Source organism: Proteus sp. G2673 (assembly GCF_009915125.1).
Taxonomy (GTDB): Bacteria; Pseudomonadota; Gammaproteobacteria; order Enterobacterales; family Enterobacteriaceae; genus Proteus; species Proteus penneri.
Genome location: NZ_JAABLT010000020.1, coordinates 173015 through 230685 on the forward strand (window position 1 = coordinate 173015; position 57671 = coordinate 230685).

The 57671-nt window shown below is 37.2% G+C and carries 50 protein-coding genes (1 of these 50 cut by a window edge); 23 read left to right on the top strand and 27 right to left on the bottom strand.

Annotated elements, in window-relative coordinates; genetic code table 11:
• Window positions 1-110: 110 nt before the first annotated feature.
• The gene (gene dcuC, locus GWI59_RS10865) at window positions 111-1478 is read right to left on the bottom strand and encodes a C4-dicarboxylate transporter DcuC (protein WP_072062877.1); all 1368 of its coding nucleotides are present in this window, start codon (window positions 1476-1478) and stop codon (window positions 111-113) included.
• A 34-nt stretch (window positions 1479-1512) separates the two neighbouring features.
• On the bottom strand, window positions 1513-2688 hold the full coding sequence (gene metC, locus GWI59_RS10870) for a cystathionine beta-lyase (RefSeq protein ID WP_161707271.1): 1176 nt from the start codon (window positions 2686-2688) through the stop codon (window positions 1513-1515).
• Window positions 2689-3091: 403 nt separating this feature from the next.
• On the opposite strand from metC, the gene purB reads away from it, so the two are divergent.
• Window positions 3092-4459, top strand: a complete 1368-nt coding sequence (purB, locus tag GWI59_RS10875) for an adenylosuccinate lyase (protein WP_161724624.1) — start codon at window positions 3092-3094, stop codon at window positions 4457-4459.
• Between the two features lie 82 nt (window positions 4460-4541).
• Window positions 4542-5930 carry an MmgE/PrpD family protein gene (locus GWI59_RS10880; RefSeq protein ID WP_161724627.1) on the top strand — a complete coding sequence of 463 codons (1389 nt, stop codon included), beginning with the start codon at window positions 4542-4544 and terminating at the stop codon, window positions 5928-5930.
• Window positions 5931-5991: 61 nt separating this feature from the next.
• Here the strand turns inward: GWI59_RS10880 and fabZ are convergent, their stop codons facing one another.
• Together fabZ and GWI59_RS10890 are read right to left on the bottom strand one after the other, a co-directional pair.
• On the bottom strand, window positions 5992-6417 hold the full coding sequence (fabZ, locus tag GWI59_RS10885; protein WP_006537564.1) for a 3-hydroxyacyl-ACP dehydratase FabZ: 426 nt from the start codon (window positions 6415-6417) through the stop codon (window positions 5992-5994).
• A gap of 210 nt (window positions 6418-6627) precedes the next feature.
• Window positions 6628-7536, bottom strand: a complete 909-nt coding sequence (locus GWI59_RS10890) for a LysR family transcriptional regulator (protein WP_072062873.1) — start codon at window positions 7534-7536, stop codon at window positions 6628-6630.
• Between the two features lie 251 nt (window positions 7537-7787).
• On the opposite strand from GWI59_RS10890, the gene dinG reads away from it, so the two are divergent.
• Window positions 7788-9902, top strand: a complete 2115-nt coding sequence (gene dinG / locus GWI59_RS10895; protein ID WP_161724629.1) for an ATP-dependent DNA helicase DinG — start codon at window positions 7788-7790, stop codon at window positions 9900-9902.
• A gap of 64 nt (window positions 9903-9966) precedes the next feature.
• Here the strand turns inward: dinG and dps are convergent, their stop codons facing one another.
• Window positions 9967-10473, bottom strand: a complete 507-nt coding sequence (gene dps / locus GWI59_RS10900; protein WP_006537560.1) for a DNA starvation/stationary phase protection protein Dps — start codon at window positions 10471-10473, stop codon at window positions 9967-9969.
• A gap of 275 nt (window positions 10474-10748) precedes the next feature.
• On the bottom strand, window positions 10749-11642 hold the full coding sequence (gene rhtA, locus GWI59_RS10905; RefSeq protein ID WP_115065189.1) for a threonine/homoserine exporter RhtA: 894 nt from the start codon (window positions 11640-11642) through the stop codon (window positions 10749-10751).
• Between the two features lie 323 nt (window positions 11643-11965).
• Between rhtA and GWI59_RS10910 the strand changes: the two genes are divergently transcribed.
• Both GWI59_RS10910 and GWI59_RS10915 read left to right on the top strand, forming a co-directional pair.
• Window positions 11966-12544: a TIGR00730 family Rossman fold protein gene (locus tag GWI59_RS10910; RefSeq protein ID WP_006537557.1), complete on the top strand. Its 579-nt coding sequence runs from the start codon at window positions 11966-11968 to the stop codon at window positions 12542-12544.
• 9 nt (window positions 12545-12553) lie between these two features.
• Complete coding sequence (locus GWI59_RS10915) at window positions 12554-13018, top strand: GNAT family N-acetyltransferase (protein ID WP_072062868.1); 465 nt, start codon at window positions 12554-12556, stop codon at window positions 13016-13018.
• Window positions 13019-13109: 91 nt separating this feature from the next.
• Here GWI59_RS10915 and GWI59_RS10920 read toward each other — a convergent pair whose 3' ends face one another.
• The 3 genes from GWI59_RS10920 to moeA form a co-directional block, all read right to left on the bottom strand.
• Window positions 13110-14810 carry an amidohydrolase gene (locus GWI59_RS10920; protein WP_006537555.1) on the bottom strand — a complete coding sequence of 567 codons (1701 nt, stop codon included), beginning with the start codon at window positions 14808-14810 and terminating at the stop codon, window positions 13110-13112.
• A gap of 268 nt (window positions 14811-15078) precedes the next feature.
• Window positions 15079-15846 (bottom strand): molybdopterin-synthase adenylyltransferase MoeB, encoded by a 768-nt coding sequence (moeB, locus tag GWI59_RS10925; protein WP_161724632.1) that lies wholly within the window; start codon window positions 15844-15846, stop codon window positions 15079-15081.
• Window positions 15847-15850: 4 nt separating this feature from the next.
• Entirely contained in the window at window positions 15851-17092 is a 1242-nt protein-coding gene (gene moeA, locus GWI59_RS10930) for a molybdopterin molybdotransferase MoeA (protein ID WP_072062865.1), read from the bottom strand.
• A gap of 219 nt (window positions 17093-17311) precedes the next feature.
• On the opposite strand from moeA, the gene GWI59_RS10935 reads away from it, so the two are divergent.
• The 3 genes from GWI59_RS10935 (at window position 17312) to yeiB (ending at window position 20452) form a co-directional block, all read left to right on the top strand.
• Entirely contained in the window at window positions 17312-18475 is a 1164-nt protein-coding gene (locus tag GWI59_RS10935) for a YbfB/YjiJ family MFS transporter (RefSeq protein ID WP_072062864.1), read from the top strand.
• 153 nt (window positions 18476-18628) lie between these two features.
• Complete coding sequence (gene folE / locus GWI59_RS10940; RefSeq protein ID WP_036938265.1) at window positions 18629-19288, top strand: GTP cyclohydrolase I FolE; 660 nt, start codon at window positions 18629-18631, stop codon at window positions 19286-19288.
• 12 nt (window positions 19289-19300) lie between these two features.
• Entirely contained in the window at window positions 19301-20452 is a 1152-nt protein-coding gene (gene yeiB / locus GWI59_RS10945) for a DUF418 domain-containing protein YeiB (RefSeq protein ID WP_161724634.1), read from the top strand.
• On the opposite strand, the gene sanA is transcribed toward yeiB, so the two are convergent.
• The 6 genes from sanA to metG form a co-directional block, all read right to left on the bottom strand.
• Window positions 20449-21180, bottom strand: coding sequence for an outer membrane permeability protein SanA (sanA, locus tag GWI59_RS10950; protein WP_072062862.1), 732 nt, complete (start codon window positions 21178-21180; stop codon window positions 20449-20451). The two genes, yeiB and sanA, sit on opposite strands and share 4 nt — an antisense overlap.
• 141 nt (window positions 21181-21321) lie before the next feature.
• Window positions 21322-23019: an NAD-dependent malic enzyme gene (locus GWI59_RS10955; protein ID WP_109400724.1), complete on the bottom strand. Its 1698-nt coding sequence runs from the start codon at window positions 23017-23019 to the stop codon at window positions 21322-21324.
• 213 nt (window positions 23020-23232) lie between these two features.
• Complete coding sequence (gene cdd, locus GWI59_RS10960; protein WP_115065193.1) at window positions 23233-24117, bottom strand: cytidine deaminase; 885 nt, start codon at window positions 24115-24117, stop codon at window positions 23233-23235.
• 200 nt (window positions 24118-24317) lie between these two features.
• Entirely contained in the window at window positions 24318-25013 is a 696-nt protein-coding gene (locus GWI59_RS10965) for a CidB/LrgB family autolysis modulator (protein ID WP_072063008.1), read from the bottom strand.
• Between the two features lie 2 nt (window positions 25014-25015).
• Window positions 25016-25489 (bottom strand): CidA/LrgA family protein, encoded by a 474-nt coding sequence (locus GWI59_RS10970; protein WP_072063009.1) that lies wholly within the window; start codon window positions 25487-25489, stop codon window positions 25016-25018.
• Window positions 25490-25623: 134 nt separating this feature from the next.
• A complete protein-coding gene (gene metG, locus GWI59_RS10975) occupies window positions 25624-27651 on the bottom strand; it encodes a methionine--tRNA ligase (protein ID WP_161706954.1) in 2028 nt (675 codons plus the stop codon).
• A gap of 204 nt (window positions 27652-27855) precedes the next feature.
• Between metG and apbC the strand changes: the two genes are divergently transcribed.
• The 5 genes from apbC to dcuC (GWI59_RS11000) all read left to right on the top strand — a co-directional run bounded on the left by apbC (window position 27856) and on the right by dcuC (GWI59_RS11000) (window position 34098).
• The gene (gene apbC / locus GWI59_RS10980; protein WP_072062858.1) at window positions 27856-28968 is read left to right on the top strand and encodes an iron-sulfur cluster carrier protein ApbC; all 1113 of its coding nucleotides are present in this window, start codon (window positions 27856-27858) and stop codon (window positions 28966-28968) included.
• A gap of 221 nt (window positions 28969-29189) precedes the next feature.
• Window positions 29190-29831, top strand: coding sequence for a uridine kinase (udk, locus tag GWI59_RS10985; RefSeq protein WP_072062857.1), 642 nt, complete (start codon window positions 29190-29192; stop codon window positions 29829-29831).
• 67 nt (window positions 29832-29898) lie between these two features.
• A complete protein-coding gene (gene dcd / locus GWI59_RS10990; RefSeq protein WP_006537532.1) occupies window positions 29899-30480 on the top strand; it encodes a dCTP deaminase in 582 nt (193 codons plus the stop codon).
• Between the two features lie 46 nt (window positions 30481-30526).
• On the top strand, window positions 30527-32461 hold the full coding sequence (gene asmA / locus GWI59_RS10995; protein WP_161724636.1) for an outer membrane assembly protein AsmA: 1935 nt from the start codon (window positions 30527-30529) through the stop codon (window positions 32459-32461).
• A gap of 275 nt (window positions 32462-32736) precedes the next feature.
• Window positions 32737-34098, top strand: coding sequence for an anaerobic C4-dicarboxylate transporter DcuC (gene dcuC / locus GWI59_RS11000; protein ID WP_006537527.1), 1362 nt, complete (start codon window positions 32737-32739; stop codon window positions 34096-34098).
• Between the two features lie 150 nt (window positions 34099-34248).
• Here the strand turns inward: dcuC (GWI59_RS11000) and GWI59_RS11005 are convergent, their stop codons facing one another.
• Entirely contained in the window at window positions 34249-35829 is a 1581-nt protein-coding gene (locus GWI59_RS11005; protein WP_006537526.1) for a TerC family protein, read from the bottom strand.
• A gap of 244 nt (window positions 35830-36073) precedes the next feature.
• Between GWI59_RS11005 and gndA the strand changes: the two genes are divergently transcribed.
• Window positions 36074-37480 (top strand): NADP-dependent phosphogluconate dehydrogenase, encoded by a 1407-nt coding sequence (gndA, locus tag GWI59_RS11010; protein WP_006537525.1) that lies wholly within the window; start codon window positions 36074-36076, stop codon window positions 37478-37480.
• Between the two features lie 56 nt (window positions 37481-37536).
• Here gndA and GWI59_RS17555 read toward each other — a convergent pair whose 3' ends face one another.
• Complete coding sequence (locus tag GWI59_RS17555) at window positions 37537-37659, bottom strand: pyocin activator PrtN family protein (RefSeq protein WP_265820443.1); 123 nt, start codon at window positions 37657-37659, stop codon at window positions 37537-37539.
• A gap of 957 nt (window positions 37660-38616) precedes the next feature.
• On the opposite strand from GWI59_RS17555, the gene GWI59_RS11020 reads away from it, so the two are divergent.
• From GWI59_RS11020 to GWI59_RS11055, 8 genes are all read left to right on the top strand, one after another.
• Window positions 38617-39198 carry a fimbrial protein gene (locus GWI59_RS11020; RefSeq protein WP_006537524.1) on the top strand — a complete coding sequence of 194 codons (582 nt, stop codon included), beginning with the start codon at window positions 38617-38619 and terminating at the stop codon, window positions 39196-39198.
• A gap of 103 nt (window positions 39199-39301) precedes the next feature.
• A complete protein-coding gene (locus GWI59_RS11025) occupies window positions 39302-39997 on the top strand; it encodes a fimbrial biogenesis chaperone (RefSeq protein ID WP_161671386.1) in 696 nt (231 codons plus the stop codon).
• Complete coding sequence (locus GWI59_RS11030; RefSeq protein ID WP_161671387.1) at window positions 39972-40526, top strand: fimbrial protein; 555 nt, start codon at window positions 39972-39974, stop codon at window positions 40524-40526. The genes GWI59_RS11025 and GWI59_RS11030 overlap by 26 nt, the downstream gene beginning before the upstream one ends.
• Before the next feature lie 2 nt (window positions 40527-40528).
• Entirely contained in the window at window positions 40529-41092 is a 564-nt protein-coding gene (locus GWI59_RS11035; RefSeq protein WP_161671388.1) for a fimbrial protein, read from the top strand.
• Window positions 41093-41113: 21 nt separating this feature from the next.
• The gene (locus GWI59_RS11040) at window positions 41114-41845 is read left to right on the top strand and encodes a fimbrial biogenesis chaperone (protein WP_161671389.1); all 732 of its coding nucleotides are present in this window, start codon (window positions 41114-41116) and stop codon (window positions 41843-41845) included.
• A gap of 7 nt (window positions 41846-41852) precedes the next feature.
• Window positions 41853-42674, top strand: a complete 822-nt coding sequence (locus GWI59_RS11045; protein WP_161671390.1) for a fimbrial biogenesis chaperone — start codon at window positions 41853-41855, stop codon at window positions 42672-42674.
• 42 nt (window positions 42675-42716) lie between these two features.
• Complete coding sequence (locus GWI59_RS11050; RefSeq protein ID WP_237584403.1) at window positions 42717-45260, top strand: fimbria/pilus outer membrane usher protein; 2544 nt, start codon at window positions 42717-42719, stop codon at window positions 45258-45260.
• A gap of 332 nt (window positions 45261-45592) precedes the next feature.
• The gene (locus tag GWI59_RS11055; protein WP_161724639.1) at window positions 45593-46714 is read left to right on the top strand and encodes a hypothetical protein; all 1122 of its coding nucleotides are present in this window, start codon (window positions 45593-45595) and stop codon (window positions 46712-46714) included.
• 434 nt (window positions 46715-47148) lie between these two features.
• Here the strand turns inward: GWI59_RS11055 and GWI59_RS11060 are convergent, their stop codons facing one another.
• On the bottom strand, window positions 47149-48483 hold the full coding sequence (locus GWI59_RS11060; protein WP_161724641.1) for a dicarboxylate/amino acid:cation symporter: 1335 nt from the start codon (window positions 48481-48483) through the stop codon (window positions 47149-47151).
• A gap of 527 nt (window positions 48484-49010) precedes the next feature.
• Window positions 49011-49511 carry a YbaK/prolyl-tRNA synthetase associated domain-containing protein gene (locus GWI59_RS11065; RefSeq protein ID WP_109400803.1) on the bottom strand — a complete coding sequence of 167 codons (501 nt, stop codon included), beginning with the start codon at window positions 49509-49511 and terminating at the stop codon, window positions 49011-49013.
• 313 nt (window positions 49512-49824) lie between these two features.
• On the opposite strand from GWI59_RS11065, the gene yiaY reads away from it, so the two are divergent.
• Window positions 49825-50976: an L-threonine dehydrogenase gene (gene yiaY, locus GWI59_RS11070; protein WP_072062843.1), complete on the top strand. Its 1152-nt coding sequence runs from the start codon at window positions 49825-49827 to the stop codon at window positions 50974-50976.
• Between the two features lie 103 nt (window positions 50977-51079).
• Here yiaY and hisIE read toward each other — a convergent pair whose 3' ends face one another.
• The 8 genes in view from hisIE to hisG are tightly spaced (at most 49 nt apart) and all read right to left on the bottom strand, a layout consistent with a single transcriptional unit that may run on beyond the window.
• Window positions 51080-51697, bottom strand: coding sequence for a bifunctional phosphoribosyl-AMP cyclohydrolase/phosphoribosyl-ATP diphosphatase HisIE (gene hisIE / locus GWI59_RS11075; protein ID WP_161724645.1), 618 nt, complete (start codon window positions 51695-51697; stop codon window positions 51080-51082).
• Window positions 51697-52470, bottom strand: coding sequence for an imidazole glycerol phosphate synthase subunit HisF (gene hisF, locus GWI59_RS11080; protein ID WP_161724648.1), 774 nt, complete (start codon window positions 52468-52470; stop codon window positions 51697-51699). Before hisF ends, hisIE begins: the two co-directional genes overlap by 1 nt.
• On the bottom strand, window positions 52452-53189 hold the full coding sequence (gene hisA, locus GWI59_RS11085; RefSeq protein ID WP_161724651.1) for a 1-(5-phosphoribosyl)-5-[(5-phosphoribosylamino)methylideneamino]imidazole-4-carboxamide isomerase: 738 nt from the start codon (window positions 53187-53189) through the stop codon (window positions 52452-52454). Before hisA ends, hisF begins: the two co-directional genes overlap by 19 nt.
• Before the next feature lie 6 nt (window positions 53190-53195).
• Window positions 53196-53786, bottom strand: a complete 591-nt coding sequence (gene hisH, locus GWI59_RS11090; protein ID WP_161669154.1) for an imidazole glycerol phosphate synthase subunit HisH — start codon at window positions 53784-53786, stop codon at window positions 53196-53198.
• Window positions 53786-54853 carry a bifunctional histidinol-phosphatase/imidazoleglycerol-phosphate dehydratase HisB gene (hisB, locus tag GWI59_RS11095; protein WP_072062838.1) on the bottom strand — a complete coding sequence of 356 codons (1068 nt, stop codon included), beginning with the start codon at window positions 54851-54853 and terminating at the stop codon, window positions 53786-53788. The genes hisH and hisB overlap by 1 nt, the downstream gene beginning before the upstream one ends.
• Window positions 54854-54902: 49 nt before the next feature.
• Complete coding sequence (gene hisC, locus GWI59_RS11100) at window positions 54903-55985, bottom strand: histidinol-phosphate transaminase (protein ID WP_006537501.1); 1083 nt, start codon at window positions 55983-55985, stop codon at window positions 54903-54905.
• Window positions 55975-57303 (bottom strand): histidinol dehydrogenase, encoded by a 1329-nt coding sequence (gene hisD / locus GWI59_RS11105; protein ID WP_161671396.1) that lies wholly within the window; start codon window positions 57301-57303, stop codon window positions 55975-55977. The genes hisC and hisD overlap by 11 nt, the downstream gene beginning before the upstream one ends.
• Window positions 57304-57309: 6 nt before the next feature.
• Window positions 57310-57671, bottom strand: the final stretch of a protein-coding gene (gene hisG, locus GWI59_RS11110) for an ATP phosphoribosyltransferase (RefSeq protein WP_006537499.1). 538 nt of this gene lie beyond the right edge of the window; 362 of the gene's 900 nt are visible here — the last part of the coding sequence; the start codon falls outside the window, past its right edge — the gene reads right to left on this strand; the stop codon is at window positions 57310-57312.

The following is a 57671-nucleotide window of genomic DNA, read 5'->3' on the forward strand; positions in this document are numbered from 1 at the left end:
AGTTGGTGTTGGCGTTAATTATTTCAATCAAAGGTTACAGTCAATGATAAGAAAAAACCCCTTAAACTCAGGAGTAAATGAGCTTAAGGGCAAGGGGTAACGCAACTTAATTAAGAATATAAAAACCAGAATGTCATTGCTAAGTTCACAATGGCTGCGACAGCCATAGGAATAGCAGTACGTTTAACTATTTGGAAAGGTGAGACATTCGCAATACCTGCAATGGCGACAATAGCGGCAGTAATGGGTGAAACAGTACGACCAAAACTTGTCATTATTTGCATTGGTAAAATTAAAGTGACCACATCTACTTTTAAGAATGCAGCAATTTTCGGTGTTAAGGCGGCGAATGAGAAGAATGCCGCATTACCTGATCCCATTAAAAAGGCGGCTAATGCAAGAATGGCACTCATGACAATGATCATGGCGGCAATACCAAAACCTGCATCTTGAGCAGAGCTAATGAGTGTGTCGACGGCACCACTTTTTAGTAAACCATTCGCAAAGAATTCACCTGATACAATTAACGAGACCACTAATACAAATTGCTTACCCATTCCTTCAAAAAACAGCATAAAGCTATTCATTACCGCTTTTGCATCGCGTAAGCGAACATATTCAAAAAGAAGTGCAATCACAGTACTAATAATCATCGCTGTGGTGACTTCTAATTTAATATAAGGGTGTAGCAAAGGACTGAAGCCGATAATCAGAATTAAAGGGATCACGGGTAATAAGGCATAAGATAACGGGACTTTATTACCTTCTTCTTTTACGACATCAATGGTTGTTGGGTCGAAAACAAATCCTTCACGTTTATCCCACCAGCGTTGAATAAAGAAATGAGTAATCGCAACCGCAATAATAATAGGAATAGTAACGGGTAATTGGTGCTGAACAAAATAGACGGCAGGTTCAATATCCGCTGTTTTTGCTGCCATAATCACATTACCAGAACCGGGACCATGGTCGATAAACTGGCAACATCCAATTACGGCTAAAGCGGAAAGTGGACTAATACCAGAACGAATTAATATCGGATACATAGTGACCATTAACAGCATACCTAAACCTGCATGGCTAGGGATAAAGATCACCAAGATTTGAGTAACGAGAAATGAAATCACTAATAATAAGTAAGGTGATTTTATCGCTTTTAATGGCTTTTCAAAAATAGCGAATAAAGCACGGCTTGCGCCAACGTGTTCCATATAACGAGAGAAACCGGCAATTGCCATTAATGTTAAACCAAGACCCGCTAGGCGAGAACTCATAATATTCGTAAAGATTTGGAAAACATCAAAATATTTAAATTGAGTGGATTTATTTTCTGGTAATAACGGATTAAGATCTAGAGATGCTGTTAAGAGCAAGAGTAATAACCCGCCGAGTAATAATACTGGTTGAGGTTTATAACCCCGCGCCAGTAAATAAACCACCAGCACTGTTACCAGCGCGGCAATAATTAAACCTGTCATAGTGAATTCCCCGGTAATGATGCAATACTTTTTGTTATTGGTTTAATGCTGAAAAAGCTTGTGTAATATCTGCAATGAGGTCGTCAGTTGCTTCAAGGCCGATGTGTAAACGTACAAAAGGGCCATGACCTTCACGCCAATTAGATGCTGTTCTTGCGCCAACGACATTGGCGGGTAATGCAAGACTTTCAAATCCACCCCAAGATGCACCAATACCAAATAGTTCAAGCGCATCAATAAATTTCTCTGATTGTTTTGCGGTAAATTCTTGTTTAAACTCAATGGTTAATAGGCCATTACTGCCTTTGCAGTCACGTTTCCATAAATCATGACGAGGGTGATTAGGTAATTCAGGGAACCATACTTTTTCAACTTCAGGACGTGTCTCTAACCACTGTGCGATAGCCAAAGCTGATTTGCCATGAGCAGCAATACGTTGACCTAATGTTCTCATTCCGCGAAGTACCAGTGCTGCATCATCAGGGCTACTGGCTTGACCTAATGCTTCAGGTAATGCACCAATTTTTTTCCATGCTTTTTCATTCGCAACCATAATGCCCATCATCACATCAGAGTGACCGCATAAATATTTAGTTGCAGCAATAACAGAGACATCAGCGCCTAATTCCAGTGGGTTATAAAGCCACGCAGAGCCCCATGTATTATCAACACCGACAGGAATATCCCGTTCATGAGCAATTCTGCAAATTTCAGGTAAATCGAGCATTTCATAAAGTAATGAGCCGGGTGATTCGACAAAAATAAGCTGTGTATTTTGTTGAATTTTTTGCTCAAAATCTGAACCATCTGTTTTAAAGAAGCTATAAGCAATGTTATTGGGCTCAAGAAAAGCCGATGCAATTTTACGCACAGGTTCATAAACAGAATCAGCAAATAAAACATGCCCACCACTACGCGCATATCCCATAATAGTGACGGCGATAGCTGCCAATCCAGTAGGGAACAACTGAGCGCGATAGCCACCTTCTAATTCGGTTACTAAAGCTTCAAGGGCGAATGCAGTTTCGGTACCACGTGCGCCATAGCTTAAAACACGCTCTGTTGCTCGGCGATCACGCACTTCGCGCCAGCTTTTAATCGAATCAAAAACAATGGTACTGGCTCTCATGACTGGTGGATTAATAGGGCCAGAAGTTTTGATTGCTTGGCGTCCACTGTGTATTAGTTTTGTTTGTTTATTTTGTTTCATTATTAATATCTCCAAATATAGAAATAGAGTTCCCTGGTAATTAAATAAAAGGGTTAATTACTGTTTGCGCTTATTTTGTTTCTATTATTTATAACAAACTTATTTGTTTTTAAAATAGCTATTTTTTAAAAATGATGATCTTCCTCTAATTTTTTAGCATTAATTATTCTAATTAAATCTTAAATAACATTTAAGATTCAAAAGTTATAACTAATAAATAAAGAGTTATTTGTAACCATTTGAATTGATGTTATTTTTTAATTGATTAGAAAAGCTTTAAATTAGATTAAAATTATCAAAGTGTTTTTATTGAGATTATATTGCATAAATAAAATAACAATCTAACAAGTCGTTTTATTTAAAAAACGATTTTTTTATTATTCTTTTAACAGGGGAAATAATTATGGGAACCAGTGTTTTTGATTCTGTTTTATTAAAGAATTTATGGTCAACAGAAGAAATGAGAACTATTTTTTCTGATAAAACTAGAATGCAAAATTGGCTTGATTACGAAGCTGCATTAGCGATTGAGCAAGCTGAATTAGGTTTGATTCCAAAAGACGCTGCAAAAGTTATTGCAGAGACTGCGAAGCTTGAAAAACTTGATATGGATTATGTATTAGAACAAGTGCGTCTTACTCGCCATCCATTAGTGCCAACAATTCGTGGTTTAGAGCATGCTTGTCCAGAACATTATGGAGAATATGTTCACTTTGGTCCAACAACACAAGATGTAATTGATACTGGCCTTGTACTGCAACTAAAAGATGCTCATCATACTTTCTTGCGTGATATCAAAGTATTAGGTCGTGCTCTGCTTTCATTAAGCGAACAACATCGCAACACACCAATGGTTGGGCGTACATTAGCATTACAAGCTCTGCCAATTACGTTTGGACATAAAACAGCGATTTGGTTAACTGAATTAGCGCGTCATTATCAACGTCTTAAAGAGATAGAACCTCGTTTATTTGTTGGCAGTGTTGTCGGAGCGGTCGGCACAAAAGCCTCTTTAAGCGATAAGGCAGATGAATTAGAAGCTCGCGTATTAAAACGCTTAGGTTTAGCTGTACCTGAAATTTCATGGCAACCTGCGCGTGATAGATTCAGTGAATATGGCATGCTAATAGGCTTAATTAGCGGAACTTTAGGTAAAATTGCTAATGAAATCTTACTGTTAGCACATAACGAAATTGATGAATTATCTGAGCCTTTTGGTAAGGGGCAAGTGGGTTCTTCGACCATGCCACATAAACGTAATCCTGCCATTGTTGAAAATGCGGCCTGTGTGAGTAATACCCTAAAAGCGAATCTTTCTGTTTTAACGGATATGATGAAACATCAACATGAGCGTGATGGTGCAATCTGGAAAATGGAATGGAAGATCATGCCAGAACTGTGTCTGATGCTATCTGTAATCTTCGATAATATGAAAACAGTAATAGGCGGACTGAATGTGCATGTCGAGAAAATGCGCGAAAATATGGATATCCTAGGGGGCTTCATGTTGGCAGAGCGTGTGATGTTTGCATTATCTGATAAAGCGGGTAAACAAACTGCACATGAAATTGTGTATGAAGCATCAATGTCTGGGCAAGAAGAAGGTATCACCTTTGTGGAAGCGATTAATCGTGATACTCGTATTCGTGATCACATTACTCAAGAAGAGCTTGATGCGCTTTTAGATCCAACGACATATGTTGGTAATGCACCAGCCCAAGTTGATCGTGTTGTTGCACAAAACAAAGCCTCTGGCTGGCTAAATGACTAAGTGACTTAATTGTATCTAACCTTCTTATTATCCTAAAAGCCGGTGATATTGCTGGCTTTTTCTTATCTATTCCGAGGTGTTTATGACATTGAGTCAGCAGTTAGCCCAATTTATTACCACAACCCATTTTTCTGATTTACCTGCTCAAGTTGTAGAGCGCGCTAAAATTCATTTATTAGATACATTAGGTGTCGCCCTTGCTGGAAGTGTGCAACAAAGCGCTATTCAAAGTCGCCAAGGTGTAGCTTTTTTACCTGATAGTCAAGGAAATGTTCCAATCTGGGGGAGTTCGCTAACGGCAAGTACCACTGTGGCTGCATTGACAAATGGTATTGCTTCACATGCATTAGATTTTGATGATACACACACAGACTCGATTGCACATGGCAGTGCGGTATTAACGCCGATTGCTTTTGCATTGGGTGAATCTATTGGTGCATCATCACAAGATATTTTAACAGCATGGGTGATTGGCTGGGAAGTGGCAGCAAGAGTGGGCTTAGCAAGCCATAGTGGATTTCATCAGCGTGGTTTTCATGCCACAGCGATTGCTGGTATTTTTGGTGCAACAGCTTGTGCAGCCTCACTATTAAAATTAACGCCTGAACAAACTGTGAATGCATTAGGATTAACAGGAAGCCAAGCAGGAGGAGTAGCAGAATATCTTGCTAATAGCTCATCTTCTAAATGCTTTCATGCGGGATGGGCTGCGCAATCTGGTATTATCGCAGCATCATTAGCAAAAGGTGGAATGACTGGCCCTGAAACGATATTTGAAGGTCGCTATAGTCTTTATCAAACTCATGGTATTCGAGAGCAAGCACAACCCGAACAAGTCGCATTTGGATTAGGTGAAATATGGGAATTTTTAAATGTTTCTATTAAGCCTTACCCAGTGTGTCATTTTGCTCATGCCACTATTGATTGTGGCCGTAATTTGCTGAAAAAAGGGATCACGGCTGATGATATTGAAAGCGTGGAGTGCGTGGTTGATCCTGTTGCAGCCGCTTTAATTTGCGAGCCACTTGAAACAAAATGGGCGCCTAAAACAGCTTATGGGGCAAAATTTAGTTTACCGTGGCTATTTGCAGCGGGCTTTTTAGATAATGCTTTAACGCTGTCTTCATTATTTCCTGAAAACCTACAACGTGAAGATATTCAACGGTTAGCGAAAAAAGTGAGTTATCGTTATCCAGAAAAAGGCGAAATTCCATTTCCTACCTATTTCCCCGGATTAATTTTCGTGACATTAAAAAATGGCGAGAAGATCACGGAGAGATTAGATATTCAATATGGTAATCCGAAAAATCCAATAACAGATAAAGATGTGATCAGTAAGTTTTACGATAATGCCTCTTTAGTAATAGAGGATAAAAAATCGGCTCAACTCGTTGAAAAAGTATTGAATTTTGAAAAGATCACTCTTTCTGAGATAACACAATTATTGCGTAATGAAGAAGTGGCCAATTAAGTTAAGTATAATGTCAATAAGATGATGATATGAAGGATTGGTTTGAGCTACCAATCCTTTTTTATTGCCTTGCACACATAAATTCAGAGGTGCAAACTATCTTTTCCCCAATTTTCACCGTACCTGAAAAGCTAACAATAGTGCGTCGCTGCCGGCAAAATTGGATCTCAATAAGTAGCTGATCACCGGCTTTAACCACATCATAAAAGCGTGCATTTTTTATACTGGCAAAATAACATCGCTGATCTTCACTCATAGGTGAAAGGTAGTAATGTGCAAGAATGCCTGATGCTTGAGCCATGCTTTCAAGTAGTAATAACGGTGGGTAAAATTCGCCAAAAACAACAGTGTCATTGGTTGTGACATTTTTAATAGCGGTTAATTTGCCACTGGCAAGTTCAGCGGGTTTAGAAATAACCTGATCGATTAATAAGAATGGATAACGATGAGGCAATATTTCCATTATTTCACTGACGGAAATGGGCATACATTTTCTCCTCGTTATGATGATAGGATAAACTTTATTTTACAAAAAGGGTGGCTATTATTTCATTCTTATTCAATATCGTACAGTGTTAGCCTGTCTTTTGGTTGAGAAATTTGAGTTAAATAGATAACAAAGACCAGCATAGATAAAATCTAGTCTTTGTTATTGCGAACTTTCTGATGTGATATCGCAATGGTTTATTTATTTTTATTATTCTTGTTGAAGAGTAATATCAGCATGATTAATCACTTCATTTTGTTCATTTTTTAATGAATCAAACAGTATTTGTGCGGCTTTCCCTGGGCTATTGGCATTGAGATACAGGTTATAACTAATGGCTGGTAAAGCGGGTAAACCTTCCTTTTCGCCTAAAATACGCAAATCATCACCTGATAGTTCAATTGAACGCGCCATAATACCTAAGCCTGCACGTACTGCGGCTCTGGCACCTGAAAGTGTTGTAGCAACATAAGCGATTCGCCAACGAATACCTTGCTGATCAAGGTGATTAATCATCATATCGCGGTATGTGCTGGGTTCATCTAATACAACTAATGGTAGGGGATCATCAAGATCAAATCGGAAGTGTTTTCCGCAATACCATAAAGAGGGGGAAACGCGTAATACAATTTTGGGATAACCTACATGTTCTTCGGTGGAAATGGCTAAATCAAGTTCGTTATTTTCTAACATAGACATTAAAAACGGACTACGTTTCACAATAATTTCCATGATTAAGCGAGGATAGGCTCCAGAAAAACGCGCGAGGAGATCAGGTAAAATCGTGTTTGCCGTATCATCAGGAGAGCCAATTTTTAAGATCCCATCAATTTCTTCATGCATCAATGAAAGACACGCTTCATCATTCAGACGCAAAATACGGCGAGCATAATTAAGTAGTTGTGTACCGGCTTCTGTCAGTGTTTTATTTCGACCTTGGCGAGCAAACAGCTCTTTGCCTATCAGAGATTCTAGCCGTTGCATTTGTTGGCTTACCGCAGATTGTGTACGACAAACAGATTCCGCCGCTGCAGCAAAGGTATTACCATCGACAACAGCAACAAAGGTTCGAAGTAAATCAAGTTCTAAGTTAAAAATAGGGCGCTTTGCAGAGGTCATTATAGGAGTCTCTTAACTGATGTTGTGTTTAGTAAAAACAATAAATCATATTTTTATAAGACTATTTTAGATGTTACATAATGAATACTCATACTATGAATAGTTGAATTAATAATCCATAACAAAGCTCAATAATTTCGAGGTGTTATCCATTCTTTGATGAAAAAGGAGAGCAATCGAAGGTAACTACTGATTTTTATACAGTGTTATGAGACAATGGCGCCTTTCTTAAAATCAGTTGCAGAGTGGTTATGTCCCTTTCTCAATCAGTTAAAAATCAAATAAGTCAGTGGTATAAAGCCCTACCAGATCATATTGAAGGGTTTATTCCGCGTGCGCCACAGCGTGAAATGATTGCTGAAGTAGCTAAGACTTTTTCTGATGAAATGGGACGTCATTTAGTGATAGAGGCCCCAACTGGTGTGGGAAAAACACTCTCTTATCTTATTCCGGGTATTGCCATTAGTCGTGATGAGAAAAAACCACTGATTATCAGTACGGCCAATGTGGCGCTGCAAGATCAAATTTATAGCAAAGATCTGCCATTACTAAAAAAAATCATTCCTGATCTTACGTTTACAGGCGCTTTCGGTCGGGGGCGTTACCTATGCCCGCGTAATTTAGATGCGATTTGTGCAACAGAAGGTGAGCAAATTGACTTAATGTTTTTGCTTGAAGATAAAGTTGATGTTGCGACGAGTGCAGAAAGAGAAATTTGTCGAGAGCTCAAAAATGATTTCACTAGTTTTGGTTGGGATGGTTTGCGTGATCACCATAAACGCGCACTAACAGACAGTTTATGGCGCAAAATCAGCACGGATAAAATGAATTGCTTAGGGCGTAATTGCCAATATTATCATCGCTGCCCTTTCTTTATTGCACGTCGTGAAATTGATGAAGTAGATGTAATTATTACTAATCACGCTTTAGTGATGGCGGCAATGGAAAGTGAATCCGTATTGCCTGATGCTAAAAATCTGCTTTTGGTGCTTGATGAAGGGCATCATATTCCTGATGTTGCGCGAGATGCACTTGAAGTCGAAGGGGAAATAACCTTAGTTTCCCTTAATAATCAGCTTGATAATATCACTCGCCATGTTAGTCAGTATTTAGCGCAATTTATCCCTGTAAGACCACCTAAATTGGCTGATCCTATTCGTTTTGATGCTCATATTGCTAAGTTACGTGAGGCTTATCAAGAGGTTGATACCTTTACGCGTACGTTATTACCAGAACGCAGTGAACAAGATGAATATCTCTTTCCGTTAGGTGAATTACCTGAACAATTCCTGTTAAGTTGCCAGACATTATTTAAGCTAACGGATGGTTTAAAAATGCTGGGTGAAGCCATTTTAACTGATTTAACAGAACGGACAGCGAAAGAAGATATTGTGCGTTTACATCGTGCTATTTTAACGACGAGTAGAATGGTGGGATATTTAGAGAATATGGCAAAATTGTGGCGTTTAGCTACATTAGAACAAACCTCAAAAGCACCAGTATCCAAATGGTTAACTCGCCGTTACGATAAAAAGCAGTCTCATCTCTATTTTCATTGTGCGGGTATTCGTGTCAGTGAACAACTGACACAATTGTTATGGAAAAATATCCCGCATGTGGTTATTACCTCTGCAACCTTGCGCTCGTTAAATAGCTATTCTCGCATTCAAGAATTAACGGGGCTGAGTGAGCATTTTGATGATCGCTTTATTACGTTATCTTCACCTTTTGAACATAAAGATCAGGGTAGATTAGTTATTCCTAAAATGCGCTATGAACCGACAATGATTCATGAGCGCGAACATTTAAAAGAGATGGCGCGTTATTTTCGTCAAAGCATGGAAGAGAATAACCATCGAGGGCAATTGGTTCTATTTAGTAGCCAACGGGCAATGGAAGGCTTTTTAGAAGAAGTGAAAGACTTACGTTTATGCTTATTGGTACAAGGGGATCAGCCTCGTTATAGATTAGTTGAAACACATTGTAAGCGCATTGATGCAGGTGATAATAGTGTATTAATAGGTTTGCAATCTTTTGCCGAAGGGCTCGATTTAAAAGGTGATTATCTAACGCAAGTGCATATTCATAAAATTGCTTTTCCGCCAGTGACGGACCCGGTGATTGTGACAGAAGGTGAGTGGCTTAAATCGCTGAAACGTTATCCTTTTGAAGTGCAGAGCTTGCCAAGCGCATCGTTTAATTTAATTCAGCAAGTTGGGCGTCTTATTCGTAGTCATCATTGCCACGGTGAAATTGTGATTTATGACCGACGTCTGTTAACTAAAAACTATGGTTCACGCTTATTAACGGCACTGCCTGTTTTTCCTATCTATCAGCCGGATATGCCGAAAGTAAAAGATAAATAAAAAAGACTACCTAAAGAAAGAGAGGTAGCCTTTTAACGTCATAATTGTAATTTTTTATTAAGAATTAGTTCTCAATATTGGCTTCAATAAACCATAAAAATTTATCAAGATCACGCGATGCAGCCGTAAACATATCGGCGGTATCTTCGTCTTCAACTTCGTCAATGGCTTTACGAATATCATTAGCAACAACAGCATAACGATCAGCCAATGCTTTTAGGTGATCTTGTACATCATGGATATCCAGAGGATAAGCTTTTAAGGGGGTTTTCTTACTCACCACTTGTGCAGTGCCTAATACTGTGCCACCTAATTGGACAACACGCTCTGCAAACTCATCAGTGTGCTGATTAATGGTATCGCGGAAGCCGTCAACCATCTCATGAACAGAAATAAAGTTTCTACCACGCATATTCCAGTGCGCTTGTTTTGTGATGAGAGATAGGTCGATAAACTGTGTCACCATCTGTTGCAGTAACTCGATAGCGTGTAGTTTTACGCTGTCATCGAGATTATTACGGGTATAAAGCAGGCTTGAAGGTGTGGATTTGACTAATTTAGCAGTACTCATAATCGTTCTCCCTAAATAATTAATAACTTAATATCTTAATTTCTGTTAATTATGATAGTGAATTATTAATGGTTAGTCTTATCGATTGATACTATTAAATTGATAGGTCATCTATTTAAAAAAATCTAATCTATCGAAATAGTCTATTTAGGGTAAGACAATGAACGAAAAATAGCAATGATAGGTCAGTAAAGTTATTATTTAATAAGTAAAAAGGATCATATGATCCTTTTTAAATTAATATTTATTTTTACTGAGTAAAATGAGTTAAATATCTATTTTACTTCCTCAATTTTAGTTTTACTTTTCATGGTTGTTGTTGAACCAATAGAAGCTAAAACAATAAAGGCTAAGGCAACCCATTGTATTAGCGTCAAATGTTCGTGTAAGAAAATAATACCAATAAAAGCACCCATACATGGCTCTAAGCTCATTAAAGTACCAAACGTTTTAGCTGGTAAACGTGTAAGAGCAATCATTTCTAATGTATAGGGGAAAGCGGTTGATAAAATCGCAATGGCTAAGGCAATAGGTAAAATAGACCAGCTAAACATAATATCAGGGCTACTTTGTAACATACCGATAGGTACGAAAATAAAGGCAGCAACTAATGAGCCAATTGAAACTGTTGCCGCACCATAGCCTTTTCCTGCACGTTGTCCGAATACGATATATAATGCCCAACCTACACCCGCACCCAACGCATAAAGCATACCAAGCGGATCAAGACCATCATGGATATTATCACCAATAGGGAGCAATAAGCCCAAACCCGCAATCACTAAAATTATCCATAAAAAGTCGATAGCTCTACGTGATGAAAACATTGCAACGGCTAAAGGGCCTGTAAATTCAAGGGCGACAGCAATCCCTAGCGGAATAGTTTCAAGTGCGAGGTAGAAAAGGTAATTCATTGCCCCTAAAGATAAGCCATATAAAAGCAGTGGCATAATCGATTCTCGAGTGAACTTGAGTCGCCACGGTTTAAAAATAAAAAAGAGGATCAACGTACCCAATAATAGACGTAATGCCGTTACAGCTGGGGCTCCAATAACAGGAAATAGGCTTTTAGCAAGGGATGCGCCACTTTGAATTGAAAGCATAGAGAGAAGCAAAAGAAGCACGGGATAAAACACCTGTAATTTAGCTGAGTGCCTGGCTGACAACATCCTATAAAACCTCGTCAATAATCAATCGTATGTGTGCTCTGTTAAAAGCTAACAAAGGATCGCATAATATAAAGTAAAATTACCCGCTTTAATATAGCTATTCATTAATAAATATTTTTTATTTTAATTTCGTTTAGTGAGATTGGTTAAAATATAAATTAATTTATATTTAATAAAATAACTTCTTATGAATATAAGTATTAATAATGGTTAAAAATATATATGCGATAAAAAGCGTAAAAACATTTTTTTTAACCTTTTTTATTAAAAGCACCTTCAGTATAATTCCAAACTCGTTTTAACTAGCTAAAAGAGAATAAAAAATGAATAAAATAAAATCTATCGCAGTGTATTGTGGCTCTAGTTTAGGTGCTTCACCTATTTATAAAGAACAGGCCATTATTTTTGCCAAAGAGCTGGTTAAACGTAATATCACCTTAATTTATGGTGGTGCAAGTGTAGGAATTATGGGCACACTTGCCGATACAGTATTAGCTGAAGGCGGAAAGGTGATTGGCGTTATTCCTACGTTATTAGAAGGGCGTGAAATATCTCATAAAAATCTGACTGAGCTGCATATTGTTGAGACTATGCATCAGCGTAAAAGTAAAATGATAGAACTGGCAGAAGGTTTTGTCGCTTTACCTGGTGGTTTTGGTACATTAGAGGAGTTTAGTGAAGTCTTTACATGGAGCCAAATTGGTTTGCATCAAAAACCATTGGGCATACTTAATATCAATCAGTTTTATTCACCATTATTAATGATGATTGATAAAATGGCGGACGAACAATTCTTACATGAAAAATACCGTAATATGGCGATTGTGGAACAATGTCCTATTCAATTATTAGATAAATTTGAAACATATATTGCACCTCCAGTAAAAACCTACGACAAATAAAGGTAAAAAATGATAATAATAAGAAAAGCGATTTTGTCTGATGTAGAAGAAATTAATGATCTTTACTCCCATTTATTTAATGAAATGGCTAATTTACAACCCGATCGATTAAAACCGGGTAAGCAAGATGAAGCTTTTATTATTAATGGAATAAAAAATAATAAGTTTCATCTTTTGGTCGCAGATTTAGATGGCAAAGTGGTTGGATTTAGCATTGCGCAAATTCAAGAAACACCTATGTTTAACTGCTTGGTTCAACGTAAATACGCTTATATTTACGATATTATTGTTGACCCTTCCATTCGTAGCCAAGGCGTAGGTAGCTTGCTATTAACAGCAATGAAAGAGTGGGCCAAATCGGAAAAAATGACTCATCTTGAGTTATCTGTATTAGCTGAAAACGGTGCGGCTAAACGTTTTTACCAGCGTGAAGGATTAAAAGAAGTGAGCACAGTGATGGGCATTGCTTTATAGCAGAGCCAATTTACGTTAATTCTCATAGGATTAAGTGCGCAGATAAAAATAAACCCGCTTCAATGGCGGGTTTATTAATTATATTATTCAGCTAAATTGTGGGTTTCCCCGCAATGATCGTACACAATACCCTGACATTTTCAACATCTTCTGCCGATATTTCAAACAGGTTTCTATCTAATACAATAAAATCGGCAAACTTTCCGACTTCTAATGATCCAATTTGCCTATCCATATCCAAAGCTTCTGCCGCATTAATGGTGGCTGCACGTAAGACTTCCACTAATGTTAGATTACGATCGTTATCAAGGCGTGGACTTGTTGCATCTTTTTGGCGAGTCATCGCAACTTTAAAATCATACCATTCATTAAGTGGATCAATTGGCCAGTCGCTACCAAAAGCTACCGTGACACCCGCATCTATAAATTTCCCTGCTGTTTCCAAATAGTCACAGCGAGATTTACCGAGCATTTCAATATCTTTCTCGATATTGCTCTGATCGACAGCCGCCCATTGGAAAGAGAGAAAAGGGTAGGTTTTTAATTGTGTAAAGCGCGCGTAATCTTTTTCACACATCAATTCATTATGCGCAAGCCCCGGTCTAATGTCTTTCTCAGGTAAGACTTTACGCATTTCACTAATAGCATCCAGTGCTGTACTGATTGCACCTTCAGCAACAGTGTGAATATGGGGATGATAACCCGCACGAGCAATTTCTGTTATTAATGGCGTTAAGATTTCAGGTGAAAAATAGAGATCACCAATATGTTCAGAGTCTTGCCAATGTGGCGTATCGTCAGTGCCAACATTAATACGATATGGTGCATGTAAGCGCGCTGTCATAATCGGAGCTTGTAATACACCATCAAGGAAAAGTTTGATATGACGGATCGCAACACTGGGTTGAGCGCCATTGCTGATTTGATGCCATTGTGAAAAACGAGTTGCAGCATGGCGTACAGCGTTTGGAATATCATCAATAGATGGCACATCATCTGGCGTAATTTCAACAGCATTTTCAACACGAAGGGTCAGCTCACCCGTGTTTCTTAATTTATTAAAGGCGCGTAATTGAGGCTCACCCACACGCGCATCCATAATAGTGGTTACACCTTGTTTATTTAATCGTTTTTGAACATGACGGGCGATTTGTAGGTTTTGTGCTTCAGTGAGGGGTGGCAAGCTATCAATAGCTTGCATTGCAGGTGCATCTTCAAGAATACCGATAGGCGTTCTATCACTATCACGTTCAATATTTCCATCAGGGGGATCGGGCGTTTCTGCAGTGATATTTAACAGCGCTAAAGCGCGAGAATTAGCAAGAACACTATGGCAATCACTAGAAAAGAGTAAAATAGGACGCGTCGTTTTTAAGGTATCAAGGTGATAACGTGTCATTTGCACACCTTCCGGTTGCATGCCTTCACGATACCATGCAGAGACTTTTAGCCATTCGGTATCATTATCAATAAAGTTTTCATCAAGGTATTTTTGAATACGCGATAAAATGTCATCGATAGAGAGTGATTGATAATCAAGATGGCAACCAGCTAACGTTGCACCTCCCCAGAAAGGGTGCATATGCGCATCAATAATGCCCGGCATGACCATTCTTCCCTGCAAATCAATCTGCTCAGTATTTTCATTACAGTAAGAAAGTAGCGCCTCTTTTTTACCTGAAGCAATAATTACACCTTGGCTGATCGCGATAGCATCAACAATATTGTTATTATGATCAGCGGTATAAATAAGTCCGTTGTAATAGAGAGTGTCTGCAATTTGAAATGTCATTCTTCTACCTTGTATTGCTTTTTTAGCACGTAGAATGCGTGCTTAAATGATTATTCTGCTTATAGGGTATCCTGTTGCGTTTTGACGCGGGCGGTCATAGTAGAATTAAATCAGAGTGAATACTATAAGCTTGTTACATCGACGTAATGAAAAATATGATTTATAGGACGATTAAAATATTTAAAAAACAGATTAATAGCTCTATCTTTGAAAGGCGATAAGGTAAGTTTAAATAGGTTAGACTTACCTTATTTAGAATAGAAAGTGGTTAGTTGTCTGGTAAATTGGCAGAACACACTTCGCAATGTGGGTTTTTGGGTAATTTGAACTCACGAAATTGCATTCGCATTGCGTCAAACATCAATACCTTACCATGCAAATTTTCACCGTAGCCAGTAAGTAACTTTATTGCTTCAACAGCTTGTAATGTACCAATAGTACCCACAACAGGTGCCATTATGCCTGCTTCAACACAACTTAAAGCGTTATCGCCAAAAAGATGGCTCAAGCAACGATAGCAAGGTTCGTCATCTTGGTAAGTGAATACGCTGATTTGACCTTCCATTCGAATAGCTGCACCAGATACTAGCGGTTTTTTCTGATGAAAGCAGAGGCGATTAAGTTGCTCGCGTACTGCCACATTATCCGTACAGTCCATTACGATATTATGTTGGCTAATAAGTTTAGCTAAAGCCTCATCTTCAAGTAATGCATCAACGGTTTCTATTGTGACATGAGGATTAATTGCTTCTAATGTTGCTTTTGCAGAGAGCACTTTGGGTTGCCCAATCGTCGCATCACGATGAAGAATTTGGCGCTGAAGATTAGAAAGGGAAACTGTATCAAAGTCTAATAATGTGAGTTTTCCTACACCTGAAGCTGTAAGATATTGCGAAGCACTACATCCTAAGCCACCTGCACCAACAATCAAAACAGAGGCACTTTTCAGCGCCTCTTGGCCATCAAAATCAAAACCCCTTAATACAATCTGGCGATTGTAGCGCAGTGTTTCTTCATCGGTTAATTCGATACTCATAAAACTATTCACTTTTTAGTAGAGAATTAAATAGCTCGATTGTGACCGTTTCACCCGCTGCCACTTTACCGCGCTCACGTTCTAAGACGATAAAGCAGTTAGCCACACTAAAGGAGCTGTAAACGTGTGAGCCTTGGTGACCAGAAGTGTCTACTTGCCATATACCCTCCGCATTAATACTTGCGATACCACGTTGAAAATCAAGACGACCCACGGATTTTTTCAATGGAGATTGTGCAATAGCTTGGAAACGTTGTGGTGCTTTCCAATGGCTAAATCCTGATAAACGAGCGATTAAAGGTTGGACTAATTGGTAGAATGTCACAGTTGCCGAGACTGGGTTACCCGGCAAACCGCAGAACCACGCATTGTGCAGATGACCAAAGGCAAAAGGTTTGCCTGGTTTAATCGCTAATTTCCAAAAACCAATTTCACCAATTTCATCAAGAATTTGTTTGGTGTAATCGGCTTCGCCCACAGAAACACCACCACTGCTGATCACTAAATCTGCTTCTTGATCAGCCTTTTTAAAAGTTTCACGCAGTTTTTCCGGTGAATCAGGAATAACACCTAAATCTAAGACTTCACATCCTAGTTTTTCAAGCATTAAACGTACCGCAAAGCGGTTGGTATCATAAATTTGGCCTGCTTTTAATGGCTGACCAATGGTTTGTAATTCATCACCTGTTGAGAAAACGGCAACTTTTAAACGTCGATAAACCGGTACAGAGGCGATCCCTAAAGAGGCGATTAATGGCAATTGTGCTGTTGAGAGCTTAGTGCCAGCAGGTAATACAATATCATTTTCTTTAATATCTTCACCAATACGGCGAATATTTTGGCCTTTCTTAGCGGGTTGTGAAAAACGAATACCATGTTCAGTGACTTCTGCTTCTTCTTGCATAATGACAGTATCAACACCAGCAGGAACCATTGCCCCTGTCATAATGCGTACACACTGACCAGCAGGAAGCTCTCCTTCAAAAGGAATACCAGCGAATGATTTTCCTGCCACTGGAAGAGGAGTTTGGGGAGCTAAGTCAGCGTAACGAAGTCCATAACCATCCATTGCAGAATTATCAAAAGGCGGAACATTTAGTGGAGATGTAATATTTTCACTTAAGATATAATCGGCTGCATTATTTAATGGGATGTTAAGGGTATCGGTAATTGCCAGCGGTTTTTCAAGTAGTTTTTCTAGCGCTTCATCAAGAGATAATAAACCGCTCACGTGACATTGACTCATCATATACTCCAAGATCTATCTAAATGTTCTGTTTTATTTCATGATACTAATCTATCACGATGAGCATCATCATGTCAGAGATCATCTTGTGACTAGAAAGAAATGAAACGTATCATTGCAAAAATGTTAACTGTCTGGGGTTAATATGTTGCTTGTTCTGTTATTAATGAACAGCACATTTAAAATGTATAAAACGATAAAACAAAATAATGGATATCAATGAATACTTCAAATCACCAAAGTCATTCAGCGCAAGCTTTTCATATCGCGTTTAGTGGTTTTCTTGCTTTAGTTGTTGCAATGGGGATAGGACGCTTTACTTTTACACCACAAGTGCCGTTGATGATTGCAGAATATCAATTAACGCTGACAAGTGCGGGGATTGTCGCTGCATTTAATTATCTTGGTTATCTTGCTGGCTCCTATGACGCGATGAAAGCCGTTAAAGGTGTGGGATATCGCTTGTGGGCTGGTCTTTGGGGGGCGGTGATAATTACGCTACTGTCTGCATTTTTAAATGATGCATTTACACACAGTATTGCACGCTTTTTTATTGGCTGGGCAAGTGGTTGGACGTTAGTGCTAGTGGCTTCATGGGCAAACGAATTACTCGCTCGTCTTAATCGACCGGCATTAAGCGTTGCTGTTTATGCAGGAACAGGCGCAGGCATATTTATTAGCGGTATTCTTGCTGTGTTAATTATGAAATGGCAAATGAGCGCGACGGCGGGATGGTTAATTTATGGTTCACTTGCTTTTATTTGTGCAATATATGTCAGTTATCACCTTCCTAAACCTTGGGCGATGAGTCGAGAAGAAGTAAAAGTTGCACCTTTAACACTGACACCAGCAATGAAAAAGTTAATTTGGGGTTATACCTTTGCGGGGTTTGGTTATATTTTACCAGCTACATTTCTTTCTCAAATGGCGGCAGAACGCTTTCCAGGAAGCTTAATTGCGCAATTTGTTTGGCCTGTATTCGGTGCTTCTGCTGCATTATGTATTGGGATCGCTATTTTAACGCGTAATGTATTAAATACACAGTTACGTTTAGCTATTACGCTTTGGTTACAAGCATTAGGTATTTTGATTGCAGAGTGGCTCCCGACAATAACAGGGCTTGCGATTGGCGCTTTCTTAATTGGTGGCGGTCTTATGTGTGCAGTACAACTGGCTTTTTTACGAGGTAGAGAATTAGCGCCCGATCACGGGCGTTATATGGCGGGTTTACTCACCACTTTTTATGCTATTGGGCAATTAGTTGGCCCTGTCATTTCTTCGCTTTCAACGGCATTAACCGGAAAATTAGAACCTGCACTTTATGTCGCCTTTATTGTGTTGATCATCGGTGGTTTTCTGGTGTGTTTAAAAGAGAAAAATTAGGCTTAATCTAAAAATAGTTCATACAAAAATGCAATAAGTTCATAACGAAAAATGCGGTATCGCTGGATAATGTGATTCATGTCATCTAAAGTGTAGGCTGTTGTCGCTGACAGCGAAACAGATACTTAATTAATGTGTTTATCGGAGAGTCCAATGTCATCATTAAGTAAAGAGGCGCAATGGGTGCACGCTGCGTTAGTTGAACGCGGTTTAGAAACGCCTCTTCGTGAATCAAAGCTATCTCCAAGTGAGAGTAAACAGCAAATTGAACATCATATGACAGAAGTGATGAAGCTGTTAAATCTGGATTTAAGCGACGATAGTTTAGCTGAAACGCCTCGTCGTATTGCTAAAATGTATGTTGATGAAATTTTCTCAGGATTGGATTATCACAACTTCCCAAAAATCACACTAATTGAAAATAAAATGCAAGTTGATGAGATGGTGACAGTACGAGATATCACATTAACCAGTACTTGCGAACATCACTTTGTTACTATTGATGGCAAGGCGATTGTGGCTTATATACCAAAAGATAAAGTGATTGGTTTATCAAAAATTAATCGTATTGTGCAATTTTTTGCTCAACGCCCTCAAGTTCAAGAACGCTTAACACAGCAAATTCTTATCGCATTACAAACATTACTAGGCACAAAAAATGTGGCTGTTTCTATTGATGCGGTTCACTATTGTGTTAAAGCTCGTGGTATTCGTGATGCAACAAGTGCAACTACAACAACCTCGTTAGGTGGGTTATTTAAATCAAGTCAAAATACGCGTCAGGAATTTTTACGCGCTGTTCGTCACCTTTGAGATTTCAAATAAATGAATGAATCGTCTCATCAACGTATCGAAGCACTTGATGCGTTGAGAGGAATGGCGATCCTTGGCATTTTATTGCTCAATATTTCAGGTTTTGCTTTATTAAGAGTGGCTTCATTTAATCCGTTACATTCGGGGGAAGTCTCTTTTGGTGATCGTATAACATGGATGGCATTAAATCTGTTTGCCCAAGGTAAGTTCCTCTTTATTTTTGCATTACTATTTGGTGGTACGCTTTACCTGCTACTACGTAAAGGAACGCGCTTTAATTTATCGCGGCTCGTTGTACTGGCATTGATTGGGGTTATTCACACATTATTTATTTGGGAAGGTGACATTTTATTTCCATATAGTATATGTGGTTTATTTGTTTTTGCGTTTATCAAATCAATGACGATAAAAAACCAATTTATATTGGGAGCGATACTCTATTTTTGTGGCGCACTTATTCTAGGTGTGTTGTTTTATTATTATCGTGATTTTATTGATACCGTTTGGTACAGCACACCATATTCCCAATTGGCTGAATCAGATTGGAAAACAGGGCCTTATTTAAATAGTGTTTATTATCGTTTAAATGAGCTAACTCTGTTTGTTTTTAATCTTGTTCGTCAATACAGTTGGTTTTTGTTCGGTGCAATGCTGATGGGATCAGCATTAATGGCATCAGGTTGGTTGCAGCAGAAATTTAGTCGCGCTCATTATGGTCGTGTAGCACTTTATTTCCTCACAATAAGTTTAAGCTTACAGACGATTATTGTACTGGTGGATTATTATCTTGATTGGGATTACCGCTGGGCGGCTATTTTAGCACAACCTTTAACGATGCTGATCCAAGTGGTGCAAAGCTTGGGGTATATTGCGCTGTTTTATTGGAGTTGGAATACAATGCGTCACTCTTATTTTGCCTATGCTTTACGTTGTGTAGGAAAAATGGCGCTAACGACCTATTTAATGCAAAGTCTTATCGGCATTATCCTGTTTCAGCGGATGGGATTATTTAATCAATTTACCTTAGCTGAACTGATGCCTTTTGTTGTCGTTATTTGGGCAATTAACATTGCTTTTGCCGTAATTTGGCTACGCTATTTTCCACAAGGTCCAATAGAGTGGATTTGGCGTAAATCAGCCTCAAAATTAGCGCAATTCTTTTAGATTTTCTCGTTATTGTTGTTACTTAGAGGAAGTGATTCAACTTCCTCAGGTAAAACTGCGGGATATCCTTTAATGCCATCAGGAATAGATTGTATTGCGGGGATCGTTTCTGGTGGTCCTAAAAAGCGGGGTTCGCGGTTTAGAATATAAACATCAATCATTGCTCCGGCTCTTGCAAACACTTCGCGTACACGTACTTTAAACATGCTTTTGGGGGATGCAACCGCAAAGCATTGTGCATCGATTCCTTTTTCTAATGCGATAAAAACAGCACGTTCACAGTGAAAACGCTGAGTAATAATGGTAAATCCATCTGTACCAAACACCTCTTTTGTTCGTACAACTGAATCGAGTGTTCTGAAGCCCGCAAAATCCATCACAATACGAGAGGCAGGAATGCCTGCTTTAATGAGATCTTTACGCATTGTATTTGGCTCATTATAGCTATGTTTTGCATTATCACCGCTTAATAATAAATATTGGATCTTACCACTGTTATAGGCATTAACTGCGCCTTGGATGCGATATTGATAAAATTGATTAATGTAACCGCTGGTATAATATTTTGATGTGCCTAACACCATACCCACTTTTTTAGCGGGCAATGTATCCACATCTTCAAAGATATAAGGATTAGTTTTCCAGCCAATCCAACGATCGCAGGCAATCAAGATGACTGCAAGCAACATAAAAAGTGTGAGAAAGAGATAAATGAGGCGTTTTAGCATGTCCTTGCCTTAATGACGCAAATAAAGAATGACTTTCATAATGCGTAAGGCTACTTGAGCAGGAATAGGGAAGCAAGAAAAAAGCGCCTCATATTAAGTAATGACGCGCTTTTCAGAATGGTACTTAGTGTTTCAAGCTATTTAGAACGAGGTTCTTTTGTAAATACGGTACTCTGGTGACCAATAGTTACGTTCAATGGCTTCTTCTAATGCTGAATCAGACGTTACAGTCGCAACACCTTGTACTTGTGCTTCTTTGGCAACTTGTTTTGCGATATAACGCGAAACTTGCTGAATATCAGCCAGTAAAGGTAACAGAGAACCATCACCCTCTTTTGCCATTGGTGAGCAATCTGCTAATGCACGACTTGCAACCATTAACATGGCATCAGTCACACGTTTCGCACCACAGGCAATAACACCTAACCCAATGCCTGGGAAGATATAAGAGTTATTACATTGTGCAATTGGATACTCTTTATCTTTGTATTTAACGGGGGCAAATGGACTACCTGTTGCCACTAAAGCTTGTCCATCAGTCCAATTGATAATATCTTCAGGGCGCGCTTCTACTCGCGAAGTTGGGTTAGATAATGGCATCACGATAGGGCGTTCACAGTGTTTGTGCATTTCACGAATAATTTCTTCAGTGAATAAACCTGCTTGTCCTGAAACACCAATCAAAATAGTTGGTTTTGCATTCTTAACCACTTCTAACAGTGAAATCGCATCGCTTGTGGTTTCCCAATTAGCAATGGTTTCGCTTTTTTGGATAAGTTTGCTTTGGAAATCCAGTAAATTTGGCAGTTTGTCTGTTAATAAGCCGAAACGGTCAACCATAAAGATACGTTCACGTGCTTGCTCATCGCTTAAACCTTCGGATTTCATTTGGGCAATAATTTGCTCAGCAATACCACAACCCGCAGAACCGGCACCTAAGAAAGTGACTGTTTGGTCTTTTAATTGGCGACCTGCAGCACGACTTGCTGCAATTAGGCTACCTAAGGTAACAGATGCAGTGCCTTGAATATCATCGTTAAAGCAACATAGCTCATCACGGTAACGGTTTAATAAAGGCATCGCATTTTTTTGTGCGAAATCTTCAAATTGCAGTAAAACATTTGGCCAGCGACGTTTAACAGCTTGAATAAATTCATCAACGAACTCGTTATATTCATCACCTGTAATGCGAGGATGACGCCATCCCATATACAGAGGATCGTTTAAACGTTGTGGATTATTAGTACCAACATCAAGTACAACAGGCAGTGTGTACGCTGGGCTAATACCACCACACGCGGTATATAAAGAGAGTTTACCGATAGGTATACCCATACCGCCGATACCTTGGTCACCTAGACCAAGAATACGTTCGCCATCTGTTACAACAATGACTTTTACGTTTTGTTTAGTGGCGTTTTGTAGCATATCGTCGATATTGGCGCGGTTAGGGTAAGAGATAAATAAACCGCGAGCACGACGATAAATATCAGAGAAATGTTCACAAGCTTCACCTACTGTTGGTGTATAAATGATTGGCATCATTTCAGTTAGGTGAGATTCCAATAGACGATAAAACAGGGTTTCATTGGTATCTTGGATATTTCGCAGGTAAATATGTTTATCGTTATCGTTTTTGAAATCAAGATATTGGCGATAAGCGCGTTCAACCTGTTCTTCGATGGTTTCAACTGCTTCAGGCAGTAAACCATGTAAGTTAAAGGTGCTGCGTTCTTCTTCGCTGAAAGCACTACCTTTATTTAACAGGGGAAATTCTAGCAGGATTGGACCTGCATACGGGATGTAGAGAGGGCGTTTACTTTCGTGTTCCAGTTCCATGAAAAATACTCTTGTAAGGCAGTTAGTCACATGACAATTGTAGATCCTACAAAATAATAAAAATATGTACAGCTTATGTTATTTTTTTATGATTTTTATGCTTAGAAATGAGAGATAGATACAGTTGTTACAACTTTTTCTGGTAAGCATCAGCAAAATTTACATGCTGATGCTTTTTTAGGAGAGATTTTTAGAGGAATAAGTTAAAACTTTTTACAAAGTGATGCGTTGCATCTGGCGACAACCTAAAGCTGTTAATGTGGCTTGAGTTGCATCCCATTGCGTTAAAATTGTTTCTGCTTTTTCAATTAAGACGGCAGATTCAATTTCCATCACACTCTCACCTGCCATATTTAATAAAATCAATGCGGCTTGTAATGGCGGTAAGCTTGGATTAAATGCGGCATTTTCTGCGTAGCTACCTTGGAAAATTTTGCCATTTTTCATTTGAACAGCAATTCCACTGTGAGACTCACTATAAGGTGCATGACTACGATTGGTGGCTTGTAGCGCCTGTTGTGCTAATTCACTATGGTTATCAATTTCGTAACCGTGATTAACTTTATCCATTAATAAAGAGGTGATATTGAGATCCTTTGGACCAAAGCTATCAGGTAAATAATCTCCCAATGTCGCCACTTTTCTACCCGGTAATTGGATTTGAATATGGGTGCCACTGTTGAGTTCGTTCATAAACTGGCGACAATGACCACAAGGTGTATAGTTAACGGTGATTGAAATTAAGCGAGATTCACCACGTAGCCATGCGTGAGTTACCGCACTTTGTTCAGCATGAACAGTTTGTTGTAGTGGGGCGCCAGCAAATTCCATATTGGCACCGAAGTAGAGATTACCACTTTCCCCACGTGAAATAGCACCAACATTGAAATGAGATATCGGTGTCACTGCACAAGCGGCAGCGACGGGTAAAAGTGCGAGAGCTAAGGCATCATCATTACATTGTAACTGTGTTTTTATGGCATTGACCTGTTCTGCCGTGAACATTGCAGGGAATTCATCCTGCTCAAGATAAGGAGCAAGTGCTTGTTGCAACTGAGGGGATAAATCTGACCAAACTGCCTGAAAACGAGTATGCATACATGAGTCTCCCATTAATCTTTCTGTATTATAAGATTCTAGGCATCTTTACCTATTTTTATATGTGATGAAAATCATATTTTCAATGAAACAATTGCAACAAATTCATTAATTGAGAGATGTATCTCAAATTTATAGTAAAAATCCCCGAAATAAATTTAATTAAATCGGGGATTTAGGAATAGAGGGTAAGAAAGATATTAACTATAAAGATGTAAAATAATAGGGAAGATAAACGGAGCAAGTAAAGAGGTAATAATCCCGCATGTCATTAATGCCAATGAACTGTAAGCCCCCTCAATATAATCGACTTCTGCCGCTCTTGCTGTTCCCACTGCGTGCGAAACAGTGCCCATAGCCAAACCACGAGAGGCGTGAGTAGGAATACGCAGTAGCTTAAATAATGTATGACCAAAAATGGCACCTAAAATACCTACTGCAATAACACATGCAGCACTGATTGCAGGAATACCACCTATGGAGTCCGCGACAGCCATTGCTATTGGGGTTGTCACTGATTTAGGTAAGATTGATGCGGCAATTTCAGGTGTTGCACCTGCCCATAAAGCAATGGCTGTGCCACTGACCATCGCAGCAATACTACCAATAAAGCAAATACTGATTAATGATTTCCACTGTGCGCGAATTTGGTGTAATTGCTGATAAAGCGGTATAGCTAGAGCAACAACGGCGGGTTGTAGTAAGTCATTTAAAATTCGACTACCTGCGAAATAATTTTCGTAAGGTACCTTAGTTATTAACAAAATAGGTATAATTACCATAATAGCAATTAGCAGTGGATTTAAAATAGGCAAATTAAATCGGGCCGCCAGCTTACGAGCTAAGTAAAAAATAAAAATACTTAAAGGAAGTGACCACCAAATATTCATCAACATAGCTAACATTTTTTCTTCTCACTTAACGCTTTATCATCGTCTTTCTCTTTTGTTTCAACAATATCTTCAACTTGGTCTGGTTTCGAACCCACGATAACGCGCTCACGATGAACATAGTGTGAGCAATATGCAACGAGAGCCATAACACCAAAGGTACTCACGACGCAGGCTAAAACGATGGGGAAAAGTTGCTGACTTAATAAATCATAATAGTTCATTACACCAACTCCGATAGGGATAAAGAGTAATGACATATTTTTTAAGAGGATATTTGCACCGGGTTTAACCCAACGCACAGGGATAAGCTGAAAAGCAAGTAAACCAAAGAGGATCAGTAAGCCAACAATACTGCCTGGAACCGCGAAGGGTAGAAGGGCTGAAATAAGATTACCAGCAAAGAGACAAAGATAAAGTACCAAAAAAGATCGTAAATAGTGCCAAAGTGTAATCTGCAATCGTGCCCGTTTAGATTTCATAAGTAAGTGTCCCAAATCAACTAACAGAATTATCATACACCGATTTTGAAAGTGTGCTATGGATCACAATAAAAAAAAGGCGGGGCTCTAATAGAACCCCGCCTTTTATTCGTTTGGCAAATGAATTTTGGTTGTTATTTCACTTGCTGACCCGGTTTTGCACCAGAATCTGGGCTAAGTAAGAAGATATCTTTATCGCCAGGACCTGCTGCCATTACCATGCCTTCTGAAATACCAAAACGCATTTTACGAGGTGCTAAGTTTGCCACCATTACCGTTAAGCGACCTTCTAACACTTTAGGATCTGGGTATGCTGTACGAATACCGGAAAATACTTGGCGAGTTTCTCCACCTAAGTCCAAAATTAATTTCAGCAGTTTGTCTGAACCTTCAACAAAATCGGCTTGTTTAATTTCAGCGATACGCATATCGATTTTCGCAAAATCATCAAATTTGATGGTTTCTTGAATTGGAGCATCTGCTAATGGGCCTGTTACTTCTTTTACAGGCACAATAGTGCTTTTTGATGCTTCAACCATTGCATTGGCTTTATCCATTTCAATGCGGTTAAACAACGCTTTGAATTTAGTGATCTCTTGACCTAATAGCGGTTGTTCAAGTGCATCCCATGTTAATTGAGCTTGCAAAAATGCTTCTGAACGTTCTGTTAGTGACGGTAAAACGGGTTTCAGGTATGTCATCAACACACGGAATAGGTTAATTCCCATGGTACAGATTGCTTGTAACTGAGCGTCTTGACCTTCTTGTTTTGCCACTACCCAAGGTGCTTTTTCGTCAATATAACGGTTCGCTTCATCAGCTAATGCCATAATTTCACGAACAGCTTTACCAAATTCACGATTTTCAAATGACTGTGCGATAGTTTCTTTCATATCAACAAAGTGTTGATAAAGTTTAGCATCATCTAAAGAATCAGCTAATTTGCCATCAAAACGCTTGCTGATAAAACCAGCGGTACGTGATGCAAGGTTAACGACTTTATTTACGATGTCGCTATTAACACGTTGAACAAAGTCTTCTAAGTTTAGGTCAATATCGTCAATGCGTGATGAAAGTTTTGCAGCATAGTAATAACGTAGACAATCAGCATCAAAATGATCAAGATAAGCACGCGCTGTAATAAAGGTGCCACGAGATTTTGACATTTTGGCGCCATTTACAGTGACATAGCCGTGAACAAACAGGTTTGTCGGCTTGCGATATTCACTGCCTTCTAACATTGCTGGCCAGAATAAGCTGTGGAAATAGACGATATCTTTACCAATAAAGTGGTAAAGGTCAGCTTTGCTGTCTTTATTCCAAAACTCGTCAAAACTCAAATCGCCACGTTTTTCACATAAGTTTAAGAATGAACTCATGTAGCCGATCGGTGCATCTAACCATACATAGAAATACTTACCCGGTGCATCTGGAATTTCGAAACCGAAATAAGGTGCATCACGAGTGATATCCCACTGTTGTAAACCGCTGTCAAACCACTCTTGCATTTTATTTGCCACTTGCTCTTGTAGCGCGCCAGAGCGGATCCACTCTTGTAACATGTTGCTAAATGCAGGTAAGTCGAAGAAATAGTGTTCAGTTTCACGCATAACAGGCGTTGAACCTGATACAACAGAACGTGGATTAATTAATTCTGTTGGACTGTAGGTTGAGCCGCAAACTTCACAGTTATCACCATATTGGTCTTGCGCTTTACATTTAGGGCAAGTGCCTTTTACAAAGCGGTCAGGCAAAAACATGCCTTTTTCTTCATCATAAAGCTGAGAAATAGTTTTACTTTTGATGTGACCATTTTTTTTCAGTGCAAGATAAATTTTAGTTGATAATTGGCGACTCTCTTCACTGTGTGTAGAGTGATAATTGTCGTAACTGATATTGAAACCAGCAAAATCCTGCTGATGCTCTTTGCTCATTTCTTCAATCATGGCTTCTGGCGTGATACCCAGTTGTTGGGCTTTCAGCATAATAGGTGTGCCGTGAGCATCGTCAGCGCAGATGAAATGAACTTCTTTGCCGCGCATTCGTTGATAACGGACCCAGATATCTGCCTGAATATGTTCAAGGATATGACCGAGATGAATTGAACCGTTAGCATAAGGTAACGCGCAGGTTACCAATAATTTATTCGCGACGTGAGACATAGTAAGGATCTTACTTCCATAAAATTAATAAAAGGGACTTTGATGGTAACCGATCCGTCATGATGTCGCTAGGGCAATAATGGAGTTTTTGCAAGAGAAATTTCAGTTGGCAAATTGAGGTAAGGCATTATCGTAGTCATCTACTATCTGATATGATAGATACACTCATATATTTAATAAATAATGAAAACGAGAGGAGCCGGGATGAGTGATAAATCCCCCGAGCAGACCACCCCTGAGATTCTGAACGAAAAAGTTTCAGGTGTCTTGTCTACTTTTGAACACCCAACATTGAAACGTAATCTGCTTTCTCTAAAAGCATTACATCAATGTGCGATGATTGACGATGTTCTTCATATCGAGTTAGTGATGCCGTTTGTTTGGAAAAAACCTTTCCAAACCCTAATTGAAGAAAAGACAGCCGAACTTCGCAACATCACTGGTGCAAAAGCCATTGAATGGAAACTCAAGCATAATATTTCCACCTTACGTCGTGCAAATGATCTGCCTGGCGTTAATGGTGTGCGTAATATTCTTGCAGTGAGCTCAGGTAAAGGTGGCGTTGGTAAATCAAGTACAGCAGTTAACCTTGCATTAGCTCTTGCACAAGAAGGCGCTAAAGTCGGTATTCTTGATGCTGATATTTATGGACCGTCTATTCCTAATATGTTAGGAACCACGATGGAGCGTCCAACGTCTCCTGATGGACAACATATGGCGCCAATTATGGCGTATGGATTAGCGTCTAACTCTATCGGTTATTTAGTGACTGATGATAATGCGATGGTATGGCGTGGTCCTATGGCGAGCAAAGCGTTAATGCAAATGCTCCAGGATACGTTGTGGCCTGACTTGGATTATCTGGTTATCGATATGCCACCAGGAACAGGCGATATCCAATTAACCTTATCTCAAAATATCCCTGTAACTGCTGCGGTTGTGGTAACAACACCACAAGATATCGCGCTGGTGGATGCAATGAAAGGGATTGTCATGTTTAAGAAAGTCAATGTACCTGTATTAGGTATTATTGAAAACATGAGTGCACATATTTGTAGTAACTGTGGTCACCTTGAACCTATCTTTGGTACGGGTGGTGCCGCTAAATTGGCAGAGAAGTATCATTGTCAATTATTAGGTCAAGTTCCTCTTCATATCTCTTTACGTGAAGACCTAGACCGCGGGCAACCAACAGTGATGCGTGATCCTGAAGGTGAGTTTGCGGATATTTATCGCGAAATCGCGTCTACCGTATCTTCTCAAATGTATTGGGATGGTGATGCAATTCCAACGGAAATTTCTTTCCGCGCAGTGTAATCACAGTAGAATAATGTCTGAAATTATTTGCTGATTAAAATGGAGAGTCATTTGGCTTTCCATTTTTTACAGGTGATTTCCGGCTGTTTTTGATAAAAAACAAATAGATTTCTGGTTTTACGCTGGAACCAGAGTGATTTCAAAACTATAATCTGCGCTAGCGTAATATTTACATATTATTACGTTATCCCTCTTTTTATTTCAAACCAGGTTTTTTGATTATGGCTGACACAGCACATCAGTGCACAATTGTAGGTATCGCTGGAGCCTCTGCTTCGGGTAAAAGTCTTATTGCAAGCACACTTTACCGTGAGTTAAGAGCGCAAGTAGGTGATCATAATATCGGGGTGATACCAGAAGATTGTTATTATCGTGACCAAAGTGATTTAACAATGGAAGAACGATATAAGGTCAATTATGACCACCCAAATTCGATGGATCATGCACTTTTATACCAACATTTGTGCGCATTAAAAGCAGGAAATGCCATCGAACTCCCTCAGTATGACTACGTTGCTCATACACGCAAAACAGAATCCATTTCTTTTCAACCTAAAAAAGTGATTATCATTGAAGGCATCTTGTTATTAACAGACAAACGCCTGCGTGAAGAGATGGATTTCTCTATCTTTGTTGATACCCCATTAGATATTTGCTTAATGCGCAGGATTAAACGAGATGTGAATGAACGTGGACGTAGCTTAGACTCAGTCATTGAACAATATAATAAAACCGTTCGTCCTATGTTCTTCCAGTTTATTGAACCTTCTAAACAATATGCCGATATTATTGTACCTAGAGGGGGGAAAAACCGCGTTGCGATTGATATTCTGAAAGCAAAAATTGGGCAATTCTGCGAATAATAGATTCATTTTTAGGCAGCTTTCATGCATGATGAAACTGCCTGTTTAACTTGAAGAAGGAAATAAAATGCGATTATGCGACCGTGATATTATTCAGTGGCTGGATGAAGGTAAGTTAGTCATTGAACCCCGCCCGCCTGTCGAGCGAATTAACGGCGCAACAGCAGATGTTTGCTTGGGAAATCAATTTCGTGTTTTCCAAGGTCATACTGCAGCTTATATTGATTTGAGTGGCCCTAAGGCTGAAGTGAATGCTGCGCTAGAGCGTGTAATGAGTGATGAAATAGTTTTGCCTGAAGGTGAAGCATTCTTTCTACATCCTGGTGAATTGGCGTTAGCAGTGACACTTGAGTCAGTCACTTTGCCTGATAATGTTGTTGGATGGTTAGATGGACGCTCATCATTAGCACGCTTAGGCTTGATGGTGCACGTTACTGCACATCGTATTGATCCTGGTTGGCATGGGCAAATCGTATTAGAATTCTTTAATTCAGGTAAACTGCCTCTTGCATTAAGACCGGGTATGGTGATTGGTGCATTAAGTTTTGAACCTATGTCGGGTTCTGCTGATCGACCTTATAATCGTCGTCAAGATGCAAAATATAAAAATCAACAAGGTGCAGTTGGTAGTCGGATTAGTGAAGATTAACTATCTTTATAATCATCATTATCATGTTCACTAAACGGGTAATTATATGAAAAGGTTTTTGACAACACTGGCTATTTTGCTTGTGGTTATTTTGGCAGGCTTGACAGCGTTAGTTTTACTCATTAACCCGAATGATTTCCGTGGGTACCTTATTGAAAGGGTTGAGAAACAAAGCGGTTACAAACTCACATTACAAGATGATATGCGTTGGCATGTGTGGCCAAAATTAAGCATTATCAGTGGTAAAATGTCATTGACAGCACCTGGCGCTGAAATGCCTTTGGTCACAGCAGATAATATGCGTCTTGATGTTGAGTTATTGCCGCTACTTTCTCATCAACTTGAAGTAAAAGAAGTTATGCTTAAAGGTGCCGTGGTTCGCCAAACACCTGAAAGTAAGGCAATTCCTAAAATATTACCACCGTCTACTCCTCGAGATATTTCTCGTCAAGTGATTGAACCTAAAACCAATAATTGGCAGTTGAATATCGCCAAAGTGAATATTTCAGATAGCTTAATTATTTGGCAAATGAAAGATGGCGAGCAGCTTAATTTACGTGATATTAACCTATCGTTGAAAACAGACGAGAAAAAACAAGTTAGTCTTGAAATGAGCACGAAAGTGAATCGTGACCGTCGTGAGATCACGCTAAATATTGCCGCTGATGCGGATATGAAAAGCTATCCTTACCAAGTTTCAGGTAATATCACACAGTTAGATTACGCTTTATCAGGAGTTGGGATCCCTGAAAATGGGATTGCAGGAAGTTTAACTTCAGATTTTCATATCCAAAATGAAGGTGTGAGAAAAATCTCACTTAATAACCTAAATCTCACTGCTAATGACAGTCAATTACAAGGTAGTGTCAGTGCGGAGTTTGCAAATAAAACACGTTATCAGGTTGATTTAAAAGGTGAACAATTAAATTTAAATACCTTGTTACCAGCGTTAGTTGCGGCTAAAACAACTGAAACTGCATCATTGTCCCCTAAAGATAATAAGACACCATCATCATTTTCATTATTTAACACTGCGCACGCGGCTCCAGCACCAAATGCTACGATTATGGCCAAGCCAGTTATTACTTCAGTAACTATTGAAAATAAAGAATATGATTTAACGCATTGGGGTGATCTTGAATTTACGCTGAAATTAGCACTGAATAAGCTTCTTTATAAAGATTTAGAGATTAATGATTTTAAACTTGATGCGCTAAATAATCCTAACTCGCTGAATGTTCAAACTTTAACAGGAAAAATTCTTCAGGGTGATTTTTCACTTCCTACCGTGATTTCTACAAGTATTGTGCCGGCACATATTAGTATGGATATCACAATGAATAATATTCCGTTACAACCTCTACTGCGTGCGTTTAATCAGCCTGAAAATTTCAGTGGATTAATTTCAGCAAAAGGAAATTTAGAAGGAACGGGATATAACCGAAAAGCTTTTTATAATTATTGGCAAGGTACGCTTAATACATCTGTTACTCAATTTAAAATGCAAGGATTAAATGTACCACAGGTTATTCAGCAATCTGTCGCTCAAGCGACGGATAAAGTGATTTACCCTGAGGATGTCGAAAGTTATACCCAAGCAGATAATGTGATTGCCCAATTTAAATTAGCGCCCAAAGGGAAAGTAACCATTAATTCACTTGATGCGCAAGCAGAGGCTTATCAAATTAAAGGGCAGGGTAAAGTTAACCTTCAACGTCATGATCTTGATGTGATGTTACTGGTTAATATTAAAAAAGGTTGGGGTAAAGAAAACGATTTTATTCGTCAATTGGCTAAAATTGAAATTCCATTAAGGCTCTATGGTGATTGGAATGCTATTCAATATGAACTTAATATTGAAAAATTATTGCGCGACCAATTACAGCAAAAAGCCAAGCAAGCTATCGATAATTGGCTAAATAAACAAGATGCGGAAAGTCCTGAAGTAAAAGCACTTAATCAACTATTGAAGAAAATATAATTTCACAATTTTTAACTTCATCACACTCTTAATAAAAGCACACTATTTTGATAATTGTGTGCTTTTTGCTTTATATCTATCACTTAATTTATATTTTGAATGAAAAGTAAGCATTCGTGCTATGTATATACAAAAAAATAGTCGTTTTTTTTGATATATGTCATACACTGGAACGTTGCCTTTGGGCAGAGTGTGTCAATCACACTAAACGCAAAAATGATGATAAAAATAAAAAACTTCATTTTATAAATGACTATGTTAGACAGGATAAATAAATGATCGAAATTCTTATCGGCGCCTTCGTTGCTGTTGGTGTTGGACGTTATATTGTAAAAGGCTATTCACCAACAGGTGTTTTAATGACGGGTGGTCTGTTATTACTGATCATCAGCGTTATTATGGGAAGAACCGTTTTACCAGCAAGCGCAACTGCGACAGGTTATGGTTTAATCGATATTGTTGAGTATGTGAAAAATCTACTAATGAGCCGTGGTGGCGATTTAGGTATGATGATCATGATACTTTGTGGTTTTGCTTCTTATATGACTCACATCGGCGCTAATGATGTTGTTGTTAAATTAGCATCACGCCCGCTGAAAATGATCAACTCACCTTATCTGCTAATGGTTGCGGCTTACATTGTTGCATGTTTGATGTCACTGGCTGTTTCATCAGCGACAGGTTTAGGTGTGTTATTAATGGCAACATTGTTCCCTGTTATGGTGAATATGGGAATTAGCCGCGGAGCGGCTGCTGCAATCTGTGCGTCTCCAGCTTCTATTATTTTAGCACCAACATCAGGTGATGTTATTTTAGCTGCAGAAGCGTCTAAAATGCCGCTAATTGATTTCGCATTTAAAACCACATTACCTATCTCTATTGCTGCAATCATTGGTATGTGTATTGCGCACTTCTTCTGGCAACGTTACCTTGACCGCAAAGAGCACATTGAAACTGAAATGTTAGACGTGAATGAAATCAAAACTCACGCACCAAGTTTCTATGCGATTTTACCTTTCACGCCAATTATCGGCGTTCTCGTCTTTGATGGTAAATGGTTGCCAGAATTACATATCGTCGCCATTATTATTATCTGTATGATTTTAGCGGCTGTTATCGAATTTATTCGTAGCTTTAGCGCAAAACAAGTTTTTGAAGGTTTAGAAGTTGCTTATCGCGGCATGGCCGATGCCTTTGCTCAAGTTGTTATGTTATTAGTGGCGGCCGGGGTATTTGCTCAAGGTTTAACAACAGTTGGCTTTATCAATGCGTTAATTGAAGGTGCTCAATCATTAGGTTCGGGGGCGATTGTGATGATGATTGCACTGGTCTTAATTACCATGTTAGCAGCAATGACAACAGGCTCTGGTAATGCGCCATTCTATGCATTTGTTGAATTAATTCCTCGTTTAGCAAGCAATATGGGTGTTAATCCTGCTTACTTAACTATTCCTATGTTACAAGCTTCAAACTTAGGACGTACATTATCACCGGTCTCTGGTGTAGTGGTTGCAGTATCAGGTATGGCAAAAATTTCACCGTTTGAAGTGATGAAACGTGTTTCTGTACCTGTATTAGTCGGCCTAGTTATCGTGATTGTTGCGACTGAAATTCTTGTACCAAGTACATTAGGTTAATTATTAACTCATTAAATTAATCTAAAATTATTGTTTTAAATTTTATTGGTGGGCTTTGTTATTAATTGGCAAAGTCCATTTTTTTATCTTTATAAGATACAGATAAAAAATATCCGCCTTTAAAGCGGATATTTTGCTATTTGACGGGGATTATGCTTCGTCAACGTTCTCTTCGTTTTCTGGTGTGGGTTCAACAATTCGGACTTTATTAATTCGATGGTGGTTCACTTCTAACGGCTCAAATTCAATGCCATCAATAAGGATCTTCTCACCAACAGTTGGAACACGTTGTAAATGCTCCATTAATAAACCTGCTAAGGTTTCATACTCACGTTTTTCATCCAATTTGATTGGAATATAAAGTACTAAGTCTTCAAGTGGTGTAAAACCATTAACAGTCCATGAACCGTCTTCATTTTGAACCAAGTCGTGGCGTGAATCGTTTTCTTCAGAACTGACCGGTAAGTTACCCGCAATAGTTTCCATAACGTCAGTTAATGTGACAATACCTTCCACTGAGCCAAATTCATCTACAACAAAAGCGAAGTGAGTGTGAGCACTACGGAACTGTTCTAACGCTTGCAGCAAGGATAAACCTTCAGGGAAAATCAAAGGTTGAGTGACTAATAAACGTAAGTTTAGAGGCTCATTACGTAACTGTTGATTCAGTAGTTGAATAACATTAACCACGCCGATAGGTTCATCACTATGTTGTTCATCAGTGATCACCAGACGAGAGTGGGGATCCTTCTCTAATAATTGGCGGATATCATCTTGTGTTGCATTTAAGTCTACGTATTCAACATCATGACGAGACGTCATAATGCTGTTGACGTTACGTTGGCTTAAACCAAGCACACGCACAATCATTTGGCGTTCTTGAGGATCAAACACTTCTTCTGAGCTGGAGACTAAATCAGATGTGTGAGGATCTAATTCAGAAGATTCGGGCTTACCATTAATAATACGTAGAACCGCTTCTGCTGTACGTTCACGTAAAGAGCGAGAAGCAGATAAGAAACGGCGGCGGTTAAATTGTGCAAGCTGATTAAAGACTTCTATCATGATAGAGAAGCCGATCGCTGCATATAGATAACCTTTTGGAATGGCGTAGCCAAAGCCTTCGGCAACTAATGCAAAACCAATCATCAGCAAGAAGCTTAAACACAAGATAACAATGGTTGGGTGATTATTGACGAAACTTGTTAGAGGCTTACTTGCAAGGATCATCAAGAACATTGCAATAGTAACAGCCGCAATCATTACGCCTAAATGATCAACCATACCCACAGCGGTTATCACTGAGTCAAGCGAAAATACCGCATCCAGCACGATAATTTGTGCAACGACAGACCAAAAGCGGGTCGTTTTGCGTTGTTTTCCTTCGTCGTGATCTTTACCTTCTAACCGTTCATTAAGCTCCATCGTGGCTTTGAACAGCAAGAATAACCCTCCGAGCAGCATAATTAAGTCTCTTGCACTGAAAGGATGATCAAACAGTGTAATAAGAGGTTTTGTCAGAGTGATAAGCCAAGAAAGGCTAAATAACAACACGACACGCATTACTAAGGCACATAATAGCCCTGTTATACGAGCTCTATCTCTTAGTTTTGCTGGGAGTTTATCTGCCAGAATAGCAATGAAAACAAGGTTATCAATACCAAGTACGATTTCGAGAACAATTAGGGTGGACAGTCCTACCCAGATTGTCGGATCCAAGATCCATTCCATACAGTTTGTTTTACCTTCTATAAAGACGGCATATGCCGACTTGAGAATAATGAGCAATTTGAAGGAATTTTTCAATAAATTATTATTAGTAGTAGGGGAATAATTTCATTTTGTCTAAAAGATTGTGATACCAATTACATCAATAACTACCACCAAGTGAGAGAGTGAGTTACTATGTGATCAGGTTAACAAATTGTCAGTACATTGATACTGGCAGGTTTATTTTCAGACGGGAGTTATTTTCATGTCAAAACAGCAAATCGGCGTGGTTGGTATGGCAGTTATGGGACGTAACCTTGCGCTAAATATTGAAAGCCGTGGTTATTCTGTATCCATTTACAACCGCTCAAGCGATAAAACCAACGACGTTATCGCTGAAAATCCAGGTAAAAAACTGGTTCCGAATTATTCTATTGAAGAGTTTGTTGATTCGTTAGAAAAACCGCGCCGTATTTTATTAATGGTAAAAGCGGGTGAAGCAACGGATAAAACAATTGCTGCATTGACACCGCATTTAGATAAAGGTGATATCCTTATCGATGGCGGAAATACTTTCTTTAAAGATACTATTCGTCGTAACAGAGAGTTATCAGCGCAAGGCTTCAATTTCATCGGCACAGGTGTTTCTGGTGGTGAAGAAGGCGCATTAAAAGGTCCTTCAATCATGCCAGGTGGACAAAAAGAAGCTTACGAATTAGTTGCTCCAATCCTTGAAAAGATTGCGGCTGTTGCTGAAGGTGAACCTTGTGTCACTTATATCGGTGCTGATGGTGCAGGTCACTATGTAAAAATGGTTCACAACGGTATCGAATACGGTGATATGCAGCTGATAGCAGAAGCCTATTCTGTATTAAAACACTCTTTAGGTCTGACTAACGAAGAATTAGCAGAAACTTTTACCGAGTGGAATAAAGGTGAATTAAGTAGCTATCTGATTGAAATAACAGCTGATATTTTCCGTAAAAAAGATGATGAAGGTAAATACCTTGTAGATGTTATTCTTGATGAAGCGGCAAATAAAGGTACCGGTAAATGGACTAGCCAAAGCTCTTTAGACTTAGGTGTACCAGTGACTCTTATCACTGAGTCTGTGTTTGCTCGCTATATATCTTCACTAAAAGATCAACGCGTTGCGGCATCTAAAGTACTATCAGGCCCAACACCTAAAGCATTCTCAGGTGATAAAAAAGCCTTTATCGAGAATGTTCGTCGTGCACTGTATTTAGGTAAAATTGTCTCTTATGCTCAAGGTTTCCAACAACTAAAAGCCGCATCAGATGAATATAACTGGGATTTAAATTACGGTGAAATCGCCAAGATTTTCCGTGCGGGTTGTATTATTCGCGCTCAATTCCTGCAAAAGATTACAGATGCTTATAACGAAAATGCAAGCATTGCAAATCTGCTATTAGCGCCATACTTCAAACAAATCGCAGACGATTATCAACAAGCTCTGCGTGATGTTGTTTGTTATGGGGTACAAGCAGGTATTCCTACCCCAACATTCTCGGCGGCTATTTCTTACTATGATAGCTATCGTGCAGAAGTGTTACCAGCAAACTTAATTCAAGCTCAGCGTGACTACTTTGGTGCGCATACTTATAAACGTACTGATAAAGATGGTGTATTCCACACTGAGTGGATGGAATAAAACATTAAAACAATTAGTTTATAGTATCTAGGGGTGCTGATAATACAGCACCTTTTTTATTTTGAGCGATTAAATTCAATTATAGCCTCGTCTCTTTGCTGGTCTATATAAAATGCTAAATCATTTAGATGGATCATCCTAGGTGATTTTTGACTGTTATTTAACCGATATGCCGGTATTAGTCATTCACCTGCATTAGCCTTTCTTTCTGCACGGATTAACTTCTTCACCAAACACGTGAATATTTGGGTTACCGTAAATTTATAGAAGCATAGCAAGAAGTAACACGATATATCATCATTATTTTAGATAGTGTTATGGAAAAACAAAGTTATATTTATTTCTAGTTGGTGTTTCATTATCTATAAATAAATTATTATCAATGATATTTTTGCAATACTGGTAGCTCTGGGAAAACTGGATTTTGAATCTTTTAATTTTTTCATCACAAAATAAAAAGAGATATAATCGGGAGTATATTATAAAATTTAATAAATTAAAGGTGTTAATATTCAGTATAATATATTGAATACTACAAGGCCTAGAAATGCACTGTATTTTGTTTTTTTGTGGATAGAGAACTAATTTCATTTAGCGTACATTCTCCAAAATTATTGCTTAATTTTGCTGGTTAACTAGATCGTCTCCTTCAAGTCAATATATCGAATTATGATTGTCATTTTTATCTATTTTTTATATTTATGAAGATCAGGATGTTTAAGGTACTAGTCTAAAAAAGCAATAAACAATTTTTAACGCCTTCTTACTTAAAATAAATATATGCTAAAGTTAATTATTAATATTTATTTCTATATATAAATAAATATCATTTAATGATAATCAAATTAATATCTAATCCTATATATAAATAAAAAATCATTTAATGATAATCAAATTAGTATTGCTTATTAGGATTATTCTTAATAATTAATTATTAAGAATAATATAAATAATTGATTATTTAATGAATATATCAAAGCATTCTTTTTTTGAGTAATTGAAGTTTTATTAATATTTATTATAGTAATTAAATATTGATCGGTTAATAAAAAACTTATCAATGCGTTTTATATAATGATGATTAACTAGTATTTATTTATTACTAGCATTACTTCTTAAAATTAAGGTATATAAATATGAATGCATTAAAATCTAAATTAAGCTTAATTACTATGGCTCTAGTTTTGACTGGCGTATCTAGTCAATCAATGGCGGCTGAAAATGCGAAAGTAGACTTTACTGCGCGTTTAGTGACTGCAACTTGTGACATTAGTGCAAATACAGCGAAAGTAGATTTAGGTACTCATGCTATTGGCTCACTTACTACTGGTGATATTTCTACTCCTATCGCAGAAAAAGGATTTAACTTAGTGCTAAATAACTGCACTAAAGTATTCCCAGGAAGCGCTGGTGAAGAAGGTCAAGCTGTAGAAACTCCAGTAACAATAATTGCTACAGGTAACACTCTGGCTGGTCACAATGATTTATTCTCAAGTTCTACAGCTACACAGGTTGGTGTTAAATTAACATCAAACTATGAAGGTATGCTTAATACTGAATTAACACCAAACGAATCAGTGGCCGTACTGAATGCAAAAGAAGGTGAAACTGAGTTCGTTGTACCTGTAACTGCTGGGTTAATGACCACAGTAAAAGGTGACACACTGAAAGCACAAGATATCAATGTACCTGTTACATTTAGTGTTGCATACGACTAATAAGAAAAACTTTGCTCTTTAGAGTAGGCATTAACTATATAAAATAATTAGGGGATAAACTAACTCATTAGTTATTCCCTATATTAAAAATTAAGGTATGACTATGTTCAAGTTTTCATCCATCTTCTTTAGCTTATTTTTAACTCTCTTTTTTGTTCAGCCTGTATTGGCTCAGGAAGGCGGGGTTGGTTTAAGTCAAACAAGGATTGTTATGGAAGAGGGTAAAAGCACAGCTATAAATATCCAAAATAGAAGTAGTAAACCATATCTAGTTGCAAATTATATTACTAAGAAGTATGACGAAAATAGACCAATGGAAGGTTTGTTTTTAATTACGCCTAATTTATTTAAAGCACAACCAAATAGTTATAATGCAGTAAAGATTCAGGTTATTTCTAATAATAATTTTCAGAAAGACAGAGAGTCTCTCTATTACTTTCATTCGCGCAATATTCCTGAATCAAAAAATAATGAAGATGGTATGAATATTGGTTTAGAAAATGTAATTAAACTTTTTTATCGTCCAAAAGGTTTATCAATGTCACCAAGTATGGCTTTTTCAAAACCAAAGTTTACATTTAATGGTTCTCAGTTAGTCGTTGAGAATAATACACCATACCATATTAATCTCGCATCACTAACTATAAATAAAGTAGCTATAAAACTTAATAAAGAGAATAACATTCTTTATCCTTTTTCAACGTCGACATTTTCAACAATTAAGCAAAAAGGTATGGTGAAATGGAGTGTATTTAATGATTTGGGAGGCCTGGATGAGTTTTCTCAGAAAATTAATTAGAACTTGTACAATTTTAATAGCTATCTTTTATTTTAATTTTACGATTGCTAACGGAACAATAAATTTTAAAACAACTGTTATAGCCGGAACTTGTGAGTTTGATAGTTCTAATGATTTAAATAAGTCAATTGACTTTAACAAATATTATATTGTCAGTGATGTTGAAAAAAAATCCATTATGGAATCTATTGATTCTAAAAGTTTTTCATATCTAATAAGATGTAAAGACTTTCCCGAAGGTAGTGAAAAAAATATAACGTTAACAGCTAAACCTGCTTCTGGTACAAATTTTGATAATGGTGTTTTTTTTGGCTCCAATGATAAAACTAATACTGGATTTAAATTAACTGTATGTGATGGTGAAAATGTAAACTGTCAGAAAGTAGATGTAGAAAATAAAACAATATTTACAACTAATTCTGATAGTTTAATTGGGATAAATTATAAAGTCAGTTTTGTGAAAAGAGCTGAAAATGTTACATCAGGTATATCTAATGCTGCTGTAATATTAGAATATATTCAGGAGTGAATATGAAATTAATTAAATTTAAAAAGAAAGTAATTAGTTTATTTCTCACTCTATTTCTATTCCCTTTAATAGCATCATCACAAGATTCTATTAAATATAATTTCTCTGTGCAATTTTTTAAAAATACATGTGATGTTGAAACACCTGAGAATATTATTTTATCAAAAACACCTGATACAGGGATTGTGTCTTCAATAGATATCAAAAATGATTCAATTAATATTCCTTTTTCTATAGGTTTACAAAAATGCACATCAAAAGATTTAAGTAATGTTAGCATATATATTTCTCAAGGAAACACATTAGCAGATACAACTAATTTTTTTAATAATAAAGCAGATGGTAATATTGGGGTTCAGATAAGGGACGTTGCTAATAATAGAGTATTCTCAGTCAATACTTCTAATTCTGCGGCACCTGATCCTAATTCTATTGTGTGGGATAATATAAAATCAGAAGCTGAGAAAAAACAATTAACAGCATCTCTTCGCTGTAAAACTGAAAATTGTGAGCCAGATATTGGTTCATTTACAGCTTCTGTGACATTAAGTTACTATGTTAACTAAAAGATAAATAAAGTAGGAGATATGAAAAAAATATTATTAGTAAAGTGTATAATCTATTTATTTATTTCTAGTTTTTCTTTATACACTATTGCGGGCGTTTCTTTAAAACAGACCCGTGTTATTTTTAAAGCAACAGATAAAAGTAAAAGTGTTGTTATTTATAATAATTCTCCTAATCTTTACTTAGCACAAAGTCAAATAAACTTGACACTGAATAATCAAAAAGTTGATGATAGTTTTATTATTATTCCGCCACTTGTTAGAGTCGAGCCTAATCTATCAAGTACAGTGAAAATTTTACCTCAGTCATTATCACATTTACCTAAGGATAAAGAGTCTGTTTTTTTTATAGCAATACAGTTAATACCAGAAAGTAAAAAAATAAATAGTCAAGACAAGAGCGAAATAAATACAGAAATCACTGTTGTTACAAGATTTGTAATAAAGTTATTTTATCGCCCTGAGTTATTGCTTGAAAAGAGTAGTAGTGATTTTGCTGATAAACTATCCTTTTCAGTAGTTAATAACAAACTGGTGATAAAAAATCCTAGTCCATATTTTATGTCACTATCTCAATTAAAATTAAATGGGGTTTTATATTCATCACCTATCCCAGTAATGGTTCCGCCACTATCGGAAATAGCTTTAGATAATAATGAAAAAGTAAAAGATGTTAGTTGGCAAGTTATTGATGATTTTGGTGGATATTCATCTGTTTATTCACAATCCTTAATTGAAAAAAACAATAGATAACATTATTATGAAAAAAACTAATATTCCAAAAAATATATTTAATATAAAGGTGTTGATTTTAACTTTAATGTTAATGTTCTTCTATAAAAGTACATTAGCTAGTGATGTTCATTTAATGCAAAATAGCAATACCGATACAGGGATTAGTTTTTCTTTAAAAAATTATATTTATAATGAATCTAGTAATGGTGTAAGCATAGAATTATCTAATAATAATGATATCAATTATTTAATAGAAACTTCTATTTTTGAAAATGATAATAAAAAAAATAATCCTAATAATTTAGGTAATGAAGTTCCTTTTATTATCTTACCTCCTTTATACAAGTTAGCACCTAATTCAGCTTTTAGTTGGAGAATAAAACGTTCTAGTAATGAATATAAAAATCAAAAATTACCAGAAGACAGAGAAACTTTATTTTGGATTGCATTAAGAGCAATTCCAGAAGAAAAAGAAAGAAAAAATAGTGATGATAAAAAAGAAACATCTTTAGTAGTAACACCGACATTTTTTTTTAAATTAATTTATAGGCCTAAAAGTATTGAAGAACTCTCTGTAGAAAAAGTAGAGTCCGATAAAAAAATAGTTATAAAAAGAGAGGGTTCATCTATTTTATTAACTAATAACTCTCCTTTATATATCACTTTTTCTAAGGTTTTAGTAGGTGAAATACCTTTATATTTTGAAAAAGGAAGACCTATTTTTTTACCTCCATTTAGTCAGAAAAATTTAGTGATTCCACCTAATGTTTCTGGTGATATTTATTGGCAACTAAGTGATGAAAATATGCTTGATCTAAAACTTCATCGTTTAGAGAGTAACATTTAATAACAATTTAAGGAATGGCATAAGATTATGAAGTGTTTTAAATTGAATAATATAAAGGGATTTACAAATTTTATTTGTATTTTATACCTTACTATGCCATCTCTAGCTAAAGCTGATAATTACTTTGATCCTAATTTATTAATGCAAGGATCAGAAGATATTGATTTAAGTCAGTTTTATCAGGAAAATACACTTTCAGTAGGAACTTATAATTTAAACGTTAATGTTAATTTATCTCCTATGGGAGATTATGATATAAAGTTTGAAAAGAATGATCAGGGTAAAGTTATACCAACATTAACACCTAAATTATTACGACTATTTGGTGTTGATGTAGATAAAATAAAAGATTTAAAAGGGTTAGCTGATGATACTGTTATTTATAATATAGAACAGTATATTCCTAATGCTAAATTAACTGAAGATATTAGTCAGTTAACGCTAAATATTTCAATCCCTCAAGTTTATATGAAAAGTTCTTTTGGTGGGGAAATTCCTCCTGAGCTATTAGATGATGGGGTTACTGCCTTATTATTTAACTATATGGCTAACTTTTCTAGGAATAAACAAACGTCTTCAGGTACATCAAATAGTTCTAATGTATATGTTAATTTAAATGGTGGGGCAAATATTGGTCCATGGCGTTTACGTACAACTTATAGTTATTCTAAAGACTCTGTAAAATCGGAAAATAATGTAAATTTTAAAAATACTTATTCCAAATTCTCTAATACCTATATTATGCGGGCAATCAATCATCTCGCATCAACTTTAAAAATGGGTGAAGTTAGTACGAGTGGTAATTTATTTGATAGTATTCCAATGAAAGGGATCTCTTTAGCAACTAATGTGTTAATGAGACCTAGTAGCATGCGTGGATTTGCGCCTGTTGTTTCGGGGGTTGCTAATTCTAATGCGACAGTTACTATTCGCCAAAATGGTAATATTATCTATCAAACATTTGTAGCTCCTGGTAATTTTAAAATTGAAGATATTCCAGCTAGTGGTAACTCTGGGGACTTAGAAATTACTATCGAAGAAGAAGATGGTTCTAAACGGGTTACGACACAACCTTATTCATCTTTACCATTGATGACTCGCGAAGGGCAGTTTGAGTATGAATTTGCTGCTGGTAAATATAATGGTTCAATACGAGAAAATTCTAAGAAAAGTAATTTCGTATTAGGAACTTTAGTTTATGGTTTACCAAAAAATATTACATTATATGGTGGTGCGTTACTCGCTAAAGATTATTCTTCTCTGGTCGTTGGTACTGGCTTCTCTTTAGGCTCATTTGGTGCTCTTTCTACTGATGTGACTTTATCTCGTGCGAAACTAGATAACACTTATACAGGTAAATCTTACCGCCTACGCTATTCGAAAAGTATGTTATCAACAGGAACATCTTTTGATTTAACAACATTACGATATTCAACATCAGATTATTACTCTTTTTCAGACTTTAACGGTTATGGTTATAATTTAAAAGATAATATAGCCCCTTGGTTAGGTTATAGACAGCGTTCAAGTTTTCAAACAACTATTTCTCAGTCTTTAGGCTACTATGGCTCTATTTATTTGAGGGGAGCAAGAACGAATTATTGGGGAAATGATAATAAAAATACAACATTAAGTGTTGGTTATAATACCAATATAAAAAATATCAATTTTAACGTAGATTACAGTATCGATCGGCTAAAAACAGCCAATAATAATTGGCCAGAAAATCATCGACTAAACTTTACCATGAGTATGCCATTTAGTGTATTATCCAATGCTGAAAGGTTTAGCTCTATGTCAGCAAATTATATGTTAACCACTGATAATAACCATAATACTTATCAACAAGTGGGTATCACAGGTGGGGCGCTAAACAATAAATTATCTTATGGTGTTTATCAACAATATAATAATGTTAACTCAGATTATGGTGGCAGTCTCAACACTAATTATTCTGGTAATATTATTAATGCGGGACTAGGTTATAGTTACTCCCGAAATAATCAAAATATTAATGCTAATTTAAGTGGTGGGGTGGTTGCACACTCTAAAGGAGTAACATTATCACCATTATTAGGTTCAAATATTGCTGTAGTGAGTGCTGAAAACGCAAAAGGAGGCGAGTTAACTACTGGACAAAGCTTTGATTATTTCGATAACGCCGTTGTTACTCAACTTTCTGAATACAACCGAAATGTTATAGCCATAGATGTAAATACATTACCTGATGATGTTACTTTTACTAATACATCAATGAATGTATATCCAACAGCAGGTGCTGTGCTTGCCAAATCATTTAATACAAAGGTAGGCTACCAAGTTATTTTTAATTTGAGTAATTCTACTAAAAAAATTCCATTTGGGGCTGTGGCGACGCTTAATACTAAAGATGAATTAAATGAATTACCTAATAATGGACTAGTTGATAATTCTCAAAATCTTTATATGAGTGGTCTACCTAATTCAGGTCAAATAGATATTGAGTGGGGTAAGAATAAAAATACTTGTAAATTTGTTTACTCTGGATTAGATAAAATGACTATAAATGATAGCCCAATTAGAAATGTTAATGTCATTTGTGAATAAATTTATAACACAATAAGATGGCTATTTTATTAATAATAGCTATCTTATTGTATAAGAAGACAATAACGCTTTAATATACTTAATGAAATTGACTATTCTAATGTGGTGAGTTTTCAATTGACTGGTTGATTTAATCTTAAGTATAGATACTAAAGTAATTAAGGGTGAATAATGTATGAAATGAAAGAAGAGCAGATAATATAAAAATAAGAGTAATATTGCTAATTATATTATAAATATAACTCTATTAAGGATGACTCAACCCTTAAATATTCAATTAAATTATCATTAATGTGGTAATAAATTTTAAAATGTAAAGCGGAAACTGTAAAATGAAATTTACTAAAATAAGCTTTTTTTTACTATTAATATCATTTTCTCAGATGACTCATGCACTTAATGTTCCTGATGGTAGCAATGGATATATCGGAGAATTTTATCCTACTCAGTCTTACCTAAATGTGAGAGTTAGTAACGCTAATCGAGCTCAAGGGACGATAGGAATTAACAATACCAAAAGTTATTGTAACAAAAGTAATAATGGGGTAGGGGATTTTCTATTTCCGTTACCTGGAGGACAGGACGGCGAATATGGTCTGAAATTGTATAATAAAAATGCAAGTCCTGAGGAAAATAAAACAAATTATCTAGTTGCTGCGATTAATGGAAAAATAGTAATTCAACATTCACCTAGTAACCAAGGTATGCGTCTTAGCGCTTTTATTGATTTAAATCGAGGAAAAGCGAGCGACATAAGAGGTGAAAATAGCAACACTATTCTTACCAATGGTCCATTATGTTGGTATGGGTTTAGTACGCGGTTCGAGAGTTCACAATTAAATATAAATTCTTATTCTATTTATGCCGTTGGTAATGTTAAACCAGGTATTTATGATTTTGTTCGCCCGTTATATTGGTCGGCAGCACAACCTAAGACAGGTGGTGGTGGGTATATCGTGGATACTGTTCCTTTTTCATTTGATGATGGCCCTATTCATGTTTTAAAAAAGTGTAATGTGACACCGATGAGTTCAACTAATATACAGTTTGCACCTCAATTAGCTAAGCAATATAGCTCACCTAAATTACTTGATAAATATCTAGCTGGTATTATGGTGTCTTGCCCTAACAATGGAAGTCTCTATGTTTCATTAAAACCTTTTGGCGAATTAGTTGATTCAAGCAAGACAGGCATGAAGATGAAGCCAGATAATCCATTAAATGCTAACGAAGTAGCGCCTTACATTTCCGTTTCTGACGGTGAAAAATCGGTAACTGATGCCATTTGTAATAAAAATGATTCGAATGCTTTTGAATTTTATAATGGAAAACAGTTGGGTTCTTATAAAGATAGTTCTTTAATGAAATCATTATCATTTAATCTTTGTGCTCAAGGTAATGTCCCTGCCAATAATTATAAAGGGAGTATAGATGTTTCTATTCTGGTTGAATAAAGCACAATTTTAATTTATTTGTAGCCATCAATTAATATATTGGAGTACGGTTTATAATTCAGTTATTAGATGTTACTTCAATGAGTTAATATTGATTGATGGCTTTTTATGTAATGTTGATTTTTTAAGATGTCTGTGAAAGGTTTGTCATCTTTCGTAACTAGACGCTCTTTCAAGTAAATTATCTTTAACCATACTATTTAGTATTCTGCGAGTGGATTCGATAATACTTTTCTTATCACGAGAATCCATTCCTTTAAGCATATAAAATACGCCTGAAACATCAAAAAGAGAGGCGCCAATTTCACTTATTACCCATTCAAGATTACTAGGTTTAAATAATTATCTATTTTAGGGGAAGAATTTATACTCAGCAGTTTGAGTCACTTCCCCTATATTTTAAATAATTAGATAGAAATAACTGATTATTATTTTTAATAATAGTTTTTTATACTTTTATTCTCAGAAACTAAATTATCATCAGCAAAGTCTTCTCTGGATATTCTTCCACTAAAAACATCATTCATTCTTTCTTTATCTAAGGCATTTTCCCATCGTGCGACAACAATGCAAGCACAGGCATTACCCACAATATTGGTTAAAGCGCGACACTCTGACATAAAGCGGTCGATGCCTAAGATAAGCGCCATACCAGCAACGGGAACACTAGGAACAACCGATAATGTTGCTGCTAAAGTAATAAAACCAGCCCCCGTGACACCTGCAGCACCTTTTGAACTGATCATGGCAACAAAGAGTAATGTAATCTGTTCTGTTAATGACAAATCTACGCCCGTTGCTTGTGCAATAAATAAGGCCGCCATGGTCATATAGATATTAGTGCCATCTAAATTAAAGGAGTAACCCGTTGGAATAACTAAGCCGACAACCGATTTTTTACAGCCTAAACTCTCCATTTTATTCATTAACGTGGGTAGCGCGGCTTCAGATGAAGAGGTACCTAATACTAACCATAACTCATCTTTAATGTATTTGATTAAAGAGAGAATGGAGAAGCCGTTATATTTAGCTACAGCGCCTAATACAACGAGAACAAAAAGTAATGCAGTAAGATAAAAAGTAATGACTAACAACATTAAATTGCCAATAGAAGAAATACCATATTTGCCTATTGTAAAAGCCATGGCACCAAAGGCACCAATAGGTGCTAACTTCATTAGCATACTAACCATCTTAAAGATAGGAGCACAAAGATGCTGTAAGAATTTTAATACAGGTTCACCTTGTGAGCCGATTGATGCTAATGCTAGACCAAAAATCACAGAAACAAACAATACTTGTAAGATATTGCCGTTAACTAAAGGGCTAACGATAGTGTCAGGGATGATATTCATTAAAAAATCAACAAGAGAAGAACTATGTGCTTGAGCGACATACATTTCTACTCGGCTACTATCTAATGATTCAGGAGAGATGTTTAAGCCATCACCAGGACGAATAATGTTGGCAGTGATTAATCCAATCACAAGTGCAATCGTAGAAAATGTTAGGAAGTAAATGATTGATTTACCAGCCACTTTTCCGACTGCTTTCATGTTATTCATACCTGCAATACCCGTTACTACAGTTAAGAAGATAACCGGTGCAATGATCATTTTTACAATTTTGATAAATCCATCACCTAGTGGTTTAAAGGATTCACCAACATCAGGGTAAAAATGCCCTAATAGAATACCGAAAATGATAGCAATAATAACTTGAATATATAACACACGATAAAGGGGGAGCTTGCGGGATGAAGTCTGCATAAAAATTCCCTGTAACTGAAAGATATTGACTAAATAAAAAAGAAATTATGATGTAAATTATTATTTACATTTATTTTGTTGTAACAGGTAACTTAAAGGTATGAGTAAATCAGGTCAATAAAATAAAGTTGATTTTATCAAATATTGTGCTCTTCATCTAAAAAATTAGATTTAATTTCAATTTATCGCTATTTTTGAAATTTATTTTTCTTATATCAATAGGTTAATGAATCTATGTTTTGTTTTGATTTATCATATTTATTTAATGGATTGTGTATTTGATTTTATTTTTTGGTGAATAAAATGATTTAAATGTAAATAATTATGAAAAAGAGGATTTAAGGAAAGAATGTGTCGTCAATTATTTGTTTTTATTAAATTTATTTTAAATGGGAATTAACTAACGATAAATTCATTAATTTAAATAAAACGTTAACTAACAAACAAATAAGCCTTCAGAAAGAATAGTTATTATAATAACAATTACCCTTCGATTAGGGTAATTGTTAAAAATAGGTTGAATGTTTTTATTGTTGGTTTTCTTCATCTCGAATAAAAGAGATTAATTCAGGCTGTGCAATACGCTTATAATCTTGTGTATTAAGAATAATAGAACGCTCTAATGTACCTGCATTAAAAGCGAGTTCATCAAAACGTTCAAAAAGTAGAGGGTCGGCCACAAGCTTTAATGCAGGATGAAAACTAAAAGGCGGTATTGCGCCAAATACGCATTGAGTAAGATCATCCACTTCTTTAGGGCTTGCCAGTGATGCTCTTGTTCCACCAATTTGGTGAGCGAGTTTTGTTAGATCAGCTTGTTTGTCGGCGGGTAATATTGCAAGAACATGCTGTTTAATGCCATTACCTTTTATATGGCAAACAAGTCCTTTTGCTCCCTGTCCTAATTGTGTTCCTCTGATTTTTGCAACTTCTTCAGAACGACCTGCGGTAAGGTGTTCCATAATACGGTAAGTAGCGTGGTTTTTATCTAATAAAGCAGTAAGTTGCTCAAAAATAGTCAAAGACATCAATGACTCCTGAATCTAATTGATTATTTATTAGAGTCATTATACGACTTTAAAAAAAATATTCTGCTGTGATGTTTATAGTTGGTTTTGATTATTTTGATAAGCTTTTCAAATTATTTTATTACAAATAATAATATGTTAATAGTATTATCCTATTGAATTAATAGGGTAATTAGAATACCAATATTATATTTGTATACTATTATTATAAATAAATTGATATTTATTCATTATTTTGATGATGATCAATTTAAGAATAAAAAGAATAGAACATATTAAAACATAGATTTAATTACTAAAAAGGAAGTCAATAATGGCAGTTTCAACATTCTATATCCCTTCTGTAAATAAAATTGGTGCTGGTTGTCTTGCTGAAGCTGTAAGTTCAATGAAAGATTTTGGTTTTCATAAAGCCTTAATCGTTACTGATAGTATTTTAAATCAATTGGGTGTTGTCGATAAGGTCAGTAAATTATTGACTGAATCAGGCATTTCAAGTGTGACTTATGATGGCACAGCACCAAATCCTACTGTTGAAAACGTAGAAGCAGGTTTAGCGCTGCTGAAAGAACATCAATGTGACTGTGTGATTTCTTTAGGTGGTGGTTCTCCACATGACTGCGCTAAAGGTATCGCGTTAGTGGCTTCTAATGGTGGAAAAATAGCAGATTATGAAGGTGTTGACCGTTCTGAAAAACCGCAATTACCACTAATTTCAATTAATACTACAGCAGGTACGGCGTCAGAAATGACACGTTTTTGTATCATCACAGATACGGTACGTCATATTAAAATGGCTATTGTTGATAAAAACGTTACACCACTTTTATCTGTAAATGATTCAGAATTAATGATAGGTATGCCAAAAGGTTTAACCGCTGCAACAGGTATGGATGCGTTAACTCATGCTGTAGAAGCATATGTTTCAATTGCTGCTAATCCAATCACTGATGCGTGTGCATTAAAAGCTGTCACTATGATCAGCGAATCTTTACGTAAAGTGGTTGATAATGGTGGTGATGCGGCAGCGCGTGAAAGCATGGCTTACGCTCAGTTCTTAGCTGGTATGGCATTTAATAATGCTTCTTTAGGTTATGTACATGCTATGGCTCACCAATTAGGTGGTTTCTATAACTTACCTCATGGTGTGTGTAATGCGGTTCTATTACCACATGTTCAAGCTTATAACATTCAAGCAGCAGCAGGTCGTTTAAAAGATATCGCACAAGCGATGGGTGTTGATGTTTCAGCAATGAGCGATGAGCAAGGTGCGAAGGCATGTATTGAAGAAATTCGTAAAATGGCTAAAGATGTTGGTATTCCAGCAGGTCTGAAAGAATTAGGTGTAAAAGAAGAAGACTTCAAAACATTAGCTGAGAATGCGCTGAAAGATGCTTGTGCAATTACTAACCCTGTTCAGGGTACTGAAAGTGATGTTATCGAGTTATTCCGCCAAGCAATGTAATACGCAGGAAATAAAAAGGTAATTAAGTCATTTTTTTGTTTTTTTTCAAAAATGAAGCCGATACTTTAGGAGTATCGGCTTTTTCATATTAATGTTAATTCATTTACTCTGATTTTTTATGGCGCTCTTGTAGACAACTTATTACATCAGAGAGTGATAATGATTGATCTTGTAATAGTACCATTAAGTGATAGAGCAAATCAGAGGCTTCGTTTCTTAATTCTTCTTTGTCATTAACTGTGGCGGCTAATGCAGTTTCTACACCTTCTTCTCCAACTTTTTGAGCTATTCGTTTTGTACCGCTGGCGTAAAGGCGGGCAGTGTACGAGCTATCTGGTGAGGCTTTTTTACGCTCACGTAATATATTTTCCAGCTCATAGAGAAATCCCCACTGGCTTTGTGCAGGAGCAAAGCAACTCTCAGTGCCATTATGGCAAGTTGGTCCAATCGGGTTAGCTAAAATAAGTAAAGTATCATTATCACAATCAGGATAAATATTGATTAACTTGAGAAAGTTGCCTGATGTTTCTCCTTTTGTCCATAAACGTTGCTTAGTGCGAGAATAGAAAGTGACATTTCCACTTTTTAGTGACACATCTAGCGCTTCTTTATTCATATAGCCTAGCATTAATACATCACCTGAAATGGCATTTTGGATAATAACTGGCATGAGATTATCCACTTTTTCCCAATCTAATTGCGCTAATGTTTCACTATTCATTATATTCTTACCTTAACGTCATTTTCTGCAAGATATTGTTTTAGTTCGTTAATGTTAATAATTTGTTTGTGAAAAACAGACGCTGCAAGTGCGCCATCAACATTGGCTAATTTAAAGGCATCAAGAAAGTGTGACATTTCGCCAGCACCACCAGAGGCAATAAGAGGTACATCTGCAACTTGGCGCACTTGAGCTAATTGTTTCAAGTCATAGCCTTGTCTTACGCCATCTTGATTCATCATATTTAAAACAATTTCACCTGCGCCTAGCTTTTGAACTTCACGTACCCAATCAAGTGTTTTCCAGTGTGTTTGTTGAGTACGTTTTTCATCACCTGTGAATTGATAAACTAGGTATTCACCTGTTTTTTCATCAAACCAAGTATCAATACCTACGACAACACATTGCACACCGTAGCGTTCTGCCAAACGTGAAATCAATGTTGGTTCAGAAAGCGCAGGCGAGTTAATCGAAATTTTATCAGCCCCAAAAGAGAGAATTTTTCCTGCATCTTCAACGGAACGAATGCCACCAGCAACACAAAATGGTATATCAATGACTTCAGCTACGCGTGACACCCAGCTTTTATCAACAACCCGACCATCAGAAGAGGCGGTAATATCATAAAATACCAGTTCATCAGCGCCTTCTTTGGCATAGCGTTCAGCAAGAGGGACAATATCACCAATAATTTCATGATTACGAAATTGAACACCTTTAACAACTTGCCCATCTCGGACATCAAGACAAGGAATTATGCGTTTTGCCAACATGATATTGCCTCTTTTAATGTAAACTTGCCTTCTAATAATGCTCTACCAACAATAATACCGGCAACACCGGATGCTGGAAGATCTGCGATATCTTGTAAATCACCAATACCGCCCGAAGCTTGGAATAAAATATCAGGGAAACGCTGGCTAATTTCTTTATACAGTTCGACGTTAGAGCCCGCCAATGTGCCATCTCGAGAAATGTCGGTACATAACACATGCTTTAAACCCACACTTTGATAAAGCTCGATGATCTCTTCAAGCGTATAGGGTGAGTTTTCTTGCCAACCACTGACTGCCACCCACTTTTTGCCTTGTTTATCAATGCGAACATCGAGGGCTAACACAATGGCTTCCGCACCATAGCGCTCGAACCATGTTTTTACCATTTCGGGCTGACTGACTGCAGTAGAACCAATAACAACACGGCTTGCCCCTGCATCAAGTAGTGATTTCACATCATCTTCAGTGCGAATACCACCACCCACTTGTACAGGCACATTGACACAAGTAACAAGTTCTTTTAACAGTGGAATTTGGCGGGCAGAGGGATTTTTTGCTCCCGTTAAATCCACTAAGTGAAGTAATTTTGCACCCTCTTTTTCATATTGTTGGTAGCGTGTCAGCGGATTATCATCATAATCGCGCTGTTTGGCATAATCACCCTGATGAAGACGAACGACTTTCCCTTCAATTAAATCTAATGCTGGAATAATCATAACGGGTTACATCTCCAAAAAGTTCTTGATAAGTTGAGCACCTGCTTTCCCTGAACGCTCTGGGTGAAATTGCACGCCATAAAAATTATCTTTTTGAATTGCGCTACTAAAACGAGTGCCGTATTCAGTTTCTGCAATCGTCGATTCATTGAGTGCTAAAGCGTAGCTATGAACAAAATAGAACCAAGCATCGTCACCAAGCTCACGAAACAGAGGATGTCCCGGTTTTGCTAATACTTGGTTCCAACCCATGTGAGGTAGTGGTAATCCTGCCGTATCAAGCTTATCTATGGTGCCATCAACTAAACCTAATAAAGGAATATCTTTGCCTTCTTCGCTTAGTGAAGCCAATATTTGCATGCCTAAACAAATACCTAAAACAGGTTGTGTTAATGCTTTAATTAAAGGAATTAGCTCACGTGCTTTGAGTTGTTCCATTGCTGCTTTAGCCGTTCCGACTCCGGGTAAAAAGAGCTTATCCGCAGATAACACAACGTTTTTTTCATAGGAAACAATGGGATCATAACCAAGTCGCTTAACGGCGTAAGCGACAGAGGCTAAATTGGCACAACCTGTATCAAGAATAACCACTTTCATCACAGAACACCTTTTGAGCTTGGTAAAGTATTGCCTTCAACACGAATGGCTTGGCGCAATGTACGACCAAAGACTTTAAATAAGCTTTCAGCTTTGTGGTGATCGTTTTTGCCTTTTGATTTCAGGTGTAATGTACAACCCATGGTGTAAGAGAGTGAACGGAAAAAGTGTTCGATCATCTCTGTACTTAAATCACCGACACGTTGATATTTAAATTCGGCTTTGTATTCAAGATGTGGACGACCTGAAATATCTAATGCACAGCTTGCAAGGCACTCATCCATTGGTAATGTAAAGCCAAAGCGAGCAATACCTCGTTTATCACCTAATGCTTCGCGTAAGGCTTCACCTAAAGCAAGACCGGTATCTTCTACAGTGTGGTGGTCATCGATCACTAAATCACCTTTCACATTAATATTCATACGAAAGCCACCGTGTGTGGCAATTTGATCAAGCATGTGATCAAAGAAACCAACACCTGTGCTGATCTGACTATTGCCTTCACGATCAAGCCAAATATCGATCACGATTTGTGTTTCTTTTGTTTTTCGTTCAACGTGGGCATAGCGATCTTTTTTAGTTAGTTGCTCTGTAATAACAGCCCAATTGAGTTTATCTGTATTATAAAGCAGGCCTTTGATGCCCATATTTTCAGCTAGTTGAATATCAGTTTGTCTATCACCAATGACATAGCTGTTATCTTTATCGAGTGCGCCATCAACTAAATACTGGGTGACAAGTCCTGTTTCTGGTTTGCGACAAGGGCAGTTATCTTCAGGTTTATGAGGGCAAATTAAAACGTCATCAAATGAGATCCCTTGAGAAGAAAAAACTTGCATCATTAAATTATGAGGAGGATCAAAATCTGCTTGAGGAAAGCTTTCTGTGCCTAATCCATCTTGATTTGTGATCATAATGAGTTTATAACCCGCTTTTTGTAGCGCAGTCAGTGCGGGGATCACGCCATTTTCAAAGGCAAGCTTATCAAGTCTATCTACTTGGTAATCAGTTGGGGGTTCTGTGATTAAAGTACCATCACGGTCGATAAAAAGAATTTTTTGGCTCATGGTTGAGATCCTTCAGTTGCGATTTTTTGTTGTTATCGTTTTTAATGTTTTATACGTTTGCAGTTTGAATATTTTTTATGGCATTAATCACGCTATCACATTCTTCTGCTGTACCGATAGAAATACGCAAACAGCCATTAAGCCCATATTGACGTTGTTGATCGCGTAAAATAATCCCTTGTTCCCATAAAGTTCGGAAAACTAGAGTAGCATCAGTGAATTTCACTAAAATGTAGTTGGTTTCACTGTTATAAACCTGTTCAACATTAGGTAATTTTTTTAACGTTTCAGATAAAATGGCTCTGTTACGCGAAATTTCTGCCACTCGTTTTTTCATTATCTCAATACTTGCTTCTGTTAATGCCTGCGCAGCGATATCTGCAACAGGTGTTGAAAGCGGGTATGGCGCGATCACCTTTAGTAATAATTCAATGACAGGTGGATTGGCAAGCGTAAAGCCACAACGAAGCCCTGCTAAAGCAAAAGCTTTCGATAAGGTTCGCAAAATAACTAAATTCGGATAATCTTCAAGCCATGAAACAACTGAGGCTTGTGGGCAAAATTCAATATAAGCTTCATCTATCGCAACAATGGCTTTGTCTTTAGCCAATGCCAATACATCACGAATAAGCGAAGGATCAATAATGTTTCCTGTTGGATTATTTGGGCTACATAGATAGATAAGTTTGACATTATCAAGTTGTGATGCAATGGCTTTGACATCAGGGCTCCAATCAGCAAGAGCAGGGACAACACGCTGTTCTACACCGAAAGTTTCAGCACTAACGCTATACATGCCATACGTCGGTGGGCAATAGAGCATTGCGTCTTTACTCGGCTCACAAAAAGCACGAATAAGGAGCTCAATAGCTTCATCTGCGCCACGGCTAACTAAAACTTGATTAGTATTTACACCGGCATATTTTGCATAACGGCTAATAACGTTAACAGGTTGACACTCAGGGTAACGGTTTAAGTTTTTTTCATTAAAAGTAAAATCAGGAGCGATAGGGTATTCATTTGCATTTAACCAAACAGAACCATTTCCGCCTAAACGTCGAGCAGATTGATAAGGCGTCAGTTCGCGTACATTTTTTCTGGCAAGTGTGGTGATATCAAATTCAGTTTTCATCGTTATTTTTCCCCTGAGCCAAAGCATTAACACGAAGTGTGACCGCATTTTTGTGAGCGGTTAATTGTTCAGCTTGTGCTAATATTTCAATCGTTTCTGCTAAATCGGATAAACCTTTTGCTGTCAGTTTTTGTACCGTCATTCGCTTCATAAAGTCAGCTAAACCTAAACTGGAGTAGGTTGATGTATAACCATAAGTTGGTAGAACGTGATTCGTGCCAGAAGCATAGTCTCCTGCAGATTCAGGCGACCAAGCACCAAGAAAAACAGATCCGGCGCTGGTAATGCTATCAACACGAGTATCAGCATCATTGGTTTGAATAATTAAGTGCTCAGGACCATAGCTATTACTGATTTCAATACACTGATCGAGATCGCGAGTAATAATGACTCGACTTTCAGCTAACGCTTGTTTGGCAATTTCAGCTCGGCTTAATTGAGTAAGTTGTGTTTCCGTTTCAGTGATAACCGCTTTTGCTAAGGTTTCATCGGGTGTTAATAACACGACTTGTGAATCTGGGCCATGCTCTGCTTGCGACAGTAAATCAGCAGCAATAAATGCAGGATTTGCATCCGCGTCAGCAATCACTAATACTTCAGAAGGGCCTGCTGGCATATCGATTGCTGCACCTTGTAGCGATTGGCTGACTTGACGTTTGGCCTCTGTTACATACGCATTACCGGGGCCAAAAATTTTATCTACTTTAGGGATAGATTCTGTACCAAACGCCATGGCTGCAATCGCCTGCGCGCCTCCTACTTGGAAAATTTCATCAATACCAATTTGTTGAGCAATATATAAAATTTCATCAGCAATAGGAGGGGGAGAGCAAAGAATAACTTTGCGACAACCTGCAATACGTGCTGGGATACCTAACATCATGACGGTTGAAAGCAATGGCGCTGAACCTCCGGGAATATAAAGTCCTACTGCATCAATTGCTCTGCTTACTTGCTGACAAAATACACCGGGCTGAGTTTCTACGTTGATAGTGTTAGGAATTTGCGCCTCATGAAAGCGACGAATATTATTCATCGCCTGTGCTATTGCCTGTTTTATTTTGCTATCAAGTCGTGATGAGGCTTCATCGATTTGCGATTTTGACACCAAAACACTTTCCGGCGCTGCCTTATCGAATTTTTGGCTAAGCGTTTTAAGCGCTTTATCTCCCTCATTGCGTACCTGTGAAATGATGCTAGCAACTTGTTCTGTAATTGAACCTGATGCAGAAATAGCAGGGCGAGTTAATAGCTGTTGTTGCTGTTCTCTCGTGTATTTATTCCAGTAAATTAATGTACTAAAACCTGTTTTCATCATTTCACCTTATTCCATCATTTTTTCAATTGGTAAAACAAGAATTGAACTTGCACCTAGTGCTTTAAGCTTTTCCATTGTTTCCCAGAATAGGGTTTCGCTACTTACCATATGCATCGCAACGCGATTTTGGTCTCCAGCCAGAGGTAAAATAGTGGGTCTTTCAGCTCCCGGAAGTAATGCGATGACATCTTCAAGACAATCACTTGGTGCGTGTAACATAATATATTTTGATTCTCGAGCTTGAATAACACCTTGAATACGCGTTAGTAAGCGGTCGATAAGAGCTTGTTTATCAGCTTCCATCTCACCATCGCGTTGGATCAAACACGCTTTTGAGCGATAAATCACTTCAACTTCTTTTAAACCGT

What these genes read in the sequence shown, in the direction of transcription:
- GWI59_RS11060 (WP_161724641.1), bottom strand. Translation starts at nt 48,483, where the DNA reads ATGCAGACTTCATCCCGCAAGCTCCCCCTTTATCGTGTGTTATATATT.
- hisH (WP_161669154.1), bottom strand. Translation starts at nt 53,786, where the DNA reads ATGAAAGTGGTTATTCTTGATACAGGTTGTGCCAATTTAGCCTCTGTC.
- GWI59_RS11020 (WP_006537524.1), top strand. Translation starts at nt 38,617, where the DNA reads ATGAATGCATTAAAATCTAAATTAAGCTTAATTACTATGGCTCTAGTT.
- hisB (WP_072062838.1), bottom strand. Translation starts at nt 54,853, where the DNA reads ATGAGCCAAAAAATTCTTTTTATCGACCGTGATGGTACTTTAATCACA.
- GWI59_RS11005 (WP_006537526.1), bottom strand. Translation starts at nt 35,829, where the DNA reads ATGGAATGGATCTTGGATCCGACAATCTGGGTAGGACTGTCCACCCTA.
- GWI59_RS11035 (WP_161671388.1), top strand. Translation starts at nt 40,529, where the DNA reads ATGAAATTAATTAAATTTAAAAAGAAAGTAATTAGTTTATTTCTCACT.
- GWI59_RS10880 (WP_161724627.1), top strand. Translation starts at nt 4,542, where the DNA reads ATGACATTGAGTCAGCAGTTAGCCCAATTTATTACCACAACCCATTTT.
- apbC (WP_072062858.1), top strand. Translation starts at nt 27,856, where the DNA reads ATGAGTGATAAATCCCCCGAGCAGACCACCCCTGAGATTCTGAACGAA.
- gndA (WP_006537525.1), top strand. Translation starts at nt 36,074, where the DNA reads ATGTCAAAACAGCAAATCGGCGTGGTTGGTATGGCAGTTATGGGACGT.
- GWI59_RS10965 (WP_072063008.1), bottom strand. Translation starts at nt 25,013, where the DNA reads ATGTTGATGAATATTTGGTGGTCACTTCCTTTAAGTATTTTTATTTTT.
- hisC (WP_006537501.1), bottom strand. Translation starts at nt 55,985, where the DNA reads ATGAAAACTGAATTTGATATCACCACACTTGCCAGAAAAAATGTACGC.
- metC (WP_161707271.1), bottom strand. Translation starts at nt 2,688, where the DNA reads ATGAAACAAAATAAACAAACAAAACTAATACACAGTGGACGCCAAGCA.
- fabZ (WP_006537564.1), bottom strand. Translation starts at nt 6,417, where the DNA reads ATGCCCATTTCCGTCAGTGAAATAATGGAAATATTGCCTCATCGTTAT.
- metG (WP_161706954.1), bottom strand. Translation starts at nt 27,651, where the DNA reads ATGTCTCACGTCGCGAATAAATTATTGGTAACCTGCGCGTTACCTTAT.
- GWI59_RS10910 (WP_006537557.1), top strand. Translation starts at nt 11,966, where the DNA reads ATGAATAAAATAAAATCTATCGCAGTGTATTGTGGCTCTAGTTTAGGT.
- purB (WP_161724624.1), top strand. Translation starts at nt 3,092, where the DNA reads ATGGGAACCAGTGTTTTTGATTCTGTTTTATTAAAGAATTTATGGTCA.
- GWI59_RS11030 (WP_161671387.1), top strand. Translation starts at nt 39,972, where the DNA reads ATGAGTTTTCTCAGAAAATTAATTAGAACTTGTACAATTTTAATAGCT.
- dinG (WP_161724629.1), top strand. Translation starts at nt 7,788, where the DNA reads ATGTCCCTTTCTCAATCAGTTAAAAATCAAATAAGTCAGTGGTATAAA.
- yiaY (WP_072062843.1), top strand. Translation starts at nt 49,825, where the DNA reads ATGGCAGTTTCAACATTCTATATCCCTTCTGTAAATAAAATTGGTGCT.
- rhtA (WP_115065189.1), bottom strand. Translation starts at nt 11,642, where the DNA reads ATGTTGTCAGCCAGGCACTCAGCTAAATTACAGGTGTTTTATCCCGTG.
- folE (WP_036938265.1), top strand. Translation starts at nt 18,629, where the DNA reads ATGTCATCATTAAGTAAAGAGGCGCAATGGGTGCACGCTGCGTTAGTT.
- GWI59_RS11045 (WP_161671390.1), top strand. Translation starts at nt 41,853, where the DNA reads ATGAAAAAAACTAATATTCCAAAAAATATATTTAATATAAAGGTGTTG.
- dps (WP_006537560.1), bottom strand. Translation starts at nt 10,473, where the DNA reads ATGAGTACTGCTAAATTAGTCAAATCCACACCTTCAAGCCTGCTTTAT.
- hisA (WP_161724651.1), bottom strand. Translation starts at nt 53,189, where the DNA reads ATGATTATTCCAGCATTAGATTTAATTGAAGGGAAAGTCGTTCGTCTT.
- yeiB (WP_161724634.1), top strand. Translation starts at nt 19,301, where the DNA reads ATGAATGAATCGTCTCATCAACGTATCGAAGCACTTGATGCGTTGAGA.
- GWI59_RS10955 (WP_109400724.1), bottom strand. Translation starts at nt 23,019, where the DNA reads ATGGAACTGGAACACGAAAGTAAACGCCCTCTCTACATCCCGTATGCA.
- GWI59_RS10920 (WP_006537555.1), bottom strand. Translation starts at nt 14,810, where the DNA reads ATGACATTTCAAATTGCAGACACTCTCTATTACAACGGACTTATTTAT.
- sanA (WP_072062862.1), bottom strand. Translation starts at nt 21,180, where the DNA reads ATGCTAAAACGCCTCATTTATCTCTTTCTCACACTTTTTATGTTGCTT.
- GWI59_RS11055 (WP_161724639.1), top strand. Translation starts at nt 45,593, where the DNA reads ATGAAATTTACTAAAATAAGCTTTTTTTTACTATTAATATCATTTTCT.
- GWI59_RS11065 (WP_109400803.1), bottom strand. Translation starts at nt 49,511, where the DNA reads ATGTCTTTGACTATTTTTGAGCAACTTACTGCTTTATTAGATAAAAAC.
- moeB (WP_161724632.1), bottom strand. Translation starts at nt 15,846, where the DNA reads ATGAGTATCGAATTAACCGATGAAGAAACACTGCGCTACAATCGCCAG.
- udk (WP_072062857.1), top strand. Translation starts at nt 29,190, where the DNA reads ATGGCTGACACAGCACATCAGTGCACAATTGTAGGTATCGCTGGAGCC.
- hisF (WP_161724648.1), bottom strand. Translation starts at nt 52,470, where the DNA reads ATGTTGGCAAAACGCATAATTCCTTGTCTTGATGTCCGAGATGGGCAA.
- GWI59_RS10890 (WP_072062873.1), bottom strand. Translation starts at nt 7,536, where the DNA reads ATGACCTCTGCAAAGCGCCCTATTTTTAACTTAGAACTTGATTTACTT.
- GWI59_RS11040 (WP_161671389.1), top strand. Translation starts at nt 41,114, where the DNA reads ATGAAAAAAATATTATTAGTAAAGTGTATAATCTATTTATTTATTTCT.
- asmA (WP_161724636.1), top strand. Translation starts at nt 30,527, where the DNA reads ATGAAAAGGTTTTTGACAACACTGGCTATTTTGCTTGTGGTTATTTTG.
- GWI59_RS11025 (WP_161671386.1), top strand. Translation starts at nt 39,302, where the DNA reads ATGTTCAAGTTTTCATCCATCTTCTTTAGCTTATTTTTAACTCTCTTT.
- dcuC (WP_006537527.1), top strand. Translation starts at nt 32,737, where the DNA reads ATGATCGAAATTCTTATCGGCGCCTTCGTTGCTGTTGGTGTTGGACGT.
- GWI59_RS10915 (WP_072062868.1), top strand. Translation starts at nt 12,554, where the DNA reads ATGATAATAATAAGAAAAGCGATTTTGTCTGATGTAGAAGAAATTAAT.
- GWI59_RS10970 (WP_072063009.1), bottom strand. Translation starts at nt 25,489, where the DNA reads ATGAAATCTAAACGGGCACGATTGCAGATTACACTTTGGCACTATTTA.
- hisD (WP_161671396.1), bottom strand. Translation starts at nt 57,303, where the DNA reads ATGATGAAAACAGGTTTTAGTACATTAATTTACTGGAATAAATACACG.
- dcuC (WP_072062877.1), bottom strand. Translation starts at nt 1,478, where the DNA reads ATGACAGGTTTAATTATTGCCGCGCTGGTAACAGTGCTGGTGGTTTAT.
- hisIE (WP_161724645.1), bottom strand. Translation starts at nt 51,697, where the DNA reads ATGAATAGTGAAACATTAGCGCAATTAGATTGGGAAAAAGTGGATAAT.
- GWI59_RS10935 (WP_072062864.1), top strand. Translation starts at nt 17,312, where the DNA reads ATGAATACTTCAAATCACCAAAGTCATTCAGCGCAAGCTTTTCATATC.
- dcd (WP_006537532.1), top strand. Translation starts at nt 29,899, where the DNA reads ATGCGATTATGCGACCGTGATATTATTCAGTGGCTGGATGAAGGTAAG.
- cdd (WP_115065193.1), bottom strand. Translation starts at nt 24,117, where the DNA reads ATGCATACTCGTTTTCAGGCAGTTTGGTCAGATTTATCCCCTCAGTTG.
- moeA (WP_072062865.1), bottom strand. Translation starts at nt 17,092, where the DNA reads ATGAGTCAATGTCACGTGAGCGGTTTATTATCTCTTGATGAAGCGCTA.